General features: G+C 58.2%; 58 protein-coding genes (1 of these 58 running past the window's edge). 29 read left to right on the forward strand and 29 right to left on the reverse strand.

What is annotated here, in order from left to right:
- Nucleotides 1-118: 118 nt before the first annotated feature.
- The gene (locus tag ACJO5Y_RS10035; RefSeq protein ID WP_406986882.1) at nucleotides 119-1921 is read right to left on the reverse strand and encodes an acyl-CoA dehydrogenase; all 1803 of its coding nucleotides are present in this window, start codon (nucleotides 1919-1921) and stop codon (nucleotides 119-121) included.
- 256 nt (nucleotides 1922-2177) lie between these two features.
- Here ACJO5Y_RS10035 and ACJO5Y_RS10040 point away from each other — a divergent pair, with 256 nt between their 5' ends.
- Both ACJO5Y_RS10040 and ACJO5Y_RS10045 read left to right on the forward strand, forming a co-directional pair.
- Entirely contained in the window at nucleotides 2178-3173 is a 996-nt protein-coding gene (locus ACJO5Y_RS10040) for a GlxA family transcriptional regulator (protein ID WP_406986885.1), read from the forward strand.
- 111 nt (nucleotides 3174-3284) lie between these two features.
- On the forward strand, nucleotides 3285-3449 hold the full coding sequence (locus ACJO5Y_RS10045; protein ID WP_406986887.1) for a hypothetical protein: 165 nt from the start codon (nucleotides 3285-3287) through the stop codon (nucleotides 3447-3449).
- Between the two features lie 18 nt (nucleotides 3450-3467).
- On the opposite strand, the gene ACJO5Y_RS10050 is transcribed toward ACJO5Y_RS10045, so the two are convergent.
- Nucleotides 3468-4487, reverse strand: coding sequence for a CNNM domain-containing protein (locus tag ACJO5Y_RS10050; protein WP_406986890.1), 1020 nt, complete (start codon nucleotides 4485-4487; stop codon nucleotides 3468-3470).
- Nucleotides 4488-4494: 7 nt separating this feature from the next.
- Entirely contained in the window at nucleotides 4495-6549 is a 2055-nt protein-coding gene (locus ACJO5Y_RS10055; RefSeq protein WP_406986892.1) for an FAD-dependent oxidoreductase, read from the reverse strand.
- A gap of 456 nt (nucleotides 6550-7005) precedes the next feature.
- Here ACJO5Y_RS10055 and ACJO5Y_RS10060 point away from each other — a divergent pair, with 456 nt between their 5' ends.
- The 8 genes from ACJO5Y_RS10060 (at nucleotide 7006) to ACJO5Y_RS10095 (ending at nucleotide 14986) form a co-directional block, all read left to right on the forward strand.
- Entirely contained in the window at nucleotides 7006-9807 is a 2802-nt protein-coding gene (locus tag ACJO5Y_RS10060; RefSeq protein ID WP_406986894.1) for a monovalent cation/H+ antiporter subunit A, read from the forward strand.
- On the forward strand, nucleotides 9807-10175 hold the full coding sequence (locus ACJO5Y_RS10065; RefSeq protein ID WP_406986897.1) for a Na+/H+ antiporter subunit C: 369 nt from the start codon (nucleotides 9807-9809) through the stop codon (nucleotides 10173-10175). The genes ACJO5Y_RS10060 and ACJO5Y_RS10065 overlap by 1 nt, the downstream gene beginning before the upstream one ends.
- The gene (locus ACJO5Y_RS10070; RefSeq protein ID WP_406986899.1) at nucleotides 10172-11689 is read left to right on the forward strand and encodes a monovalent cation/H+ antiporter subunit D; all 1518 of its coding nucleotides are present in this window, start codon (nucleotides 10172-10174) and stop codon (nucleotides 11687-11689) included. The genes ACJO5Y_RS10065 and ACJO5Y_RS10070 overlap by 4 nt, the downstream gene beginning before the upstream one ends.
- Nucleotides 11689-12177, forward strand: coding sequence for a Na+/H+ antiporter subunit E (locus ACJO5Y_RS10075; RefSeq protein ID WP_406986901.1), 489 nt, complete (start codon nucleotides 11689-11691; stop codon nucleotides 12175-12177). The genes ACJO5Y_RS10070 and ACJO5Y_RS10075 overlap by 1 nt, the downstream gene beginning before the upstream one ends.
- On the forward strand, nucleotides 12174-12443 hold the full coding sequence (locus tag ACJO5Y_RS10080) for a K+/H+ antiporter subunit F (protein WP_406986904.1): 270 nt from the start codon (nucleotides 12174-12176) through the stop codon (nucleotides 12441-12443). Before ACJO5Y_RS10075 ends, ACJO5Y_RS10080 begins: the two co-directional genes overlap by 4 nt.
- A 39-nt stretch (nucleotides 12444-12482) precedes the next feature.
- Entirely contained in the window at nucleotides 12483-12815 is a 333-nt protein-coding gene (locus ACJO5Y_RS10085; RefSeq protein ID WP_406986906.1) for a Na+/H+ antiporter subunit G, read from the forward strand.
- Between the two features lie 82 nt (nucleotides 12816-12897).
- Nucleotides 12898-13179, forward strand: a complete 282-nt coding sequence (ppnP, locus tag ACJO5Y_RS10090; protein ID WP_012136445.1) for a pyrimidine/purine nucleoside phosphorylase — start codon at nucleotides 12898-12900, stop codon at nucleotides 13177-13179.
- 163 nt (nucleotides 13180-13342) lie between these two features.
- Nucleotides 13343-14986, forward strand: coding sequence for a fatty acid--CoA ligase (locus ACJO5Y_RS10095; RefSeq protein ID WP_406986909.1), 1644 nt, complete (start codon nucleotides 13343-13345; stop codon nucleotides 14984-14986).
- Between the two features lie 56 nt (nucleotides 14987-15042).
- Here the strand turns inward: ACJO5Y_RS10095 and ACJO5Y_RS10100 are convergent, their stop codons facing one another.
- The 6 genes from ACJO5Y_RS10100 to ACJO5Y_RS10125 form a co-directional block, all read right to left on the reverse strand.
- Nucleotides 15043-16296 (reverse strand): D-amino acid dehydrogenase, encoded by a 1254-nt coding sequence (locus tag ACJO5Y_RS10100; RefSeq protein WP_406986912.1) that lies wholly within the window; start codon nucleotides 16294-16296, stop codon nucleotides 15043-15045.
- Nucleotides 16297-16387: 91 nt separating this feature from the next.
- Complete coding sequence (locus tag ACJO5Y_RS10105; protein WP_406986915.1) at nucleotides 16388-16744, reverse strand: translation initiation factor Sui1; 357 nt, start codon at nucleotides 16742-16744, stop codon at nucleotides 16388-16390.
- Nucleotides 16745-16778: 34 nt separating this feature from the next.
- Nucleotides 16779-17315, reverse strand: a complete 537-nt coding sequence (locus tag ACJO5Y_RS10110; protein ID WP_406986918.1) for a DUF4136 domain-containing protein — start codon at nucleotides 17313-17315, stop codon at nucleotides 16779-16781.
- 72 nt (nucleotides 17316-17387) lie between these two features.
- Nucleotides 17388-17993 carry a YigZ family protein gene (locus ACJO5Y_RS10115; protein ID WP_406986921.1) on the reverse strand — a complete coding sequence of 202 codons (606 nt, stop codon included), beginning with the start codon at nucleotides 17991-17993 and terminating at the stop codon, nucleotides 17388-17390.
- Nucleotides 17993-19315, reverse strand: a complete 1323-nt coding sequence (locus ACJO5Y_RS10120) for a sensor histidine kinase (RefSeq protein ID WP_406986923.1) — start codon at nucleotides 19313-19315, stop codon at nucleotides 17993-17995. The genes ACJO5Y_RS10115 and ACJO5Y_RS10120 overlap by 1 nt, the downstream gene beginning before the upstream one ends.
- Complete coding sequence (locus ACJO5Y_RS10125; RefSeq protein ID WP_406986925.1) at nucleotides 19312-19998, reverse strand: response regulator transcription factor; 687 nt, start codon at nucleotides 19996-19998, stop codon at nucleotides 19312-19314. Before ACJO5Y_RS10125 ends, ACJO5Y_RS10120 begins: the two co-directional genes overlap by 4 nt.
- A gap of 188 nt (nucleotides 19999-20186) precedes the next feature.
- On the opposite strand from ACJO5Y_RS10125, the gene ACJO5Y_RS10130 reads away from it, so the two are divergent.
- From ACJO5Y_RS10130 to ACJO5Y_RS10140, 3 genes are all read left to right on the forward strand, one after another.
- Nucleotides 20187-20579, forward strand: a complete 393-nt coding sequence (locus tag ACJO5Y_RS10130; RefSeq protein ID WP_406986928.1) for a hypothetical protein — start codon at nucleotides 20187-20189, stop codon at nucleotides 20577-20579.
- 56 nt (nucleotides 20580-20635) lie between these two features.
- Complete coding sequence (locus tag ACJO5Y_RS10135) at nucleotides 20636-21793, forward strand: GNAT family N-acetyltransferase (RefSeq protein WP_406986930.1); 1158 nt, start codon at nucleotides 20636-20638, stop codon at nucleotides 21791-21793.
- Nucleotides 21794-21878: 85 nt separating this feature from the next.
- Entirely contained in the window at nucleotides 21879-22544 is a 666-nt protein-coding gene (locus ACJO5Y_RS10140) for a DUF485 domain-containing protein (protein ID WP_406986933.1), read from the forward strand.
- On the opposite strand, the gene ACJO5Y_RS10145 is transcribed toward ACJO5Y_RS10140, so the two are convergent.
- The 3 genes from ACJO5Y_RS10145 to ACJO5Y_RS10155 are packed head-to-tail and all read right to left on the reverse strand — an operon-like array spanning nucleotide 22531 to nucleotide 24720.
- Entirely contained in the window at nucleotides 22531-23883 is a 1353-nt protein-coding gene (locus ACJO5Y_RS10145) for a nicotinate phosphoribosyltransferase (protein ID WP_406986936.1), read from the reverse strand. The genes ACJO5Y_RS10140 and ACJO5Y_RS10145 overlap by 14 nt on opposite strands.
- Nucleotides 23884-23905: 22 nt before the next feature.
- Entirely contained in the window at nucleotides 23906-24457 is a 552-nt protein-coding gene (locus tag ACJO5Y_RS10150; protein WP_406986939.1) for an isochorismatase family protein, read from the reverse strand.
- 47 nt (nucleotides 24458-24504) lie between these two features.
- Nucleotides 24505-24720 (reverse strand): dodecin, encoded by a 216-nt coding sequence (locus ACJO5Y_RS10155; protein ID WP_406986941.1) that lies wholly within the window; start codon nucleotides 24718-24720, stop codon nucleotides 24505-24507.
- Between the two features lie 112 nt (nucleotides 24721-24832).
- Here ACJO5Y_RS10155 and ACJO5Y_RS10160 point away from each other — a divergent pair, with 112 nt between their 5' ends.
- Complete coding sequence (locus ACJO5Y_RS10160) at nucleotides 24833-25603, forward strand: DUF3750 domain-containing protein (protein WP_406986943.1); 771 nt, start codon at nucleotides 24833-24835, stop codon at nucleotides 25601-25603.
- Nucleotides 25604-25630: 27 nt separating this feature from the next.
- Here ACJO5Y_RS10160 and ACJO5Y_RS10165 read toward each other — a convergent pair whose 3' ends face one another.
- The 3 genes from ACJO5Y_RS10165 to ACJO5Y_RS10175 are packed head-to-tail and all read right to left on the reverse strand — an operon-like array spanning nucleotide 25631 to nucleotide 27283.
- Entirely contained in the window at nucleotides 25631-25942 is a 312-nt protein-coding gene (locus tag ACJO5Y_RS10165; RefSeq protein ID WP_406986944.1) for an AzlD family protein, read from the reverse strand.
- Complete coding sequence (locus ACJO5Y_RS10170; RefSeq protein WP_406986946.1) at nucleotides 25939-26682, reverse strand: AzlC family ABC transporter permease; 744 nt, start codon at nucleotides 26680-26682, stop codon at nucleotides 25939-25941. The genes ACJO5Y_RS10165 and ACJO5Y_RS10170 overlap by 4 nt, the downstream gene beginning before the upstream one ends.
- Nucleotides 26683-26740: 58 nt before the next feature.
- On the reverse strand, nucleotides 26741-27283 hold the full coding sequence (locus tag ACJO5Y_RS10175) for a hypothetical protein (RefSeq protein ID WP_406986948.1): 543 nt from the start codon (nucleotides 27281-27283) through the stop codon (nucleotides 26741-26743).
- Between the two features lie 605 nt (nucleotides 27284-27888).
- Here ACJO5Y_RS10175 and ACJO5Y_RS10180 point away from each other — a divergent pair.
- From ACJO5Y_RS10180 to ACJO5Y_RS10190, 3 genes are all read left to right on the forward strand, one after another.
- On the forward strand, nucleotides 27889-28989 hold the full coding sequence (locus ACJO5Y_RS10180; protein WP_406986950.1) for a Glu/Leu/Phe/Val family dehydrogenase: 1101 nt from the start codon (nucleotides 27889-27891) through the stop codon (nucleotides 28987-28989).
- Between the two features lie 85 nt (nucleotides 28990-29074).
- Nucleotides 29075-30487 carry a sodium-dependent transporter gene (locus ACJO5Y_RS10185; RefSeq protein WP_406986952.1) on the forward strand — a complete coding sequence of 471 codons (1413 nt, stop codon included), beginning with the start codon at nucleotides 29075-29077 and terminating at the stop codon, nucleotides 30485-30487.
- Nucleotides 30488-30654: 167 nt separating this feature from the next.
- Nucleotides 30655-31482, forward strand: a complete 828-nt coding sequence (locus tag ACJO5Y_RS10190; protein ID WP_406986953.1) for a metal-dependent hydrolase — start codon at nucleotides 30655-30657, stop codon at nucleotides 31480-31482.
- Nucleotides 31483-31491: 9 nt separating this feature from the next.
- On the opposite strand, the gene ACJO5Y_RS10195 is transcribed toward ACJO5Y_RS10190, so the two are convergent.
- From ACJO5Y_RS10195 to ACJO5Y_RS10205, 3 genes are all read right to left on the reverse strand, one after another.
- On the reverse strand, nucleotides 31492-32322 hold the full coding sequence (locus tag ACJO5Y_RS10195; protein ID WP_406986955.1) for an NAD-dependent protein deacetylase: 831 nt from the start codon (nucleotides 32320-32322) through the stop codon (nucleotides 31492-31494).
- Nucleotides 32282-32872: a DUF1415 domain-containing protein gene (locus ACJO5Y_RS10200; RefSeq protein ID WP_406986956.1), complete on the reverse strand. Its 591-nt coding sequence runs from the start codon at nucleotides 32870-32872 to the stop codon at nucleotides 32282-32284. Before ACJO5Y_RS10200 ends, ACJO5Y_RS10195 begins: the two co-directional genes overlap by 41 nt.
- Before the next feature lie 180 nt (nucleotides 32873-33052).
- The gene (locus ACJO5Y_RS10205; protein WP_406986957.1) at nucleotides 33053-34639 is read right to left on the reverse strand and encodes an ABC-F family ATPase; all 1587 of its coding nucleotides are present in this window, start codon (nucleotides 34637-34639) and stop codon (nucleotides 33053-33055) included.
- Between the two features lie 183 nt (nucleotides 34640-34822).
- On the opposite strand from ACJO5Y_RS10205, the gene ACJO5Y_RS10210 reads away from it, so the two are divergent.
- Nucleotides 34823-35101: a peptidylprolyl isomerase gene (locus ACJO5Y_RS10210; RefSeq protein ID WP_127333342.1), complete on the forward strand. Its 279-nt coding sequence runs from the start codon at nucleotides 34823-34825 to the stop codon at nucleotides 35099-35101.
- Complete coding sequence (locus ACJO5Y_RS10215) at nucleotides 35101-36051, forward strand: VanZ family protein (RefSeq protein WP_406986958.1); 951 nt, start codon at nucleotides 35101-35103, stop codon at nucleotides 36049-36051. Before ACJO5Y_RS10210 ends, ACJO5Y_RS10215 begins: the two co-directional genes overlap by 1 nt.
- Here the strand turns inward: ACJO5Y_RS10215 and ACJO5Y_RS10220 are convergent.
- Together ACJO5Y_RS10220 and ACJO5Y_RS10225 are read right to left on the reverse strand one after the other, a co-directional pair.
- Nucleotides 36024-37226 carry a M24 family metallopeptidase gene (locus tag ACJO5Y_RS10220; RefSeq protein WP_406986959.1) on the reverse strand — a complete coding sequence of 401 codons (1203 nt, stop codon included), beginning with the start codon at nucleotides 37224-37226 and terminating at the stop codon, nucleotides 36024-36026. The genes ACJO5Y_RS10215 and ACJO5Y_RS10220 overlap by 28 nt on opposite strands.
- Nucleotides 37227-37302: 76 nt before the next feature.
- Nucleotides 37303-38127 carry a DUF2059 domain-containing protein gene (locus tag ACJO5Y_RS10225; RefSeq protein ID WP_406986961.1) on the reverse strand — a complete coding sequence of 275 codons (825 nt, stop codon included), beginning with the start codon at nucleotides 38125-38127 and terminating at the stop codon, nucleotides 37303-37305.
- A 124-nt stretch (nucleotides 38128-38251) separates the two neighbouring features.
- On the opposite strand from ACJO5Y_RS10225, the gene ACJO5Y_RS10230 reads away from it, so the two are divergent.
- The gene (locus ACJO5Y_RS10230) at nucleotides 38252-38935 is read left to right on the forward strand and encodes a transglycosylase SLT domain-containing protein (RefSeq protein WP_406986962.1); all 684 of its coding nucleotides are present in this window, start codon (nucleotides 38252-38254) and stop codon (nucleotides 38933-38935) included.
- A gap of 112 nt (nucleotides 38936-39047) precedes the next feature.
- Here ACJO5Y_RS10230 and ACJO5Y_RS10235 read toward each other — a convergent pair whose 3' ends face one another.
- Both ACJO5Y_RS10235 and ACJO5Y_RS10240 read right to left on the reverse strand, forming a co-directional pair.
- Nucleotides 39048-39947, reverse strand: coding sequence for a LysR family transcriptional regulator (locus ACJO5Y_RS10235; protein WP_406986964.1), 900 nt, complete (start codon nucleotides 39945-39947; stop codon nucleotides 39048-39050).
- Between the two features lie 444 nt (nucleotides 39948-40391).
- The gene (locus ACJO5Y_RS10240) at nucleotides 40392-42074 is read right to left on the reverse strand and encodes an AMP-binding protein (RefSeq protein ID WP_406986965.1); all 1683 of its coding nucleotides are present in this window, start codon (nucleotides 42072-42074) and stop codon (nucleotides 40392-40394) included.
- Nucleotides 42075-42396: 322 nt separating this feature from the next.
- Between ACJO5Y_RS10240 and ACJO5Y_RS10245 the strand changes: the two genes are divergently transcribed.
- Nucleotides 42397-43311, forward strand: coding sequence for a glutathione S-transferase family protein (locus ACJO5Y_RS10245; RefSeq protein ID WP_406986966.1), 915 nt, complete (start codon nucleotides 42397-42399; stop codon nucleotides 43309-43311).
- A 128-nt stretch (nucleotides 43312-43439) separates the two neighbouring features.
- On the forward strand, nucleotides 43440-43718 hold the full coding sequence (locus ACJO5Y_RS10250; protein WP_406986968.1) for a YebG family protein: 279 nt from the start codon (nucleotides 43440-43442) through the stop codon (nucleotides 43716-43718).
- Nucleotides 43719-43753: 35 nt separating this feature from the next.
- Here the strand turns inward: ACJO5Y_RS10250 and ACJO5Y_RS10255 are convergent, their stop codons facing one another.
- On the reverse strand, nucleotides 43754-44182 hold the full coding sequence (locus ACJO5Y_RS10255; protein ID WP_406986969.1) for an Lrp/AsnC family transcriptional regulator: 429 nt from the start codon (nucleotides 44180-44182) through the stop codon (nucleotides 43754-43756).
- A 141-nt stretch (nucleotides 44183-44323) separates the two neighbouring features.
- On the opposite strand from ACJO5Y_RS10255, the gene astA reads away from it, so the two are divergent.
- Both astA and ACJO5Y_RS10265 read left to right on the forward strand, forming a co-directional pair.
- Nucleotides 44324-45391, forward strand: a complete 1068-nt coding sequence (gene astA, locus ACJO5Y_RS10260) for an arginine N-succinyltransferase (RefSeq protein ID WP_406986970.1) — start codon at nucleotides 44324-44326, stop codon at nucleotides 45389-45391.
- Nucleotides 45381-46184 carry a DUF1338 domain-containing protein gene (locus tag ACJO5Y_RS10265; RefSeq protein WP_406986972.1) on the forward strand — a complete coding sequence of 268 codons (804 nt, stop codon included), beginning with the start codon at nucleotides 45381-45383 and terminating at the stop codon, nucleotides 46182-46184. The genes astA and ACJO5Y_RS10265 overlap by 11 nt, the downstream gene beginning before the upstream one ends.
- 6 nt (nucleotides 46185-46190) lie before the next feature.
- Here the strand turns inward: ACJO5Y_RS10265 and ACJO5Y_RS10270 are convergent, their stop codons facing one another.
- Nucleotides 46191-46880 carry a protein-L-isoaspartate(D-aspartate) O-methyltransferase gene (locus ACJO5Y_RS10270; protein ID WP_406986973.1) on the reverse strand — a complete coding sequence of 230 codons (690 nt, stop codon included), beginning with the start codon at nucleotides 46878-46880 and terminating at the stop codon, nucleotides 46191-46193.
- Between the two features lie 168 nt (nucleotides 46881-47048).
- Here ACJO5Y_RS10270 and ACJO5Y_RS10275 point away from each other — a divergent pair, with 168 nt between their 5' ends.
- Nucleotides 47049-47714, forward strand: coding sequence for an AbiTii domain-containing protein (locus ACJO5Y_RS10275; protein WP_406986975.1), 666 nt, complete (start codon nucleotides 47049-47051; stop codon nucleotides 47712-47714).
- A gap of 50 nt (nucleotides 47715-47764) precedes the next feature.
- Here the strand turns inward: ACJO5Y_RS10275 and ACJO5Y_RS10280 are convergent, their stop codons facing one another.
- On the reverse strand, nucleotides 47765-47959 hold the full coding sequence (locus ACJO5Y_RS10280; RefSeq protein WP_406986976.1) for a hypothetical protein: 195 nt from the start codon (nucleotides 47957-47959) through the stop codon (nucleotides 47765-47767).
- Between the two features lie 98 nt (nucleotides 47960-48057).
- Here ACJO5Y_RS10280 and ACJO5Y_RS10285 point away from each other — a divergent pair, with 98 nt between their 5' ends.
- Nucleotides 48058-49704 carry a L,D-transpeptidase family protein gene (locus ACJO5Y_RS10285; protein ID WP_406986978.1) on the forward strand — a complete coding sequence of 549 codons (1647 nt, stop codon included), beginning with the start codon at nucleotides 48058-48060 and terminating at the stop codon, nucleotides 49702-49704.
- Here the strand turns inward: ACJO5Y_RS10285 and ACJO5Y_RS10290 are convergent.
- Entirely contained in the window at nucleotides 49701-50582 is an 882-nt protein-coding gene (locus ACJO5Y_RS10290; RefSeq protein ID WP_406986979.1) for a chemotaxis protein, read from the reverse strand. The two genes, ACJO5Y_RS10285 and ACJO5Y_RS10290, sit on opposite strands and share 4 nt — an antisense overlap.
- A 189-nt stretch (nucleotides 50583-50771) precedes the next feature.
- Nucleotides 50772-51467 carry a monofunctional biosynthetic peptidoglycan transglycosylase gene (mtgA, locus tag ACJO5Y_RS10295; RefSeq protein WP_406986981.1) on the reverse strand — a complete coding sequence of 232 codons (696 nt, stop codon included), beginning with the start codon at nucleotides 51465-51467 and terminating at the stop codon, nucleotides 50772-50774.
- 153 nt (nucleotides 51468-51620) lie between these two features.
- Between mtgA and ACJO5Y_RS10300 the strand changes: the two genes are divergently transcribed.
- Nucleotides 51621-52133: a DUF2244 domain-containing protein gene (locus ACJO5Y_RS10300; protein WP_406986982.1), complete on the forward strand. Its 513-nt coding sequence runs from the start codon at nucleotides 51621-51623 to the stop codon at nucleotides 52131-52133.
- A gap of 24 nt (nucleotides 52134-52157) precedes the next feature.
- Here the strand turns inward: ACJO5Y_RS10300 and ACJO5Y_RS10305 are convergent, their stop codons facing one another.
- Together ACJO5Y_RS10305 and ACJO5Y_RS10310 are read right to left on the reverse strand one after the other, a co-directional pair.
- Nucleotides 52158-52397: a TIGR02647 family protein gene (locus tag ACJO5Y_RS10305; protein WP_406986983.1), complete on the reverse strand. Its 240-nt coding sequence runs from the start codon at nucleotides 52395-52397 to the stop codon at nucleotides 52158-52160.
- A gap of 116 nt (nucleotides 52398-52513) precedes the next feature.
- On the reverse strand, nucleotides 52514-53308 hold the full coding sequence (locus ACJO5Y_RS10310) for a substrate-binding periplasmic protein (protein WP_406986984.1): 795 nt from the start codon (nucleotides 53306-53308) through the stop codon (nucleotides 52514-52516).
- Between the two features lie 143 nt (nucleotides 53309-53451).
- On the opposite strand from ACJO5Y_RS10310, the gene ACJO5Y_RS10315 reads away from it, so the two are divergent.
- Both ACJO5Y_RS10315 and ACJO5Y_RS10320 read left to right on the forward strand, forming a co-directional pair.
- On the forward strand, nucleotides 53452-53730 hold the full coding sequence (locus ACJO5Y_RS10315) for an Rdx family protein (RefSeq protein ID WP_406986985.1): 279 nt from the start codon (nucleotides 53452-53454) through the stop codon (nucleotides 53728-53730).
- An 88-nt stretch (nucleotides 53731-53818) separates the two neighbouring features.
- A protein-coding gene (locus tag ACJO5Y_RS10320) for a GMC family oxidoreductase (protein WP_406986987.1) crosses the window boundary here: on the forward strand, nucleotides 53819-54263 show its start. It continues 1226 nt past the right edge of the window; the window shows 445 of its 1671 coding nt (coding positions 1-445); its start codon is at nucleotides 53819-53821; its stop codon lies beyond the right edge, outside the window.

Consider the following 54263-nt stretch of genomic DNA (forward strand, 5'->3'; position numbering starts at 1 on the left):
GGCCATGGATGGCCACTGCCGAGCGCACATGGATGTGCTTGTAGCGTGTCCCTGAAAGGACGACCAGCCGATTGCGCTAACTCCAGGACTCTCAGGCCAGGAGTATGGAAGCATCAGGTCAGAACCATTCGGACTTCATGTTCAGACAAGTATCGTCCTGATTCCGGAGCAGGACCAGGTCCTGGGCCACCGTCGGCAACTCCCAGTGGAAGAAGTACTGGGCGGCCTGGAGTTTGCCCTGGTAGAAGTTGCGCTCATCGTCACTGTTGGCGGAAGCCAGGGCATTGGCGGCGGCGTTGGCCTGGCGGAGCCACATCCAGGCGACGATGATATGGCCGAACAGGTGCAGGTAGCAGGCAGCGTTGGCCAGGGGTTTGTCCACGTCGCCACCCATCAGGGATTTGCCCAGGTCCTGGGTGACTTTGACTGCCTGCTGCAGGGTTTCGCTGAGTGACAGCGCCCATTGCTGGCAACGGTCTGTGGTTGCCGCCTCGAGATCCACCTGCATTTCCTGCATCAGCAGCTGCAGGCCGTGGCTCTGATCCTGCCAGATTTTGCGGCCCAGAAGGTCGAGAGCCTGTATGCCGTTGGTGCCTTCGTGGATGGGATTCAGGCGGTTATCACGCCAGCACTGTTCTACCGGGTATTCCCGGGTGTAGCCGGCACCACCGTAGACCTGGATGGCCAGGTCGTTGGCCTTGGGGCCGTATTCGGAAGGCCAGGCCTTGATGACCGGGGTGAGCAGGTCCAGCAGTTTGCCCGCTTCCAGGCGTTTCTGTTCGTCTGGATGGGTGTGCTGGTCGTCCATCAGGCGGGCGCCATACAGGCACAGGGCCAGGCCGCCTTCGCTGTAGGCCTTCTGGGCCAGCAGCATGCGCCTTACATCGGCGTGATCAATGATCGGCACCTGCGGGGATTCCGGATTCTTCTCACTCGCCTTGCGCCCCTGCAGGCGGTCTTTGGCGTATTCCAGGCTGTGCATGTAGCCGCGATAGCCGACCACCGCCGCGCCAAAGCCTACACCGACCCGCGCTTCGTTCATCATCTGGAACATGTATTTCAGGCCCTGATGAGGCTCGCCCACCAGGTAACCGTGGCAGGGAGCGTCATCACCGAAGCTCAAGGCGGTGGATGTGGTGCCACGGTAACCGAGCTTGTGAATCAGGCCGGCGAGGTTGACGCCGTTACGTTCGGTGGGATTACCCTCTTCGTCCACCAGGAATTTGGGGACGATGAACAGGGAGATGCCTTTCACGCCAGCCGGAGCACCTTTGATTTTCGCCAGCACCATGTGAACGATGTTCTCGGTGATGGACTGTTCACCGCCGGAGATGAAGATTTTGGCGCCTTTGATCAGGTAATGGCCATCGTCCGTTGGCGATGCAGAGGTGCGAATGTCCGCCAGGGATGATCCTGCGTGGGGTTCAGTGAGGGCCATGGTGCCGGTGAAGCGGCCGGAAAGCATGTGCGGCAGGAAGGTGGTTTTCTGCTGCTCATTGCCGAAGACGCGGACAAGGTTGGCGGCGGCGGTGGTCAGGAACGGGTAGCCTGCGGTGCCGGGGTTGGCGGCGGTAAAGAAGCCGTTGCAGGCGGCCATAACGGATTCCGGCAGTTGCATGCCGCCCAGGTCGTAGTCGTAACGCCCGGCGATAAAGCCGGCTTCGGCGTAGGCGTCAAAGGCTTCTTTGACCTGGGGCAGCATCTCTACCTGGCCGTTGACGAATTTGGGTTCTTCTTTGTCAGCGGCGCTGTTGTGGGTGGCAAATTTTTCCCGGGCCATTTTGTCGGCGGTTTCGATGACGGCATCGAAGGTGTCGCGGCTGTGTTCGCTGAAGCGCTCGCGGGTGGTGAGGTTGTCGGTATCGAGGACTTCGTAGAGTTGGAACGCCAGGTCGCGGCGGTCGATCAGGGTGTCGGTCATTCTTGGTCTCCTGTTTGTTGCTGACAGCCTCTCATACCTCTGTTTTTCTGGGAACCGGCATTTATGACATAATCTTGGTGAATCCCGCCATCCCGTGATTTATCTGGCTCTGCCGGGAGTCCGGCGGTCGGACATGAAAGGGGGAAGTCCTCCCGAGACACGCCGTAAATACATCCCTGTAGGCTTGAGTGCAGCATCCCTGCTGCACACAGTCTCGGGAGGACTTCCCCTTTCATGCCCTGCTTTGGGAGCTAGTATGCGAACAGTGTCTGTTATCGGGTTTGATGGGGCGCTTGCCAGTGCCATTACAGGCATTATTGACCTGTTCCGATTAGCGGGTGTTACCTGGGCACGGATCAACGGAGAGCCGCCCGAACCGCAATTTACTACCCGTTTGCTAACGAAGGACGGGGCGCCCTGCCGTTGTATAAACGGCCTGACGATTCTTCCGGATGGCGCGTGGAACGCCAGGCAGCCTTCTGAAGACAGCACCGATCTGGTGATTATTCCGACCATTGGCGGGCCGATTGAGCGGGTGTTGGCAGAGAACCCGGAGCTGATTGAATGGCTTGCGGGGTTTCAGTCGTCGGATTCAGGACAGGTGCGGGTGGCCAGTAACTGCACGGGCGCCTTCATGCTGGCGGAGGCCGGTTTGTTGAACGGACGGCAGGCGACGACCCATTGGGGGTTCAGTCGTCAGTTTCGGCAGCGCTACCCGGCGGTGGATCTGCATCAGGACAAGCTGGTGACGGTGGACGGTCACCTTGCCTGTGCGGGTGGCGGGATGGCCTGGTGGGACCTGGGGGTTTATCTGGTGGAGCGGTATGCCGGGGCGCAGGTGGCGCGGGAGCTGGCGAAGGCGTTTGTGATTGATGCCGGGCGTACGAGTCAGGCGCCTTATGGTGCGCTGCAGGCCCGGCGGTATCATTCGGATGCGGCCATCCTGAAATTGCAGGATTGGCTGGACGAGCATTATGGTCAGCCGGTGACCCTGCAATTTCTTGCCACCCAATGCGGTCTGACGGAACGTTCGCTGATTCGACGGTTCAGGGCAGCGACTGGCGACACCCCGACCAGCTACCTTCAGATTCTCAGGATCGAGGCGGCACGACAACACCTGGAAAGTTCCCGAATATCGGTGGAAGAGGTGACCCGCCAGGTGGGCTACGAGGACGTGAGTTCGTTCAGCCGGTTATTTCGCAAGCACACCGGTCTGACACCGGGGACCTACCGCTCAAGATTTGCACGTTAATCCGGCTGAAAGCCCCTCCTGGCCCGGGTTATGCATCGGTTATGAGTGTGGGCCATTCCGTGCCACTGAACGTAAAGAATATTGACGGGTGTAAAAATGGGGAGGTTCGCCATGAACGCACCGATCAGACAAAGCCAGGCAGATATTCTGAGCAAGCTTTATGACATGAAACAAAAGCAACTCGCTCAGGCCTGTCAGCAGGGACATGCCTTTCGTTGTCAGGTACTTGAAGCGGAAGCGGAAGCCATTTTCAATGCTCTGAAATCCATCCGGTAACCGGATATCCCAGCGACATCAGGAGCTGTATTTTTTCAGGCGTCGGCTCCATCGTTGCTTCGCATAGCGGCGGAGGTTGGAGACATTATCGGTTTCGTCCATGATTTCGGTGCCCAAAAGTGTCTCCAATATGTCCTCCAGCGTCACTATCCCAAGCCAGGTGCCCAATTCGTCATAGACCACGGCCAGGTGTTGCCGCTCTCGTAACATGTCCGAAAACACCAGTTCGATATTGGTGTTGCCCTTCACTCTCTTGACGGTTCTCAGGCTCTCCTGAAGGTCTGCGTCATCAGGCAGGGTGATCAGGTCAGAACGGTGAATGTAGCCTAGCGCCTCGCCATCCTCGTCGATCACCGGATAGCGGGAAAACGGTCCTGATTTCACTTTCTCCCGGAACTGTTCGATCGTGGTGTCCGGCGCAATGAATTTGCAGACTGTGCGCGGGGTCATCACGGAGCTGACCTTGATTTCATGGAACCTAAGCACGTTCAGGATCATCCGCCGCTCGTCTTCGTCCAGCGCCTGCTGGTCCCTGCCGATCTCCGCCAGGGCACTGATTTCCGCCCTGACATCCGTCTCCGGCTCACCGGAGGCAATACGACGGGTGATCTGTTTCGACAGCCAGATAAACGGCAACAGAAATTTCATCAGGACGCCAAGGATTGCCGGCAGCTTCGGCGCCAATCCCTGCCAGTACTTGGCGCCAATGGTCTTGGGAATGATTTCCGAAAAAATGAGGATTGCCAGGGTCATAACGCCAGAGGCCAGCCCCAGCCATGCCTCGCCAAACACCACCGCCACTTGGGCTCCCACACCAGTGGCACCAACGGTATGGGCTATGGTGTTGAGTGTCAGAATTGCCGACAGGGGGTCGTCAATGTCGTCCTTGAGTTTCCTCAACCGGGCAAACAGCTCGGGGTTGTCCTGCTTGAACGACGCGATATAGCTCGGAGTAATGGAAAGCAGCGTCGCCTCCAGGATCGAGCAGAGGAAAGAAAACCCGATGGACAGAACCGCGAATGCAATCAGAAGTGTCATGGATGCCTCAAATACCCGCCGCCACTTCGGTACCCTGGCGGATGGCCCGCTTCGCATCCAGTTCTTCGGCAACGTCGGCGCCGCCAATCAGGTGGGCTTTTACGCCGGCACCGGCCAATTGATCAAATAGTTCACGGTAGGATTCCTGACCTGCGCAAATGATCACATTATCGACACTCAGCACTTTGCTTTCCTTCACCTTGCCGTCCTTATCCCTGATGGATATGTGCAGGCCCTCGTCGTCGATACGGTCGTAACTGCACCCTCGCAGCATATCTACGTCGCGGTGTTTGAGGCTGTTGCGGTGCACCCAGCCCGAGGTTTTGCCCAGACCACCGCCAACCTTACCGGTTTTGCGCTGCATCAGGTAGATCTTGCGCGGCGACGGTGTGGGCTTGCGCTCCGCCAACCCGCCGGGCCCGTCAAAGGCAGGGTTCACGCCCCACTCCGCCTGCCAGTCTGCCACGCTGACCTGTTCGCCTTCCGGGTGATGGCTGAAATCGTGGGTCAGGAATTCGCTGACGTCGAAGCCGATACCGCCGGCGCCGATCACCGCAACGTTCTGACCAACCGGTTTGTTGTGACGCAGGACGTCGAGATAACCCAGCACCCTGGGATGATCGATACCATCGATTTGCGGCGTCCGTGGCTTGACGCCGGTGGCAACAATGACATCGTCAAAACCCTGTTCGGCCAGCTCTGCGGCCCCGACGCGGGCATTGAGTTTCAGGTCGATTTCCAGCAACTCAATTTGACGCTGGTAGTAGCGCAGGGTCTCGTAAAACTCTTCCTTGCCGGGAATGCGCTTGGCGTAGTTGAACTGACCGCCAATTTTATCGTCGGCCTCGAACAGGGTCACCCGGTGGCCGCGTTTGGCAGCCGTGGTCGCGGCCGCCAGCCCCGCCGGCCCGGCTCCGACCACCGCGACGCGGCGAACCACGGGCGCTACCGTCAATACCAGTTCGGTTTCATGGCAGGCCCTGGGATTCACCAGGCAGGAGGCGCGCTTAGCCTTGAATACATGATCAAGGCAGGCCTGGTTACAGGCAATACAGGTGTTGATCTCGTCGGCACGGTTCTGCTCGGCCTTGCGCACGAATTCGCTGTCCGCCAACAGCGGCCTGGCCATGGAAACCATATCCGCCTTGCCGGCGGCAAGAATCTCTTCCCCTTTCTCCGGGGTATTAATGCGGTTGGTGGTGCAGACCGGAATGTCCACTTCACCGTAAAACTTGGCCGTGACGTCGGCAAAGCCGCCGCGGGGTACAGAGGTCACGATGGTGGGCACCCGTGCTTCATGCCAGCCGATACCGGTATTGATGATGGTGGCGCCCGCTTTTTCGATGGCCTTGCCCAGGGTCACGATCTGGTCCCAGGTCTGACCGCCTTCCACCAGGTCCAGCATGGACAGCCGGTAAATGATGATGAACTCGGGCCCGACGGCTTCACGCATGCGGCGAACGATTTCCACCGGCAGACGCATGCGGTTTTCGTAAGGGCCACCCCACTTGTCCGAGCGCTTGTTGGTGCGTTCACACAGGAACTGGTTGATGAAATAGCCTTCAGAGCCCATCACCTCAACGCCGTCATAGCCACCGAGTTTCGCCAATTTCGCGGCATTGACGAAATCGTTGATATGACGCTCCACGCCTTTGGTGGACAGGGCGCGGGCCTTGAACGGGCTGATCGGCGCCTTGGTGGCGGATGCGGATACAATCAACGGCTGATAGCCGTAACGGCCAGCGTGGAGTAACTGCAGGCAGATTTTGCCGCCCGCTTCATGGACAGCCCCGGTAACGTGCCGGTGCAGCAAGGCGGTGGCGAGGTTGTTCATGGTTGAGGATAAAGGCGCCAGCTGGCCTGCCAGGTTCGGTGAATATCCCCCGGTGACCATCAGCCCAACGCCCCCTTCTGCCCGCTCGGCAAAATAGCGGGCAAACTTGTGGATGTTCCAGAACCGGTCTTCCAGGCCGGTATGCATGGAACCCATCAGCACCCGGTTCCTGAGTTCGGTAAAACCCAGATCAAGCGGCTTCAGGAGGTTTGAATAGGCTGCGGTCATAGTGGCTCTCTCAGGGGCTCTGATCAGAAAAGGCCATGTTAGCACAGGGCTCCGGGCGCGATGTATGACACAAAACCCGTCCCGGAGGCATTGTTCAGCCAAGCCCGAACGCACCTCCCGCACCTGCCAATAGTTTTGATTAATCGCATGCTGACTTGACCTCTGGGGCCTGCCACGTATCATCGGTCCTCGTATCTGACTAACGGAGCACTTATGACCGCCAGGTCCAACGTGTTACACCAACCCGGTTTTCGCCCGGTCACTGCCGATTCGCAGAGACACCGGGGCAGGTTGCCGTACTTTCCAGACCCACCCCGTTTGCTCTAAATTTCCGACTCCAGCCGTTATCGCCAGCGGTTCGCACCGATCGGTGTACAACGGCAGGTCGGGAACTAAACTCAGGCACTTAGACTGCATCTCCATCCATGAAAGAGAAAAACCAATAACGAGGTTGCGATGTCGCTACCGCTGGTCGTTTTACTGCCCTTTTTAGGGGCGTTGGCAGCACCTTTGTTTGCCCAGGGAGGCCGTACGGCGATTGCCATTGCCTCGTCGGTTCCCGCTATCGTCGCTTTGGCGGCACTGTACCCGCATTGGTCAACCATTGCCGGTGGCGGCATCGTCCTGCACAGCTATGAATGGCTGCCGGCACTGGGCTTTTCATTCAGTTTCCGGCTGGATGGGCTGTCCTTACTGTTTGCACTGCTGATTCTGGTCATCGGTCTGCTGATCATTCTCTATTCCCGCTATTACCTGAAGGCCAAAGAGAATGTCGGGAAATTCTACTCGATGCTGTTGTGCTTCATGGGCTCCATGCTCGGCATCGTGCTATCCAGTAACCTGCTGCTGATGCTCGTGTTCTGGGAACTGACCAGCCTGACATCGTTCCTGCTGATCAGTTTCTGGAACCATAAGCAGGACGCCCGCCGGGGCGCCCGTATGGCGCTTGCCGTCACTGGCGGGGGTGGTCTTGCACTGATGGCCGGCATCCTGATCATCGGCAATATCGTTGGCAGTTTCGAGCTGGACGCGGTGTTGGCCGCAGGCGACCAGATCAAGGCACACAGCCTGTACCCGATTGCCCTCACCCTGGTGCTGCTGGGTGCATTCACCAAGTCCGCCCAGTTTCCGTTCCACTTCTGGCTGCCCCACGCCATGCAGGCGCCCACGCCGGTATCGGCCTACCTCCACTCCGCAACCATGGTCAAGGCCGGTATTTTCCTGATGGCCCGCCTCTACCCGGCACTGGCGGGCACCGAACAATGGTTCTACATGGTGAGCTTCACCGGTATGGCCACGTTGCTGATCGGCGCCTACGTGGCCATGTTCAAGCACGACCTGAAAGGTCTGCTGGCCCATTCCACCGTCAGCCATCTGGGCCTGATCACCCTGCTGTTTGGTATGGGAACTCAACTGGCTGCCGTGGCAGCGGTATTCCACGTCATTAACCACGCCATTTTCAAGGCGTCCCTGTTTATGGCGGCGGGTATCATCGACCATGAAACCGGCACCCGGGATATGCGCCGCATTAACGGGCTCTGGCGTTACATGCCCCACACCGCCACCCTGGCGATGGTTGCGGCCGCCTCCATGGCAGGCGTCCCCCTGCTTAACGGTTTCCTGAGCAAGGAGATGTTCTTCGCGGAGTCCCTGCAACTGAACCTGCCGGGCTTCTGGGCCTGGGTGCCGCCGCTGGTTGCCACCCTTGCGGGCATTTTCGCCGTCGCCTACTCGGCGCGCTTTATCCACGATGTATTCTTCAATGGCAAGCCGGTGGATCTGCCTGTCTATCCGCCCCATGAGCCTCCGCGTTACATGAAGATCCCGGTAGAGATTCTGGTGTTTGCCTGCATCATGGTGGGGGTATTCCCGGCAATATCCGTCGGCCCCCTTCTTTATGCCGCCGCTTCGGCCACCCTGGGCGGCAATGTGCCGGAGTACCACCTGACCATCGCCCACGGGTTCAACCTGCCACTGATGATGAGCTTCGTCGCATTCATCGGCGGCCTGCTCATGTACAGCCAACGTCAGCGTTTCTTTGATTTTCACGCCCGCTTCCGGGAAATCGACGAAAAGGCCGTCTTCGAGGCAGCGGTTTCCAGGGTGGTCGATACAGCCCACCGTTTCACCAACTGGATCGAAAATGGCTCACTGCAACGTTATGCCCTGCTCCTGGTGCTTAGCGTGGTTGCCGTTGCCATTGTACCGCTGTCCAGTCTGGGCTTTTTCGTGGGTGAAAACGGACTGACCCCTATCGACTGGCCGACGCTCATTGGCATGGGTGTGCTGATACTTTGCGCACTGGCCACAGCTGCGCTACACCGTGAACGTTTCTATGCCCTGGTTTTGCTGAGCGTGGTGGGTCTGCTGGTGTCACTGGGCTTTGCCCGTTTCTCCGCCCCCGACCTGGCCATGACCCAGCTGTCAGTTGAGGTTGTCACCATTGTGTTGCTGATGCTGGCGTTGTTCTACATGCCCTCATGGACGCCAATGGAAAGCTCAACCGGTCGCCGGGTTCGTGATATCGTGATTGCGCTCGCTGCTGGCACCGGCATGACCCTGGTGACACTGGCGATGCTGACCCAGCCTTTCACGTCCATTTCCGACTACTTTCTCGAGAACAGCAAACCCGGCGGTGGCGGCACCAACGTGGTGAACGTGATCCTTGTGGACTTCCGGGGCTTTGATACCCTCGGGGAAATCACGGTACTGGCGATTGCCGCACTGGGGATCTACGCGATGCTCAAGAACACTGCGCTGACGCCGCCCCCCGGCGACGGACAGGGACATCCCTGGACCCGTGATGCCTACCCGCTGATGCTGCGCCAGATCGCAAGGCCCATGCTGCCGATGGCGTTGATGGTATCCGCCTACATCTTCCTGCGCGGACACAACCTGCCGGGTGGCGGCTTCATTGCCGGCCTGATTACTGCAGTGGCACTGATTCTCCAGTACATCGCCAGCGGCATGATCTGGACTCAGGACCGCGTGCCATTCCGCTATCACAGCGTCATAGGCCTGGGCCTGTTCTTTGCCTCCATAGCCGGCGCTGCCAGCTATGCATTTGGCTACCCGTTCCTCACCAGCACGTTTGATTACATAAGCTGGCCGATCGTTGGCAAGTTCGAGGTGGCCTCCGCCCTGGTCTTCGACCTCGGGGTCTATCTCACGGTCATCGGAGCCACGCTCCTGGCACTGGTCAGTATTGGCCGCCTGTCACCCCATTCCGCCATTAAAAGCAAGAAGGAGAGCGCATAATGGAGCTGGCATTTGCTCTGGTCATCGGCGCGCTGACCGCGTCTGGCGTGTACCTGTTACTGCGGGCCCGTACCTTTCCCGTGGTGGTGGGCCTGACGCTGCTTTCCTACGGCGTCAACCTGTTCCTGTTCTCTTCCGGTCGGCTGGTGACCGGGGGCCAACCCATTATTGGAAGCAATGACAACTATGCCGATCCCCTGCCCCAGGCACTGGTCCTGACGGCGATCGTCATCGGCTTTGCCATGACCGCTTTTGTTGTGGTGCTGGCCCTGCGCAACCTGGCCGACAACGAAGACGACCATGTCGACGGATACCAGACCGAGGCCAATGCCGAATCAGAAGAAAAAGTGGAGGTAACCAGTAAATGAACCATTGGCTTACCGCCCCCATTCTGATTCCGCTGCTGGGCGGGATACTTCAGGTGTTCATGGGGTATGCCCCGATCAGCCTGCGCCGCACCCTGGCGATAACCACGACAGTCCTTATTCTGGCGGCATCCGTGGTGCTGCTGGTTCTCGCCGACGATGGCAGTTACCGCGCCTACGCGTTCGGCAACTGGGAGCCCCCCTTTGGCATTGTCCTGGTACTGGACCGACTGGCAGCCCTGATGCTGTTACTGACATCCATTCTCGCACTGTTCTGCCATATCTATTCCATTGGCGGCGCGGATGAAGGAAATCGCCAGTTTCATGCACTGTTCCTGTTCCAGCTGCTGGGTCTGAATATTGCGTTTCTTACCGGTGATCTATTCAACCTGTTCGTCGCGTTCGAGGTTCTGCTTATCGCCTCCTACGGACTTCTGATGCATGGTGGCGGAACCGCACGCACCGTGCCCGGCCTGCATTACGTAGTACTGAACCTGGCGGGCTCCGCGGTGTTCCTGATCAGTGTTGGCATGATCTACAGCGTTACCGGCACCCTGAACATGGCGGACCTTGCAGTGAAGGTACCCCAGGTCAGCGAGGAAAACCTGCACCTTGTCAGGGCCGGCGGTATGATGCTTCTGGTGGTATTTGGCCTGAAGGCGGCCATTCTGCCGCTGTGTTTCTGGTTGCCCAAAGCCTATGCCAAGGCCACGGCACCGGTGGCGGCCCTCTTCGCGGTAATGACAAAGGTGGGCATTTACGCCATTCTGCGCGTCTATTCGCTGATCTTCGGCGATCAGGCCGGAGATCTGGCGGGCCTGGGTATGGACTGGCTGTTCCCGCTGGCCCTGATCACCCTGGCCATGGGGGTCATTGGCGCCCTGGGTTCAGAAAGCCTCAAGACCCTCATCGCCTGGCAGGTCATTATTTCAGTGGGAACACTGTTGGCAGCCATGTCCCTGGGATCCGTGGCGGGCACTTCAGCAGCGTTGTTCTATCTGCTTAACACCACCTGGGTGGTTGGCGGCCTTTTCCTGGTGGTCGATCTGATCAGCCGCCAGCGTGGCACCGCTGGCGACCGGATCGTCACTGCCCCCAGAATGCGGAACCGCACCTTTCTCAGCGCGCTGTTCCTGACTGGCGCAGTCGCGGCAGCCGGGCTGCCTCCCCTGAGCGGTTTCTTTGCCAAGCTGCTGATATTGCAGGCCGCCACCCCGGGCCCTGAAATGGCCTGGTTGTGGTCCGCCGTGCTGATCGGTGGCTTTTGCACCCTCATCGCCTACAGCCGGGCCGGCAGCATTGTGTTCTGGCGAAACATCGAGGGCCATATTGAGGATCCGGGCAAACTCAGCGGCGCCGTGTCGGTATCGGCCGGAGCACTGATAGCCCTGAGTGTGGTGATCGTTGCCCTTGCCGGGCCGATCACCCGCTATACTGACGCCACCGCCGCACAGCTGCACAACAGCGAGGCCTATATCGAAATCCTCGGGACACCCATGGTGGGGGAGGATAACTAATGTTTGATCGTCTGAACTTTCCCCAACCCTGGTTAAGCCTGATCCTGTTTCTGACATGGCAACTGCTGAGCGACGGCATTTCCGGCGCCAGCGTTGTGATGGGCCTGATTCTGGCCTGGCTGATCCCGCAGCTGACCCAGGGCTTCTGGCCCGAACGCCTGGTGTTCATCAGATTCTGGCGCATGCCGGTTTACCTGCTCAGGATGCTGCTGGATATCGTAACCGCCAGCATTACAGTTTCTCGGCTGATCCTCAGTGGCCGCCAACCGAAACCGGTATTTGTGTGTTATCCGCTGGATCTGCAGCACCCGCTGGCCATTTCCATCCTTGCCAGCACCATTTCCCTCACCCCCGGCACCGTCAGTTCAGACATCAGCGATGACCAGAAAATACTGCTGATTCACACCCTGGACGCGGACAACGAACAAGACGTTATCGATGCCATCAAAAACCGCTATGAAAAGCCTCTGATGGAGATGTTCCAATGATCACGGTTGCCCTCTACATCACCATTGCCATGGTTATGCTCGCAGCTCTGCTCAACGTTTACCGCCTGATCAAGGGGCCTGATGCCCCTGATCGGGTGCTGGCACTGGATACCCTATACATCAACGCCATTGCCCTGATCATACTGCTGGGCATCACGCTCGGGACGCGCATGTACCTGGAAGCCGCGCTTCTGATTGCTGTTATGGGCTTCGTTGGCACGGTTGCCATGGCGAAGTACCTGAAAAGGGGCAGTGTCATTGAATAGGTTACCGGACGTATTGAAGGCAGACGGAGGAGACAGGCCATGAACGCGCTTATCGAATACACCATCGCGGCCCTGCTGCTGATCGGGGGATTCTTCACCCTGGTCGGCGCTATTGGCCTCGCCAAACTGCCGGATTTTTTCACCCGGTTACACGGCCCGACCAAGGCCACCACGCTCGGAGTTGGAGCCATTATGCTGGCATCCGTCGCCTATTTCAGCGCCAACGGCGAAGGTATTGGTCTCTCCGAGATACTGATCACCGTCTTCCTGTTCATGACCGCGCCCGTGAGTGCCAACATCCTGGCCAAGTCAGCCATGCATATTGGCGTGGACGTCATGGAAAATACCAAAGGCAACCCCTGGGAACAGTAAAGCGGACTGCAAAAAAATGTCATTGGATGGAAAACAAATTGCCGTATAGTAGGCCCCCACTTTTAATCAAGGAGCCATACCCATGCTGAACGTGAACGAATACTTTGACGGCAAGGCGAAATCCATCTCCTTCCAGACCTCCACCCTCCCGGCCACCGTTGGTGTGATCAGCCCGGGCGAGTATGAGTTCGGCACCAGCAAGAAAGAAACCATGACGGTGATCAGCGGTGCTTTGACCGTCCTGCTACCAGGCATGGAAGAATGGATGACCTACGGCTCCGGAGAAAGCTTTGACGTCGCCGGCCAGGCAAGCTTCAAGGCGAAAACCGATATCGATACCGCCTACCTTTGCACCTACGAATAAGCCAGAGCGGCGCCTATAATTTGCAGAGCGGAACAGGATTCCTGTAACACCTGATTCGTTCTGCAATTTTTATGAATTTCAAGGTTCCCGTTTCCGCCAAAGTGTGTCAGATTTACTCCTGTTTCTCGCTATAACATCAACAACCGAGAAAGAGGTAAAAGTAATGGCACAAACCCGCATTCTTCCTCCAGCGGACAACGCCCACCAGTACCCCCTTCTGATCAAGCAACTGCTGTTGTCCGGGCCAAGGTACTCGCCTGACCAGGAAATCGTTTACGCCAACCGCAGCAAGTACACCTACACCGATCTGGTTCAGCGCATCCATCGCCTGGCCAATGCTCTCACTGATGCCGGCGTAAAACCCGGAGACACGGTGGCGGTGATGGACTGGGACACTCCGCGTTACCTCGAGTGTTTCTTTGCAATTCCGATGATTGGAGCAGTACTGCACACCATCAATGTGCGCCTTTCACCCGAGCAGATCGTCTATACCATGAATCACGCCGAAGACGACGTCGTGCTGGTGCATGATGACTTCCTGCCTATCCTTGAAGGCGTCAAGGGCGAGATCCAAACAGTCAGGAGCTACATTCAGCTCACCGACGACAACAAAGCAAAGTCCACCAGTCTCGACACTGCTGGCGAGTACGAGGCTCTGCTGGCCCGGGCCGGAACCGAGTTCGATTTCCCGGATTTTGACGAAAACAGCATCGCGACTACCTTCTACACCACAGGCACGACCGGCAATCCCAAGGGCGTATTCTTCAGTCACCGTCAGTTGGTGCTGCACACCCTGGCAATGACCGGGTCTCTCTCGGCCTACGATGAGATCCCACTACTGCGCTCCTCATCGGTCTATATGCCGGTCACCCCAATGTTTCACGTCCATGCCTGGGGCGTCCCTTACGCCGCCACCATGCTGGGCATCAAGCAGGTTTACCCGGGGCGCTATGAGCCGGAACTGCTGGTGGACCTGCTCAAGGAACACAAGGTCTCGTTCTCCCACTGTGTGCCGACCATCATGCAGATGATGATGGGCACCGAGTCCATCAAGACCGCCGACCTGAGCAACTGGCACGTGTTGATCGGCGGCAGCGCCCTGACCAAGGGCCTGTGTGACGCCGGGGCCAAGCTTGGCATCCGCATGTACACCGGCTACGGCATGTCGGAAACCTGCCCGCTGCTGAGCGTTACCCACATGAAACCCGAGGATCTGGAGCTGCCACTGGAGCAACAGACCGCCAAACGGGTCAAAACCGGTATCGCGGTGCCCATGACACAACTGGAAATTGTGGATCCGTCCGGCAACCCGGTCGCCCATGACGGCGAAGCCAAGGGTGAAGTGGTCGCCCGCGCACCCTGGCTGACCCAGAGCTACTTCAAGGAACCGGAAAAAGGCGAGGAGCTGTGGGAAGGTGGTTGGCTCCATACCGGAGACGTCGCGTCGATTGAACCGGACAACACCCTGGTGATCAAGGACCGCATCAAGGATGTGATCAAGACCGGTGGTGAGTGGTTATCATCTCTCGACCTGGAGAACCTCATCAGTCAGCATCCGTCCGTCGCTGGCGCAGCCGTGGTTGGTGTACCCGATGAGAAATGGGGTGAACGCCCGCACGCGCTGGTTACCCTGAAGCCCGGGGAACAGGCCACGCTGGAAGATATTCAAAGCCACCTGAAAAACTTCGTTGAAACCGGCGAGATCAACAAGTGGGCGATTCCCGAGCAAATCGATTTTGTCGAGGATATCCCCAAGACCAGTGTCGGCAAGATCAACAAGAAGCTGATTCGCGATCAGTTGCGGTAATATCGCCTTGCGGTAACCAGAACGGCCCCGGGGCTCATCCCCCGGGGCCGTTCTGGTTACAGCCCGCAGAAAGTGAAATCCACCTCGGGCTTGCGCCCGCCGATAATGTCCGCAATCGCCGCTGCGGACCCGCAGGAATGGGTCCATCCCAGGGTGCCATGCCCGGTATTCAGGAAGAGATTGCCGAAGTGGCTTTTTCCGATATAGGGCACGTTTGACGGAGTCGCAGGCCGCAGCCCTGCCCAGAATTCGGCCTGATCCCAATGGGCAGCCTCTGGCATGACGTCCGCGGTACGCCGGACGATAATCCGACAGCGGGTGTAATCGAGGTTCCGGCTGTAGCCGCTAAGCTCAGCGGTTCCGGCCACACGAATCCGGTCACCAAGGCGAGAGTACACCAGCTTGTACTCATCATCGGTCAGGCTCACCTTGTAGGCCGCCTCTTCATTCTTGACCGGCACGGTGATGGAGTAGCCTTTGGCGGGATAGATATTCAGGAACAGGCCCAACTGCCGGGCAAGCACCGCGCTGAAACTGCCCAGACTCAGAACATAGGCATCGGCACGCAGCATTTCGTGGTGCCCCTCCCTCAGTGTCTGAACCCCGAGGATCCGGTCACGGGTACGATCAAAACCCAGAATTTCAGTGCCATAGAGAAACGTCACACCCGCTTCTTCGGCTTTCCGTGCCAGGCCCTGGGTGAACTTTCTGGCGTCCCCGGACTCATCTTCAGAAGTGTACGTTGCCCCGGCAATCCGGTCGCGAATCGGAGCCAGGGCTGGCTCCAACTCAACCGCACGGGCAGCATCAATCACCTGACGGTCACACCCCAGGTCTCGCATCAACCGGGCTGGCTCCAATGCGGCATCAAATTCCTTCGGATTGGTGTAGAAGTGCAATATGCCCTTCTCCAACTGGTCATATTCAATCCCGGTTTCCTTACGCACTGCCTGCAAGTGGTTACGACTGTAGGTGCCCAGGTTAACGATTTGCCGGAGGTTATGGGCCGCCCTGGCGGACGTGCATTGCATCAGGAATGACAGCCCCCAGCGCCACTGAGCAGGATCGAGGCTCGGACGAAACAGCAGGGGGGCATCCGGTTGAGTCAACCACCTCAATATCTTGAGCGGTGCCGACGGATTGGCCCACGGCTGCGCATGGGACACGGAAATCTGCCCACCATTGGCATAACTGGTTTCAAGACCGGCTTTGCTCTGGCGATCAACCACGGTGACCTCATGGCCCTGCTTTCGCAGAAACCAGGCAGTGGTGACGCCGACAACACCTGCACCCAACACCAGTACGTGCATTCTTATCCTCCGGTAAGCGATTGTCCCTTCACGGGCAGTTCAAGAGCAGGCGCTATTCTAGCGTCTGAAGGCGGGTTTGCGTGTTATACCATCAGCCACCGGCACGTTTTACGGTCCAGCCTTTGGCCTGGAGTAACGGAACGAGGATGTCCCGTTGATCACCCTGGATTTCAACCACGCCGTCCTTCACCGTACCGCCGGTTCCGCACTTGGCCTTGAGTACCTTGGCGAAGGCCTTGAGTTCCTTGTCATCCATGGGGATGCCGGTCACCAGCGTTACGCCTTTGCCTTTGCGGCCCTTGGTTTCACGGCTGACCCGTACGATACCGTCCCCTGCGGGACGGGAGGGCTGACCACAGGTACATTCTTCGACGGGGTTGCGGCAACCGGGGCACATGCGGCCCTGCTCGGTTGAAAACACCAACCCACCCGAGGATTTCGACTTCATCTTTTCTCCGTTGTCGTTGGCAAGAAACAGACTTCTATTCCAGCCCCGGAGGATACTTGGAAAACATATCGGCCACCACTTCGTCGATCAGCTTACGGCGATACTCCGGAGACTGATCTTCATTCAGGTAACGCCGGCTGGCAGCGCGCCAGACTACCTGCTGACTGTCGGAATCCACCAGCTCAACCACCAGCTTGCCTTCCTCGATTTCCCGAACCGGCGGTGCAGATGCAAGCCCCCAGCCAAAGGGGCCGTGACCGAACCCCAAGCCAAGCCCCACGCCATAACTTTCGAGTCGTTCTTCTTCCACGATCTGCCAGGCCACCAGCAGGTCAGCTTCATCCGCACCCACCTTGTTCATGGCCTTGCGATTCAGCTCACGCTCCACCGCGTTGCGAATGCGACTGCCATCCAGTGACACCACCGACTGGCCCTCGCTGCGCTCATCCGCGAATGCCCAGGACGAGTAATTTCCGAAAACCGTGCCGGAATCATAGTCTGTCACTACATTGCTGGCGCAACCAGCGAGTGCGAACATCAACAGAGATGCTATAACTGCGCGAATAACCATAGTGAACCTCGTCTTTACTGTCTCTATTCAAGTATACGCCTTCAGGACGATCAGAGATGTCGCCGGGGTTCCCTACCTGTCAAAACGGTAATCCAGCTTCTGGGCATCGCAGAACGCTCCGAATTGCTCACCACGATCCACCGGCACCGACACCCGGGCGGTGACCGTCGAACCATACTCTATGGACTCGACCGAGGCGCCATTGGTTTCACACCAGTGTCGCAATGGCTGTTCGTCGGCAAACCCCATGGCTACAAAAGCCGTATCCATAGACCGCTGAACCACGCGATCCACTGCAGACAGAACGCTTTCAGCCGCCCCCGCATACGCCCTGACCAACCCGCCGGCACCCAGTTTGATACCACCGAAATAGCGAATCACCATGACCAGGACATCCCCCATATCCTTATGCTGAATCACACTCAGGATCGGTTTTCCGGCGGTTCCCGAGGGTTCTCCGTCGTCGTTCATGGCGGCTTCGGCAGCCGAACCGGGGCGGCCTATCTGGTATGCCCAGCATATGTGACGGGCATCGGGATGATCCTGGTGCGCCTGCTCCAGCCACGCTTTTACCTCGTCCCGATTGGCAACCGGCGCAACGCGGGCGATGAATCGACTTTTCTTTATCTCCGTTTCCCGCTCGAGATATCCCGCGGGAACAGGGTAATCCTTGCTCATCAGAAGATGTCCGTAAAAATGGGCAAACTGACGGTAACCCTGAGACCACCGGAAGCGCCGTTTTCCGCCCGAATAGCACCATCATGGGCCGAAACAATGTCCCGTGCGATGGCCAGCCCGAGCCCCCACCCCTTGCCGCCACGGGACTTGTCCGCCCGGTAGAATGGCTCAAACAGGTGGGGCAGCATGTCCGGGGCCACGCCGGGCCCCTCGTCTTCAATGGCAATCACCAGGTTGCCGTCTACCTTGTCCACACCAATGTGAATGGCATGGCCGGGGCCGGTGTGGTCCAGCGCGTTCTGGACAATGTTATCAAACGCTCGCTGCAACAGCCCCTGATCGCCGAGAACCGACACCTTGCGACATTCGGGGCGGACCATCAGTTGGCAATCCACCCCCTGGTGTTCGGCGTAATCGGCGGCGTCCTGAAGCACGTTATTGATAATAACAACCGGCTGAACCGCCTCACGGGGAATGTCAGCACCTTCCTCGGTCACCCGGTAGAGCGTCAGGATCTGTGAGGTCATTGCTTCCAGCCGTTCATTCTGCCGCAGGATGCTGGCCATCAGGTCTTCATCCACGGCACCGTCGCTGGCAAGTTCAATGGCGATACGCTGGCGCGTCAGCGGCGTTCGCAGGTCGTGGGAAATATCCCGTAACAGGTGTTTCTGCCGTTCCAGCAAACTGCACAACTGCTCGGTCATCGCGTTAAACGCAGCGGCGAGTTGGCCCACTTCGTCCCGGCGGCCGGCAATCCGCTCACTGACCCGCAATTCAGTGTTCCCGCCGGCAATATCCCGGGCGGTGGTTTCCATGTGTTTGAGTGGACGGGACACAAGCCGTGCAATCCACCAGCAAGCCAGGGTAATCAGCACGAACGCCAGGGCCATTTCCAGCACCCGGAAGAACCTCGGGTCAAGCCAGCCATCGCCATCCATTCGCGGCCAGGCCACCAGACGATATTCGTCGGTGACATCAATCAGTGCTGGTCGCTGGCGATGCCAGCCGGATTGCATACGTTCACGGATAGAAGAAGGCAAGCGGCCATCGTGTCTGTCATTCTCAATCAGGATCAGGTGCAACTCCAGTCGCTCGCCCTGGCCCTTAAGGAACCGCCAGGCTGCGCCGCGCCCCTCATTTTCACGCACCTTGATCGCCTCGAATGCCAGCTCCCGCAGCCCCACCTGGCGCTCAATGGCGGCCCTTTCCCGGTCCATCAGCGCACGGGTGGCTACATTGCTGATCAGCAAGGTAATGGCCATCGCCAGCCAGATGGACAGGAAAATGCGCCAGAACAGCGGGAACATCAGGCGCCGCTTCATACCGGTACCCGATAGCTGTAACCCAGACCGCGCACCGTCTCGATCCGGGGGGGATCATCATTTCCCAGCTTCTTGCGCAGGTTACTGATGTGCATGTCGAGGGTCCGGTCATGAGCTTCCAGGCGCCGCCCCAGCGCCCACTGCATCAGGTCAGTTTTGCGCACCACACTGCCGGCATGGGCCAGCAACACCTGCAAAACCTCATACTCGGTGGCGGTGAGTTCCAGGGGGTTGTCGTTCTGGTAGATACGGCGGTGAGATGGCTCCACCCTGAGATCACCGTAGGTCCTGGCGGCATCCATTTCCACCGACTGATCCCAGGCAATCCGACGCAGTAGCGCTTGCAGGCGGGCAACCAGTTCCCTGGGATTGCAGGGTTTGGGAATGTAGTCATCGGCGCCAACCTCAAACCCGACAATACGGTCGGTTTCGTCGCCCCGAGCGGTCAGCAGTATGACCGGAAGGTGGGTGTCCGCCCGCAGGGATCGCAGCACGTCGAGACCGCTGATGTCCGGGAGCATAATGTCCAGCACAACAATGTCACAGTTCTGCCCCCGGGCCAGCGACAGGCCATCGTTGCCGTTTTCCGCTTCCCGCACACTGAACCCCTGGTTGGTCAGATAGCGCGCCAGCAACTGCCTCAGCTCATCGTCGTCTTCTACCAGTAATACCCTGTTCTGCATGGACATCCTCCCGATTAACCGCGTTCAGTCTAGCACGTTGCCTGGCGGTGTCTTTTCCCCCGCTTTTTCCTTTGCACAACCTTTACACCACCCTGACAGCGGATGACAGAGTTCTCCGCTAGCATTAATCCCATGCATAACGGTACTGCTTACCGGCAGCACCACAACCTGAAACGAGGAACGGAACCATGATGAAACATCGCACTTCCCTGTTTATGGCAAGCGCATTGCTGTCCGCTGCAATGCTCACCAGCCCGCTGGCCATGGCCGGCAAACACGGCGACAGGCACGAAGGCCACCACGGCAAACACAACAAAGCCGAAATGTGCCAACAACTGCGCGAGGGCACCGGCAAGTTCAGTCCGGAAAAGCGTCAGGAGAGGATGGAGGAACACCAGGCGAAAATGGAAGAGCACCGCGCCGACATGGCGGATCGCCTTGAACTGACGGAGGAACAGCGGGAAACCTGGGACGAGATCCATCAGGAAAAAATGGAGAAACGCGCCCACAAGATGGAAAAGTGGGAGGAAAAGATGAAAGAACGCTGTGAGGAAAAAGCCGAAAACAACAGCGACCAGTGATCAGGCACCGGGTTCTGGCGTATGGTATCGGGTAACACCAAGGAGTACCCCAGACCATGTCCGAACCCGGTTTCCCGTTTCCAAGCGTACGTGTTTGCCAGTCGATCCATGATATTCCCGAAGCTGACTGGAACGCCCTCTGCCCCGGCACCTACCCGTTTCTGAAACATGGGTTCCTGAGGGCACTGGAGGATACCGGCTGTACCACCACTTCAACCGGCTGGACCCCGTCACACCTGACGTTCTGGCAGCAGGACCGGCTGGTTGGCGTGGCTCCGGCCTGGCTGAAAACCCACTCCATGGGCGAATACGTCTTTGACTGGGCCTGGGCCGACGCCTACCAGCGGTACGGGGAAGCCTACTACCCCAAGCTGCTGATTGCCGTGCCCTTTACCCCCTGCCAGGGCCCCCGGTTGCTGTTGAGCGACGCGTTCAGGGCGAGCCTGTCACCGGACAGGCTTCATCGGCTGCTTGATGATGTCAGCACAACCCTTGGCGCTCACTCCTGGCACCTGCTGTTTCCGGATGCCAGCGACCAGCGCCTGCTCGCACAACCGGACAGCCTCCATCGTCTGGGTTGCCAGTTCCACTGGCACAATCGGGGTTACCATTGCTTCGATGATTTTCTGGGCGAGCTGACCTCCCGCAAACGCAAATCCATCCGCAAGGAGCGCCGACAAGTTTCGGAGTCCGGGATAACCTTCCGGCGATATTCAGGCACCGATATGCCTGATCATGTCCTCCGGGCCTTTTATGTGTTCTATCAGGCGACCTATTTCAAGCGCGGGCAACGACCGTACCTGAATGAACGGTTTTTCCGGCAACTGCTCTCGGAAATGCCGGATCAGTGCCACATCATCATGGCGCAGAAAGGGGACGCCATGATCGCAGGCGCCCTTTTCCTCAGCGGCAACGACACGCTCTTTGGCCGTTACTGGGGCAGCCTGGAAGAATACGACTTCCTGCATTTCGAAACCTGTTACTACCAGGGAATTGATCTGACCATTGAGCTGGGCCTGTCCGGTTTCGATGCCGGCGCCCAGGGGGAGCACAAACTGATCCGGGGGTTCGAGCCGGTGATAACCCATTCCTGGCACGGCATTCACCATCCGGGCTTCCGCGATGCCATCCATCGTTTCACGCTGGAAGAAGCGGATCACGTGCAACAGTATTTTGACGACGCCTGCAACGCACTACCCTTCAGGCAACAGTAATACCTATACTGTCTTGTAATAACCCGAGCCACGAATTCCTGATACTTTCGGGCTACCACTCTCAGGATGCGAACCGAGGCCACCCATGGACACGGATCAGCTACTCAGTCTCATCGGTAACGACAGCGTTGCATTTGTACTCTCCGCAGCTGCATTGATCGTGGCTGTACTGACAATGCTGTACGTCGCGAAAAGCAGGCACCGGCAGGACTTCCTGGATGACCAGCTCAAGAAACGGACAGAAACCCTGTGGCGGGACATGGACGAGTTGCGGATCAGCCATTTCCATGGCACCGCGACGCCCTCACCCGGGCCAGGTCAGGGCGTTTTGGAATCCGATCAGTTTGCGGCGGAGAAATCCGCTTACGAAGTGATCTGGCCGCAGGTCTGGCTGCTTCACGATCGCCTGGGCATGTTCCTTCGTTCGGTCGAATCCGGGGAACCGGCAGGAGAGCTCCGCCTGGAAGCCCGCAATGCCGCCCTGGAAGCCCGCAGCGCACTCAACAGGAACCGGCCATTCTGCCATGCGGACGTCGATAACCTGGTGACCAAGATCATCGATAACGACATCAAGGCACACCTGGCAGCGTGCCAGTACATGGACCTGCTGAAAGACTCCACCACCTCAAACACCACGCACGAGCGCAATGTCCAGCGGGAAAAATTCCATTTACTTTACGATGGCGAATCAAGAGAGATGATCAATCAACTCGTTACCACCATTCGCGAACGCACCCTCAGGAAGGGCTGAGACCCCGCTGCATCCGCCGCAGTGTATCGGCCTGGAGAGCTTTAAGGTAGCGGCTGATGATAACCGGAAAGCGCCCCGCAGGGGCCAGCTCCAGAAGCTCCGGCGGTAGGGAGCGAACGGCAGCCATTGCGTAATGCGCCTGCTCATCCAGGGAATGGATGGCATCCAGCAACACCACCCCGTGTTTCATCACCGGGCTCAGCAAGGGCTCTCCATCGAACACCTCTTCCCGCCCGCCGACCACATCCCCCCTCATCTGGCCGTCGGGTGCGTGCTGGCGGAACACCTGCTTTGCCCCGGGCAGTGACTGTTTACCTGAGGAGTTTTTCATTCGTGGCTGACCGGCGTACTCGGTCAGCTTGTAAGCCAGCTCCAGGGCCGGAGCGTCATTCGAGACGCCAATAGCCGTTCCCACGCCAAAACCATCAATGGGGGCGCCAGCTGCGATCAGCCGGGCAATTTCATATTCATCCAGTCCCCCGCTGGCCATGATACGAATGTCTCCAAGGCCGGCTTCGTCCAGTATTGCGCGGCAATCCCGCGCCTCTGCAACCAGATCGCCCGAATCCAGGCGAATAGCGCTGACACTGGCTTCAGGGTCCTGCTTCAGCCACTCTGCAATGCGCCTGACCGCTTTCCGGGTGTCGTAGGTGTCCACCAGCAACGTGGTGCCCGGGTACAGTCGTGCGTATACCCTGAAGGCTTCCATTTCATCGGGATAGGCCTGAACAAAACTGTGCGCCATGGTGCCACTGACCGTCAGACCGAAATCAAGGCCAGCCAGCACATTACTGGTTCCCGCCAGCCCGGCGAGACGAAACGCCCGGGCGCTTCTGTGGGCCGCATCCATGCCATGCATTCGCCGCATACCAAAATCAACCACCGGGCGGTCACCGGCGGCAAGCTTCACCCGCACCGCCTTGGACGCAAGCACTGTTTCCAGGTGAACGTAGTTCATCACCAGGCTTTCAAGGATCTGGGCTTCGGCGATGGGCGCCTCGATTTCCAGCAGCGGCTCCTGGGGGAACAGCGGCGTTCCCTCCGGTACCGCCCGGATATGACCGCTGAAACGGAACTTGCCGAGCCAATCAAGAAATCCGGGCTGAAAACGATTAAGGCTCTCCAGGCGTTTGATCTGCTCGCGGGAAAACCGCAGGGTCTCGATGACGGTGGCAACCTGCTGCTGACCGCAGGCCAGGATAAAGTTCCGGCTTTCCGGCAGTTCCCGGAAAAACAGACTGAATACCGCCGTATCGTGCATACCTTCGGCCCAATAAGCCTGGGCCATGGCCAGCTCATAGAGATCCACCAGTAGTGCAAGATCTTTCTCATGCACCATGTTGTCAGGCTCCTGCATCCGGTCAGTGTTGCAGAGACACACCCAGTGCTGTCAGCTCGTCCAGGACCGCCGACGCCTTGTCACTGTCTACCGCATAGGTACCATCGACAATCAGGTTAACATCGAACCCCAGCTGTACGGCATCCATGACCGACGCCCGCACACACACATCCAGCGCCAGGCCAGCCACATAAAGGGATTCATACCCATGCCGACGCAAATAGCTGTCGAGCTGAGTACCATCAAACGCCGAGTAGGCGTCGGTATCAAACGCTGTGCCCTTGCTGACCCGCACCGCATCGGATGGCAGCTTCATGGCGGGGTGAAAGGCCGCACCCTCGCTGTCCTGCACGCAATGCACAGGCCAGGGGCCGCCCCGCTCAACGAAGCTGACATGGTCAACAGGATGCCAGTCACGACTGGCGATCATCGCCCAGCCCTCGTTCCGGGCCTTGCTGATCCATTCATTCACGACCGGGAAGATCGCGTCACTCTGAGGTACCGCCAGGCTGCCGCCTTCACAGAAATCATTCTGGATATCAACGAGCAGCAGGGCGCATTTATCGGAAGACATAATGCCACCCCCTGTGTACCAGTACGGGCCCGCAGGCCCGGTAAGCATCAGCTGTCCGCGATACGGAAGCCGATTTTCATCACCACCTGATAATGCCCGACCTTGTTACCATCAATATGGCCACGGGTCTCAAGGACCTCAAACCACTCCATATTGCGAACGCTCTTGCCGCATTCGGTCAGCGCATTTTCGATGGCGTCCTCAATACTTTTTGCCGAAGAACCCACGATTTCCACTTTCTTGTAAACATGATGGTCTGACATGCCGCCTCCCATTGAATATACTCACTGTTACTTCTGAGCCTAGAAGACGGGACTGAACCGGGCAAACCGTATAACAGGATTATTATAACCGCCCCGAATCCGGACACCTGAAATGAGACGACTGTTCAAGTTCACCGCCTGGTTTTTTGCCGCCCTTTTTCTGTTTCTGGCCGGACCGCTGCTACTGGCAACCAGCGGCTCCCTGCAAAGTGCGGAGAGCTGGCAGACCGCTTCCCGGGACAGCGCAGGCATCGCCCCGCTGCCCGGGGAAACCGAAGAGGCTATCGTTCAGATATACGGTGCCAGAGCCTGGAGCTGGCGCGGTTATTTCTCGGTTCACACCTGGATCAGCACCAAGGAGGCGGGGGCGGATCATTACCAGGTTCATGAGGTGACCGGATGGCGTCGCTACGTGGTCAGTTCCCGGCCCGGCGATCCCGACAGGCACTGGTACGGCGCCCGGCCCGAGTTATATGCAGATATTCGTGGCGATGAGGCGGAACAACTGATTCCCGCCATTTATGATGCGGTCGCATCCTATCCCTACCCGACGGAGTACGAAGCCTGGCCCGGCCCCAATAGCAACACCTTTGTCGCCTGGGTGATCCGGAAAGTCCCCGGCCTGGACGTCGCCCTGCCCAGCCACGCCATTGGCAAGGACTATCTGGGCGACCGTGTGGTTGCCGCAGTTCCGGGAGGGGTAGGCTATCAGTTTTCACTGGGGGGTTACTTTGGTGTTCTCGCGGGGGTCCGGGAGGGACTGGAGCTGAACATCATGGGCCTGTCCCTGGGAATAAACCCGCTGGGACTGGGTATCAAATTGCCCGGTGTTGGCGAGCTGGGCCTGCGCAATACCAATCCGATGCCGGCGGACAATCCCTGACCGAAACACGGCCGGACAGAGTGTTCACTACATCAGGTAACGCACGACACCAGCTGCGGCAATGCCCGCTGCTATGGCGGGCAACGGCTTGCGCAGGGCAAGCATGAGGACTGCGGTGACCGTCAGCGCGGCAACGGCTCCGGCATCACCACTGAACGCCATGGGAACGATGATGGCAATCAGCACCGAACTGGCCATGGTATTGATAAAGCTCTCGATCCGCGGACTGATCCGAACGAAGGACATAACGAACACCCCGCCGAAACGGGTGGCCAGGGTCACCACAGTCATGATCGCAATCAGCGCAAGGACGCCTGCAGTGGTGGTTTCAATGGTCATTGGGCGGCCTCCTCTGCCTCAGCGAGTGCTTCCGCGTCTTTCGGTTCCAGCCAGAAGAAACCGATGGCACCCCCGGCGAGCGCTCCGACCACAACGTGGGTATTGGCTGGCAGCCACCGCCACGCCGCCAGCGAAGCCACAGCGGCAACCGCCCAGGCCACCAGCACCCGGGGAGATTTCCGCCCACCCAGGGCCATGGCCAGCAGGAAACAGCCGAGCACCATATCAAGCCCCAGACTCTTCGGGTTCTGCAGCAACCCGCCAAAATAGACACCCAGCCAGGTGCCCACGATCCACGCCAGCCAGAGCACCAGGCCACCACCCAGGATGACTTCCAGATTGCGTTTGCCGTTCTGATAGTCCTGGGCAGATACCGCCCAGTTAGCATCGGTCAGGAGTAACAGGAGTCCGTAGCGCTTGCCGGGTGAGACATCCTTCAGCATCGGATACAGCGATGCGCCCATCAGCAGGTGGCGGGAGTTTATTGCGAACACCACCACTATCAGGGGCAGCACTGACACTTCCCCGCCCCACATATCGATTGCGGCAAACTGAGAGGCACCGGCAAATACGGTGGCACTCATCAGGATCGCTTCCAGCGGCGGCAGGCCTTTTTGCGTGGCAGCCAAACCAAAGGCAGCACCAAACGCCACCACGAACAGGGAGATGGGGAGAAGACGGAAGAACTCCAGCCGCACCAGGTGCGACTGGAGTTTATAAGAATAGGAAGCGACAGACATCAGAGGAAACTAAGGCAGTTTCCTCAGCCTGCGTATAGGTAAATACCGAAGCGCTGGCTCAGTGAACCACATGAATCTTGCCGTCGCCTGCCGCCAGCGGGTTATTAACACTGCTGCTCTCGCCCTGCAGTTCCGCTTCCGGATGATTCAGCGCCATCAACTCTTCCATTTGTGACACATGGGCCTTGGGCACATCCACCATGACCAGGTAGCGCCCGGCCTCAATATCACCATGGAACTTGCGAATCCGGTAGTTCTCGGTGCCAATGCCCCCGAAACCACCGAGCCAACCACCGGCGACGACGGCAAACACGCCCATGGCCACGTAGGCGGATACCGGCCAGCCGAGACCACCCCAAACAGCCAGGGGAACCACAAAAAACAGTCCAACGAGTGCGCCAATCAGTAGCCCCCGCTCGACAAACCTCGGCAGATCGGTTTTGTCCAGGACACTGGCCGAGTGCAGCCGGTGGGTATACAAGCCGGCCTCATCCTTGCTGACGATATGGAATCGCCAATCCGTAATCCCGCGCTCGTGAAGGTCATCGGAAATGCTCTGAACACTGTCAATCGAATCCACCAGATAGAAAAGCCGTTTCATAACTCCTCCTTCACTGCTCACAAACAGGATGGCATGACATAACCTGATTATAAAACAACCAGCCCTGCCCCCATCGGCCTGTTAAAACCGATTTACGATAACCAGGCGGACTATATGGCAAATTCCTATAACAGGGATTTTTGCCCACAACACAAAACCTTGTGACTTCCCAGCCATGAAAATATGCATTGCACAACATTTATTCGTTGACGTTTACGTTAGAAGTAACTAGTTTATTTGCCGTCCGGCCCCAAAAGGGCTCTCCCAATCGGGAAATACGGACGCTTGAAATCAGAACGCCGGCCACAAGCCGGTCGACAAGAACAAGACATCCACTCAAGTCGCGATCCGGCCAGGTGGAAGAGGATTTCAACATGCTCAACTCCGCACCTTTAGCGGACGAACCTCTCCTGCATGCACAGCCAGAACCCTCCCGGGTTTCCGGCAACGATCCCTATGACATTCCGCCCACTGCCGTGGACCGCGCTGCCCCCGGACACAACTCAGTATCAACAAAATGCCCGTACTGCTGTCTAACCCATAACAAAACCGTTGTCGCAGGCCCCAAAAGGGTAGCGGCTGCTTTCTATGAGAGGTGAAACGCCATGAACGTATTCAGCCATCCCGAGTTCGATAATCACGAACACCTGTCCTTTTTCTGCGATCCGGAAACCGGACTGAAAGCCATTGTCGCCATTCACAACACCTCCCGTGGCCCCGCCCTCGGTGGATGCCGCATGTTTCCCTATGCCTCCGACGAGGAAGCTGTGTGGGATGTCCTGCGCCTGTCGAAGGGGATGACCTACAAGTCCGCCCTCGCCAACCTGGATCTGGGTGGTGGTAAGTCCGTCATCATCGGCGACCCGCGCAAAGACAAGACCGAAGCGCTGATGGAGGCGATGGGGCGACACCTGGAAAGCCTGGGTGGCCAATACATCGCGGCCGAGGATTCCGGCACCAGCGTGCCCGATCTGAAAGTAATGGGCAGGCACACCCGCCATGTGTCCGGCATTGCCCAGCACACCGGCTTCGATGGCAAACCCAGCAACGGCGATCCCTCGCCCGCCACCGCCTACGGTACCTTTATCGGCCTTAAGGCTGCGGTAAGGCACAAACTGGGCCGGACCGACCTCACGGGTCTGAAAGTGGCGATCCAGGGTATCGGAAACGTGGGCTTCCGCCTCGCCCGGCACCTGAAAGAGGCCGGCGCCGAGCTGTGGGTCTACGATATCCACGCGGACAACATGCAACGAGCCATTGATGAACTGGGCGCGAAACCCGCCACTGCGGAGGACATCCTGTTCCTGCCCGTAGACGTGGTTGCCCCCTGCGCCATGGGTGCGGTGCTGAACGATGACAGCATTCCGCAAATCAAGGCCACTATCGTGGCTGGCGCCGCCAACAACCTGCTGGAACGCCCGGACCATGACCAGGCACTGATGGATCGCGGCATTCTCTATGCCCCGGATTTCGCCATCAACGCCGGCGGCATCATTGATGTGTCCTACGAGCGAACTGGCGCGCCCCCCGAGAAGGTCCGCGCCCACGTAGACACCATTGGCGACACACTGAACGAAATATTCACCCGCTCCGACCGCAGCGGCAGGCCCACCGGGGCCATTGCCAACGAACTGGCGGAGGAGCGGTTCCGCAAGCACACCGCTCGCGTTAATGCGATGTCGGACCATCTGGCCCATGCCGGGTAATACACCGGGGCCATGTCTTTGAGGCCGCGAACCATTCGCGGCCTCTGCTTCCCCAACAAAAACAAGTACCAAGCAGGAGACAGCTATGTCTGTATCACAATCAGGTTCTGCCACCCATGCCGGTGAGCTGGAAGGCTCCAACGCAAAACGTGGGCTCTGGTCATCGCGCCTTGCCTTTATCCTCGCCGCCACCGGTTCCGCCGTTGGCCTCGGCAATATCTGGAAGTTCCCCTATGTCACCGGTGAGAACGGCGGCGGCGCCTTTGTTCTCGTTTACCTTCTCTGTATCGCCATTGTCGGCATCCCCATCATGATGGCGGAAGTCATGATCGGTCGGCGCGGTGGCCACAGTCCGGTTAACAGTCTGCGCGCGATTACCCAACGGGAGGGCCTGAAGCCCGCCTGGAAACTGGTGGGCGCCGTGGGTGTCCTGGCAGGTTTCCTGATTCTCTCGTTCTATTCCGTGATTGGCGGCTGGGCCATTTCCTACGTAGGCACCACGGCCAGCGGTCAGCTCGCCGGGCAATCCGCCGACGCCGTCGGTGCCATCTTCTCCGGACTGCTCAGCAACCCGACCACCCTGCTGGCATGGCACACCCTGTTCATGGCGATGGTCATGTTTGTGGTCGCGCGGGGCGTGCGCTCCGGGCTGGAGCGGGCCGTCAGTATCCTGATGCCCGCGCTGTTCGTATTGCTGCTGGTTGTTGTCGGCTACGCCATGACCACCGGGCACTTCGGCCAGGCTGCTGCCTTCCTGTTCCAGCCGGATTTCTCCAAACTCACCACGTCCGGCATTCTGGTGGCCCTCGGGCACGCATTCTTCACCCTGAGCCTGGGTATGGCGGTGATGATGGCCTACGGCTCCTATCTGCCCAAGAACATCTCCATCGCCAAGACCTCCATCACCGTATCGGTGATCGACACTGGTGTGGCCCTGCTTGCCGGCCTGGCCATTTTCCCGATCGTCTTCGCCAACGGCCTTGAACCGGGCGCAGGCCCCGGCCTGATCTTCCAGACCCTGCCGCTGGCCTTTGGTCAGATGCCCATGGGCTCGCTGTTTGGCACCCTGTTCTTCGTGTTGCTGATTTTCGCCGCCTGGACCTCAGGCATTTCCCTGCTGGAGCCCATCGTGGAATGGCTGGAAGAACAGAAAGGTATGAACCGTACAGTCAGCACCCTGGGCGCGGGCTTTGTCTGCTGGGCGTTGGGTATCGCCTCAATCCTGTCCCTGAACCTGTGGGCCGACTTCGCCCCCCTGGGCTTTGTGCCGATGCTGGAAGGCAAGACCATCTTCGACCTGCTGGACTTCTTCACCGCCAACATCCTGCTGCCGCTGGGCGGACTGCTGGTCGCCCTGTTCGCGGGCTGGGTAATGTCGCGCCAGGCCATGGAGAACGAACTGTCGCTGTCACCGGCCATGTTCAAGCTGTGGTTCGTGACCGTCCGTTTTGTTACTCCGGTCGCGGTCGCCGTGGTGTTTATCTACAACCTGCTGTAACCCCACCAGGAGGCGGCATTTGTCGCCTCCTTCCCTTTCCGGCACTGCGCTCGCTTTGATCCCCTGTTTCCAGCTCTGACCGGATTCTGTCCCTTTATAACCGGACGAATCCCGGGTTGTCCCAGTACAGTTGACCCTGTAGGACAATGAATCAGAGAGGTCACATTATGACTGCAGTAACCGCATCGTTTCCCGTACGCCGCCAGGACTTCGGTTTTGAGGAAGTACCACGGCACTGGGTCGACAGTGACCCATTCATGACCCACCTGTTCAACGCCCTGTCCGCCCTGTTTCCGGATGGTGAACGCTTCTTCGTGGACAGTGTTCGCGCGGTACGTGACCAGATCAATGACCCGCAACTGCAGAAAGACATCGGCGCCTTTATCGGCCAGGAAGCCATGCACGCAAAAGAGCATGGTCACTTCAACGAAGGTGCGATCAACCAGGGCTTTGACATCAAAAAGCTGGAACGCTGGACTCGCGGGTTCCTGTCAGTGAAGAATCTGCCACTGCTGAATAACAGGCGGGTTCACCTGGCCGCGACAGTGGCGCTGGAACACTTCACCGGCATCCTGTCCGCCCAGCTGCTCAAGCGCGAGGATCTGGTCAATGCCATCGATCCTTCCATGCGCACCCTGTGGGCCTGGCACTGTATCGAAGAGAACGAGCATAAGGCCGTCGCCTTCGATACCTACGAGACGCTGTACGGCAAAGGCGTGGTGGATTACGCCATCCGCATGGGCACCATGGCGCTGATCACCACCCTGATCATGGTGGCGATCCACTCTTTTATCGTGGAATTGATGCGTGAAGACAAGCAACTGCTGAACCTGCGCTCCTGGGCCAAGGGCCTGAACCGCGTCTGGGGTCCGAAGGGTATGTTCACCGCGATCATTCCCGAGTACCTGGACTACTTCAAGCCAAGCTTCCACCCCTGGCAGCATGACACCAACTTCCTGCTGCGGAAGTGGCGCAAGCAGCTCGGTTACGACTGAGCCAGCCTGTTACAGCCGGTCGAGCGAGGCCCTCAGGGTCTCGCCGATGCCGGCATCCAGCTTTAGCGCCACCATCTCATCCGCTCGGGTACGACCACGGGTTAAAGCAGCAATAGGCTTACCCCACTCCCTGGCATAGCGGCAAAAACGAAACCCCGAATACACCATCAGGGACGAACCAATCACCAGCAGACCGTCGCTGGCCCTGAGAGTATCCAACGCCGTCGTCACCCGCTCTTTCGGCACGAAATCCCCGAAGAACACCACATCCGGCTTGAGAATCCCGTCGCACTCGGGGCAATTCGCCAGACGGAACTCGGAAAAATCCACCTCCAGATCCGCATCCCCGTCCGGCGCCGTTTCCGCGGTAAAGTGACGAAAACCCGGGTTCAGATCCGCGCAACGATCGTGCACCTCATCCCGCTCACACCGATACCCACAGCCCATGCAAACCACCTGATCCGCACGACCATGCAGATCATTGACCGCCCGCGTACCCGCCCGCTGATGCAGACGATCCACGTTCTGGGTCACCACCAGCGTGCTGTGATTGAGCAGTTCAAGATCGGAAATATAATGATGGGCAGGATTGGGACGGGCATTACGAATCACCGGCCAGCCAATCAGACTGCGCCCCCAGTAACGACGACGCACATCCACACTGGCCATAAACTCCTGGTGCTGAACCGGTTGCCTGCGCTTCCAGGCCCCCTCGTGATCGCGATAATCAGGAATCCCGGAATCGGTACTGACCCCCGCCCCGGTGAGAATCATCAGGCGGGGATAACGATGGATGAACTCAGCCAGTTGCCGGCCGGCCACCTCCGGATTCTCCATCATCACCCTCCTCACGGAAACAGGCGGCCAGCAAAGACCGCATCTTATCAACACCCAGCTCTTCTACCCGCTGGATATTACGCTCCGGAATCCCCTCCGGATCGGGATACCCCTCAATCGCCCGCTCAAGACTCTCCTCCCGCAGCAGATGCAGCATAGGGAACGGCGACCGATTGGTGTAATTCTCAGCATCATCCGGCTGCGTGCCACCGAACTGATACTCCGGATGGAAACTGGCAACCTGGTAAACCCCTTCCAGCTCCAGATACACCAACAACCCATCCGCCGCGTCCAGGAATTCATTGTAAAGCGCAAAGTCCTGCAGCACACCCGGGTGGATCAACAGCGTGGTTTCAACCTCCGGCTCATCCTCCAGACGCTGAAGCTCGGCATGCAGCGCCTGCAGAAGTTCGTCCTCGGTCTCCGCATCCGACACCACAAACCGAACCCGGTCCCTGACCAGCTCCCGCTTGGCAAACGGGCACAGGTTTAGACCGACAACAACGTCTTCAACCCATTTACGGGTTATATCAATAATCTCAGCCTCACCCACGCTCATTTCCCCAGTTTGTTCGAAGGCCACTCACAGGTATGAGCGGACGGGTGGGTAGGCCTTTCCAAAACTGTGCGGAGCCATGGATGGCGGAGCCCAAGCGTCACACGGATGTGCCGAAGGAGCGTGTTTTGGAAAGGCCTACCCACCCGTCCGCCACCACCCATAGTCTAAACAGAATCAGAGGTAACCCTGACTCCGAAGGTAATCATCATAACTACCACTGAAGTCAGTAATGCCATCAGACTTCAACTCAATAATCCGCGTAGCCAGCGAAGAAACAAACTCCCGATCATGGCTGACAAACACCAACGTCCCAGGATAATTCTCCAGCGCCAGATTCAACGCCTCAATCGACTCCATATCCAAATGGTTCGTCGGCTCATCCATCAGCATCACATTCGGCTTCTGCAGAATCAGCTTGCCAAACAGCATACGACCCTGCTCCCCACCGGAAATCACACTGACCATCTTGCCAATATCATCCCCCGAAAACAGCATCCGCCCCAACGTACCGCGAACCAGCTGCTCGCCACCCGTAGTCCACTGAGCCATCCAGTCGGTCAGGTTCATATCCTCAGCGAAATCGGCGGAATGATCCTGGGCGTAATAACCCACCTGGGCACTGTCGGTCCACTTGACGTCACCGCCGTCCGGCGCCAGACCACCCGCCATACACTGCATCAGCGTGGTCTTGCCGATACCATTGGGACCGATGATCGCCACCCGCTCGCCCGCCTCGATCTGCAGGTTGAGTTTGTCAAACAGCGGCTCGGCATCAAATCCCTTGGTCAGATCCTTCAGGGTCACCGCCTGGCGGTGCAGCTTCTTGGTCTGCTCAAAACGAATAAACGGGCTCACGCGGCTTGAAGGCTTCACCTCCTCCAGCTGAATCTTGTCGATCTGGCGGGCGCGGGACGTCGCCTGCTTGGCCTTGGAAGCGTTCGCAGAAAAGCGGCTGACAAACTGCTGCAGCTCGGCAATCTGCGCCTTCTTCTTGGCGTTATCCGCCATCATGCGCTCACGGGCCTGGGTCGCGGCGGTCATGTACTCGTCGTAGTTACCCGGGAACAGCCGCAGCTCGCCATAGTCCAGATCCGCCATGTGGGTGCAGACGCTGTTCAGGAAGTGACGGTCGTGGGAAATGATCACCATGGTGCTGTTACGGGCTACCAGGATGTTCTCCAGCCAACGGATGGTGTTGATATCCAGGTGGTTGGTCGGCTCATCCAGCAACAACACGTCCGGATCCGAGAACAACGCCTGGGCAAGCAGCACACGAAGCTTCCAACCCGGCGCCAGGGCACTCATCGGCCCCTCGTGCTGATCCAGGGGAATATCCAGCCCCAGCAACAGCTCACCGGCGCGGGATTCGGCCGTGTAGCCGTCCATCTCGGCGAACTGCACCTCCAGGTCCGCCACGGCCATGCCGTCTTCTTCGCTCATTTCCGGCAGCGAGTAGATGCGATCACGTTCTTTCTTGACGTTCCACAGCTCCTCGTGTCCCATGATCACGGTATCCATCACCGAACAGCTTTCATAGGCAAACTGATCCTGGCGCAGCTTGCCCAGACGGATATTCGGCTCCAGCATGACCTGCCCCGCCGACGGCTCCAGATCACTACCGAGAATTTTCATGAACGTGGACTTGCCGCAGCCATTGGCGCCAATCAGGCCGTAGCGGTTGCCATTGCCGAACTTGACGGATACGTTTTCAAACAGGGGTTTTGCCCCGAATTGCATGGTGATATTAGCGGTGGAAATCAAGAAACAGACCTGTCTATGTAAGAGCCGGACGAGCCAGCAGAGAAAAACGGGCATTGTACAGGTTTGGCGAGCCAACCGTGAGACAGAAGAAACACGGATAAAAAGCACTTGCCTCAGGCCCGCCGGGCGGGCAGCATTCCTACCCTGAAGTACACATTCATTGAAACCAACAGGACGACACCCATGACACAGGCAACCGCACGCCACATCCTGGTCGACAGCGAAGCGAAATGCGAAGAACTGAAAAAGGCCATCGAAGGTGGTCAGGATTTCGCTGAAGTGGCGAAGCAGCACTCTTCCTGCCCGTCCGGTCGCAACGGCGGTGACCTGGGCTCCTTCGGCCCGGGCCAGATGGTTCCGGAATTCGACAAGGCGGTATTCAGCAGCGACCTGAACACCGTGATCGGCCCCATCAAGACCCAGTTCGGCTACCACCTGCTGGAAGTGACCAGCCGGAGCTGATGAGTCCCGAAGCCCTGCCCTGGAACGCCCGCAAGGGCCAGCGACTGAGGTTGCTGGCCCTTGCGGGCGCTCTGGTGATAGCCCCGTTGTTTTTCACCGGTGGTCCGGACTGGTCTTCCGGCCCCCTGCACAAGTCCGTATGGAACCTGGGGCACATTGTGTTTTTCGCGCTTCTGACCTACGCCATCCATCCCTGGCGGCGGCTAAGTGGCGGGCGACTGTGGCTGGCAACCACCACCGTTGTGCTGATGGTCGGCCTCGTCATTGAGTTTCTGCAGTCCGGTCTGGGACGCCAGGATGACTGGCACGATGTGTGGCGAAACCTGGTCGGCGCCTGGATGGTCCTTGCTTTCCGGCCTGTTCTGGCCCCTGCCATAAAGCTCAACGTCCGCCAGCGAATACTGGCAGCGATCGCCGCGGTACTGGTAATTTTCGAACTGGGATTAACCGGCATTGTCGCCACTCAGCAGTTCCGGATCAGCCAGCAATTGCCGATGCTTTACGATTTCAGTCATACCGACCCCGCCCCCTTCTGGAGAGGGAATCTTACCCCGTCGGACCGCCATGGGGACATCAACGGACAAAGCCTGAAAATCTCTCTCAGCACCCGGCTCTATTCCGGCGTCACCCTGGATAACCTGCCGGTCGACTGGCGTGATTACGAACAACTGACCGTGACTCTGTTTAACCCGGATAAGACAGTGCTTCCGCTGACGCTGAGGGTCAACGACGTCGAGCATGAAAGGGGCGCCAATATTTACAGCGACCGCTACAACACGCGGCTGACGCTGGAACCGGGGTTCAACAGCTTCACGCTGAGCCTGTCAGATATCAGGAATGCGCCGCGTAACCGGACCATGGACATGAACGACATCCGCAGACTGGGCCTGTTTGCCACCAGCCTGCCTGCGCCACGAACAATTTACCTGCTGGACCTGCGGCTGGATTGAGCCAGCGTCCAGGGATTGCGGGTCAGGCATTCGGTGCCCTTGTCCGTAACCAAAATCGTCTCGCTGCAGCCAATGCCCCATTGCCCCGGAACTCTCAGACAAATGGGCAGATGGAAGACCATGCCTGGCTGGAACGCGGATGACTGGCCACGAGCGATGAATCCCGAGCCTTCGACCCAGGAAGGCGGGAACTGTGCGCCGACCGTGTATCCAAAGACCCCCGAGAAGAACACCTCTTCTGCCAGTGGCTCCAGGGCTTTCTCGGCGGCCTGGGCGGCGGAATCGAAAGTGGCTCCCGGTCTGATGGCCTTGAGCAAGGCATTCACCACGCGACGGCATCCGTCAAACACCTTCTGCATCTGGCGGGTGGGTTCTCCCACCACCACGGTCTGCATCATAGGTGCGGTATAACGTTGCCAGGCGGCGCCGAACTCCAGAAACACAACATCTCCGGCTCCCACGGGGCGGCGCTTGTGGTTGGCGTGAATCACCCCACTTCGGGAGCCCACCGTGACGATGGGCTGCATACTCATGAATTCACTGCCAGCCGACAACAGGGCTTCCGCGCCGATCGCGGCAATATCATTGTCGGTCATTCCGGGCTGAATCGCAGAAACAGCCGCCTCCAACCCGATCGCCGTGATTCCGGCGCTTTGCCGCAGGTACCCCAGCTCGGCGGCAGACTTCACCTTGCGGATCTTTTTCAACAGGGAACCACTGTCCACGAAACGGACATCCGGCAACCGCGCCCGAATCCCCTCAATGACGCCATGGCGCAGGGAACCGTGCCAGAAATCAACGCCGACCCTGTCCTCATAGCCGGTCAGCGCATCAATCAGTGGTATCAGGACCTCACCGATCCCTTCCCAACGATACCCCACCACGCGCGCTACCCTCGTCGTCACCATGGCCGGCCCCATCTCGATGGACGGCACCTGCAGCAACAGATCGGAAGGAGTAACAACCAAAGCAACATGCACCGACACTTCAAAGGTGCTGTAGCCGGTGAGGTAGAAGATATCAGCAGGGTCTGTCATCAACAGCGCACTGATATCTTCTTCCGACATGCGGGTGCGTACCCGGGCCAGCCGTTGCTCGAACTCTTCAGGCGAAAACGGACATTCTTCACCTCTGGCGGTACCGGATAGCACTTTCTGGTACGCGTTAAAGTCCATCTGGGCACTCCTCAAGCATAGCCCTCTATATTGAGGGTGGACCCATATGATGAGTTATTCAACTATCCACGCACGATCAACTGGCCGGGCTGAGCATTCTCACCATTTGGCTGCCGATGGACTCAATGGGATCGGTAATCGCCTGCTGGATACTGTTGGTCACTACCTGTGAAAACTGCGACCCCGCGTCACTTTCCAGAAACTGGATGTACAGGTCCAGTTCGGCGGCGCTGATATCCCGGTAGGTGAACAGATAGCTGTCATAGACCTGTTGGCTTACCATGCCCTCAAGCATGCCACGCTGGCCTTCAATCTGACGCTGGATCTGATCAAAAGAAGCGCCATTGTCGCCCTTGAACGCAGCCAATGCCGACGCCAGCCCCAGTTGCACGGCGATGGAGGTATCCACCGCACTCTCCGTCGCCCGGGATGCCTTGTCAAACCGATCAAACATCCCCGCCCGCTCACTGCCCCGGAACTGGCGATTCAGTTCCGGGGCCCGGGCCTGGATTTCCGCCCAGGCTTCCGGCCGCGAGGCCGCTACTTCCGCTTTCGCAATCTTTTTCGCCACGGGGGTGTCGTACCATTCCATGACCGACTGCAACTGCTGGTCATTGAGCGATGCTTCCAGGTCGGAGACAATCTGCGCCTGGATTTCCGCCGCGTTATAACTACCGCTGACCACCTGGCCGATGGAATCGGCGACAAAGGGCGGTACCCGGCCGCTTTGTTTGAGACCCTGCCGTATCCCCTGGCTCATCATCGCCGGGTACTGGGCGACAATGTCGTCAATGGGTGACGCCTCCAACACGGTTTCCGCGGAAGGGGCTGCGTGGGCGGCAGTGCCCCACAGCAAAACGATGAATACTAAAACGGGTTTAATTTGGGAAAACGCTTTCATGGCCTATCATCCGGAATGATTGATGGGCGGTTTATGCCATGACGAACTTGCCGCCTGCAAGCCATAAAGGGGGGAGTTTGATGACAAATTGGTATGGTGACAGGAGGTCGTGGTTCTCCAGCCCATGAGTAAGCGCAAAAAACGTCTTAATGTCTGGAAGTCGCGGCTCAGGTGGTTTGGGCTGCCAACCCTCGGACTGGTTGTCGCCATCTGGGCAACCCTGCGATTCAGTCTACTCGCCCCCAGCCCGCCACTGCGGCAGGACAATGTCTGCGAGATCTTCCGAGAACATCCGGTCTGGTACGACTATGCCAGGGCCTCGCAAGAGAAGTGGGGCACGCCAATCGCCACCCAGATGGCGTTCGTGTACTACGAGTCCTCATTCCGCAGCCACGCCAGGCCGCCGCGAACCCGGCTCTGGGGCTTCATTCCCTGGAGCCGACCCACAACCGCCTACGGTTATGCCCAGGCACTGGATCCAGCGTGGGGAGAGTACCTGGAAGCCAACGGTGACGGCCTGTTTGTGGTGCGAACCCATATGGAACACGCGCTGGATTTTGTCGGCTGGTACAACTACCTGACCAACCGGAAGCTGGGCGTGTCGTTCTACAGCCCGCAGAAGCTGTATCTGGCCTATCACGAAGGCAGAACCGGCTACGCACGCCGGAGTTACGATGCCAAACCCGACGTGGTCGACCTGTCTTCCCGGGTGCAAACCCGGGCTTTCCGCTACGACAACCAGCTCAAGACCTGTGAGCAGGAGTTCCAGTGCTGGCGCTGGTACCAGTTCTGGCCATTCTGTGGCTAGTCATTTGTCGGGTTACGCTTCGCTAACCCGACCTACGCAGAGTTTGCGATTCCATTTGTAGGTCGGATTAGCGAAGCGTAATCCGACAACTGCGCTAATCCGACAACCAGACTCAAAACGTGCTGCTGATTTCGATCACCGACTCCAGGGACCGGAGGCGGTCCACCAGATACTCCATAACAATACGAACCCGGGCCATTTGCTGGGTGTCCTGATTGACGTGAAGCCACAGGTCCACACTCTCACCTTCCAGAGGATCGGACAGACGCCGCAGCTCCCGGGTGCTTTCCCCCAGATAGCAGGGTAATACCGCAAGACCGGCGCCGGCCCTGACCAGGGCATGCATGGACTGCAGGCTGTTGCAGCGTATAACCGATGACACATGCTTCAGGTGCTTTCGGTACCAGCGCCCCGTCGCCAGATGACTGAAGGTTTCATCGGGAACAATCCAGACACACCCCTCCGGCTGGTTTTCAACATCCATATCGCGATTGCGGCGACAGTACCACCCCGCCCCGTAAACCGCCGACTCAATCGCAGCGATTCGCTCTCCCTCCAGTGTGGCCTGGGGCTTGTTTTCCGGTCGGAGTGTCAAGTCCGACTCCCGGTGGCTGAGGTTGGCGACGTCATTATCCGTGAGCACTTCCAGCTCTATTTCCGGAAACTCGCGCACCAGTTCCGACAGGATCGGGCTGAGCAACTCATTCAGCATGGAATCCTCGGCCGCCAGACGGACCTTGCCGACCGGAGCGGAATCCTGACCAACCAGCTTGCGCTCGAGATTTTCCATCTCGGTGGACAGCCGTGCGGCTTCCCGAAACGCCGTCTCCCCCACCGGCGTCAGCTGCAAACCGTCCCGGTTGCGTTCAAAAAATTGCACACCCAGCGACTCTTCCATCTGGTCAAGTCGTCTTAAAACAGTGGTTTGGTGCACGCCCAGTATTTCTCCGGCTTTGGCGAGCGTTCCGCCTATTGCCAGCGCATGTATGTATCGAAGATAGTCCCAGTCCATAGTTACTGCATATTTGCAACGTGAGTACGGATTTTAACGTATTCAAACTGCAAAAAAGAATCCTTAGAATTACGTGTAAATTAAAGGTAGATCGCTAATTAATCCACCAGAGCAAAAGGAGGAAGGCGCTATGACTCAAAAGCATATCGCAACCGTTCAACCCCTGCCGTCCAGTATCCTCCACAACAGTGCTGAGGTCAGGCGCCAATATACCCGTGCTGCAGCAAAGCAGGCGGTTCAGTTGATTAGCAGGAAGATGCGCATTATGGGCAGGAAAGCTCAGACTGCAACTCCGGACTTGCCGCAGATAGTTCAGGGCGGTCACTAACACGGGCCGGTGATGACCTGTGAGTTCGAAGTGAAGTAAACAGGGATGTAGAAAAAGGAATTCAAAAACACCGATGGCAACGCAAACGCGGGCCACCGGTGTTTTGCGTTATGGGCTCAGAATTCCCAGACCACCTTGGCCTTCTGGCCGAACCACTCATCCATTTTCCGGGTGTAGTAGTTCTCAATCACGTTGCGTTTGATCTTCATGGTGGGTGTGAGCATGCCATTTTCCATGGTCCACGGCTCTTTCACCACCACCACAAACGCCAGCTTTTCGTGGCCCTCGCATTGCGCATTCACCGCATCCAGCTCCTGCGCGAGCTCCTGTTCCAGCTCGGCGCGGCTACCACCGGTTTCCAGCTCCTCTCTCGCCTCGTCCGACAGCAGTACCATCAGGCAAGGTTGCGGCTGGTTGGCACCAGCGACACACACCACTTCGGCCTTCGGGTGATTGAAACGGTTCTCGATCGGCACGGGCACCACGTATTTGCCCTTTGAAGTCTTGAACAGATCTTTCACCCGCCCGGTAATGCGGAGGCAACCGTCGCTATCAATTTCCCCCATGTCACCGGTTTTCAGGAAACCGTCATCGGTGATGTCTTCCCGGGTTTTCTCCTCGTTCTTGTAATAACCCAGCATCTGCCCGGGGCTCTTGACCTCGACTTCACCGCCTTCACCAAGACGATGCTCCACACCCGGGTTGGCCATACCAACGGTGCCCACTTTCGCCTGCCCGGGCCGGTTGGCATGGGAATACCCGAAGTTCTCCGACATGCCGTAGACCTCCAGCAACTCCAGACCCAGACTGCGGTACCAGGCAATGATTTCCGCTGACAGAGGGGCCGCCCCGGTCAGTGCGGCACGGCAGTGATCCAGACCCAGCTGTTTGAGGACCTTCTTTTTCACGATGCCGTTGAGAATCGGAATATTGAACAACAGTTTCTGCTTTTTCGGTGGCAGCTTGGCGTTGACGCCCAGGTAGAACTTCATCCACAAACGCGGCACGGAGAAGAACAACGTCGGACGCGCCCGCTGCAGGTCTTCCTGGAAGGTATCCAGTGAGTTGGCGAAATACAGGTGGAAACCGTAATACAGCGACTGGGTTTCCACTGCGGCCCGCTCCGCGACATGTGCCAGCGGCAGGTAGGACAGCATGCGTTCGTCCGAATTCACAGGAAATAGCTGCTGCAGGCCGTCAGCCACCGAAATCATGGTGCGGAAACTGTGCATGACACCTTTCGGGCGCCCGGTGCTGCCTGAGGTATAGACGATGGTGGCAAGGTCGTCGGGGTTGGGCAGAATCGGCTCCGCCGGCTCACACTCGGCAATAATCTCAAGCCACTTTGGCGTGTCATCCCGCGGCGACAATGGCAGGGAGATGATGGGCAACGCCTCGGGAATATGCCCCTTGATATCGTTCCAGCCATCGGCGGTGCCATCGAGTTTGCCAAGGAACAGCAGTTTTGCCTCGCTGTGCTCCAGAACGTAGGCGGCGGTATCACCATTCAGCGTCGGGTAAAGGGGCACCGAAACATGCCCGGCCGCCCAGATAGCCAGGTCGGACAGGATCCAGTGGGCGCTGTTCTTGCCCAGGATCGCGATATTACTGCGCTCGGGCAGCTCCAGACTGTCCAGGTGCGCAGCCATGCGAGACACCTGGTCCGCGGCTTCCTGCCAGGTAATGTCTTCCACTCGCCCATCGGGAAACGGCTGTGTGAGGTAAACGTTATCGGGCGTGTGTCTTGCCCAGTGGTACAGGCAATGGAGTGATGTCTGTTTCTCTATGTCTACAGCCATGAATGGCTCCTTGTTGTTATTGTATAAGCACCAGTTATTATTCTGTTTCTCCTGCATACTACCGGTATTTCAGCTTTCCTCAATAGCCGGACGCGCCTCCGTAACTGACTGATTCCTACTTTGTTCCACTTCCCTCAATTCATTCGTGACACCCCGTCATAATGGTCTACATTGAAGGGCTGTGCGTATACCACGGGTCACTGCAGGAGATGCCCATGAAAACAACAAGTCGCTCGTCTCTGATTTTCCCGGCCTGGGGGCTTATCCTGATTGGCTCTGCTGCTTTCATTTACTGCGCGTCCGCGGGGTTATTAACAACTTGATGCAAGAACTCGTTCTCTACCATTACGCCATGTCTCCATTTTCGGAGAAAATCCGCGTCATGCTTGGCTATGCCGGTCTGGGCTGGCAATCAGTCACCGTAAAGGAAATGCCTCCCCGGCCTGCCCTTGAGGCGATTGCCGGTGGTTACCGCAAAATTCCCGTCGCCCAGAACGGCGCCGATGTGTTCTGTGACAGTCGCAGCGTGGCGGCTGAAATCGCCCGCCTGAGCGGCCGCAAAGAACTGATTCTGGAACAACAGCCCGCTGAGGTTCAGGCGTTCGTCCGGGAGACCGACCTTGAAACCTTCCTGGCCTGTGTCATCGCAGCCAGTGATGGGCGCATGCTGAAAAAGCTGATCAAAGACACCTCCCTGCTGAATGCGTTCCGGTTCCTCAAGGACCGCATCAACATGGGGCGCAAATCCAGGGTCAAGGCTCTCAGGGGGCCGCAGGCAAAGGCCCGTGTGCTTGCCCACATGGCAACCATGGAATCCATGCTGGAACAGGACTTCCTGTTTGGCGAGTCCCCCTGCATTGCCGACTTCTCCGCGTATCACGGGCTCTGGTTTGTGTGCGACCTGGCGGGGAAACCCTGGCTCAGGGACTATCCCCGGGTTCAAACCTGGATGGAGCGCATGAAGGGCTTCGGCCACGGCAAACCGGCTGAGATTACAGAGGATCAGGCGCTGGACATCGCCAGAAACGCCGCGCCCCGAGAGCTGGATAACCAGTCACACCACCCTCAGACCGGACAGACCATCGAAGTGGCACCGGATGACTACGGACGCGAGCCCGTCAGGGGCACACTGGTATTCGGCGATGCGGAAACCCTCATCCTGCAACGCGAGCACCCCCGTACCGGTACGGTTCATGTCTACTTCCCGGCCCAGGGATTCACCGTTACCCCGGTGTGACTCCCTGCCTGCGCCCTCAACCAGAACACTGTATACACATACAGTCTCCGTGTTGTACACTCACGCCATGAAGCGTAGCAACCACCCCACACCCGATCCTGCGGTGTGGGGACCCAATGGAGAGATTCATGGCGGTACAAGCACTGTATTACTCGGAAAGGGATGGACTGGAGATGGCGTTGAAACACCCGGATACCCTGTTGTTCTCATCCAAGGCGGAAGCCGATGCCAGAGACAAGGTACTGGAGCTCGCCGAGGAGATCACCCAGTTCCTGCAAGCCCGGGTCGAAGGTCTGGATGAAAACCTGGCGGAAAAGGCGGCATTGGCCATTGCCGAAGAAAAGGATCTGTTTGGCAAGGCCCTGAAGAAGCCGGCCCTGCTGAACCAGAGCACCCTGCCAGAATAAAGCCGGACGAAATGCCCAGGGACGGGCACTCGCCGCTAGCGCCGGAACCTGGTTTCCAGCACCACCGCCGAATTGGTCCGCTCCACCCCTTCCAGATTACCAATCTCATCCAGCACTGCACTCAACTCCTCCAGGGACTGGGCCTGAACAATGGCTATCAGGTCATACTCTCCGCTGACCGAGAACAGCTGCGACACCTGGCTGATGCTATCCAGAGAGGCATTGGTTCGGGCTGTGAGCTTCTGATAGACCTTGATGGACACGTGGGCCTCAACCTGATTGGCGGCATAGGCATCCCCCAGTTGCACCGAGTATCCCTTGATCACCCCGTTACTCTCCAGCCGGCCAAGCCGATTCTGTACGGTGGATCGCGACAAGTGGAGCGCGCGCGCCAGATCCGAAATACTCATTCGCGCGTTCTGGCGCAACAGCATCAGCAGCTTCTGATCTTGCTTACTTAGCATATTGTCAATTTACCTTGTCATTTTGACTCATCTTTTCATTATTTCGATCATTTCGCCACTACAAATTACCGCTCACCCCTTACATACTGACCCGCAAGAAAACATGACAACAGAACCACCATCCGACTGCGGGGACTGCCGATGATTATCCGCCCAATACAGTACAGGGATCTGCCAGCGCTGCAGGAGATTGCACGGGAATCCGGCCCCGGATTCACCTCACTGGTTGACGACCGGACCTATCTGGAAAGCAAGATTCGACACGCCATCGACAGTTTCGGACGCGACATCCAGCGGCCGGGCAACGAGCACTACCTGTTTGTTCTGGAGGACGAAAACACCGGTGATATCATGGGCACCACCGGTATCGAGGCCTCCGCCGGGCATGAGCGACCACTTTGCCACTTCAGGCGGGAAACCGGGAATCTTATCCGCTGCACCCACTATACGGGCTGCAGCGAAATCTGCAGTCTGTACCTGCGCCCCAGATACCGGCAGGCGAACGCCGGCAAGCTGCTGTCAAAGGTGCGCTTCCTGTTCATGGCTCAGAATCCCCAGCGGTTTTCCTCCACCATCATCGCCGAGATGCGGGGTGTCTCCGATGCCGGTGGCCAGTCCCCCTTCTGGAACTGGCTGAAAACCCGCGCCGGCGACCTGGATTTTGCCACCGTCACCCGGCTGGCCGGGACCGGCACCCCTGAATTCATGGATACCATACTGCCGGCTGGTCCGCTTCCCGTAACTGACATTCCACCGGAAGCGCAGCGGGTCATCGGACAGGTTCACGAACAGACGCGACCGGCACTGAAGATGCTGGAAGCCGAGGGGTTCCGCCATACCGGATTTGTCGATCTGTTTGATGCGGGCCCCACGGTGGAGGCGGAACTGTACGACATCATCAGCATCAAACTCTCCAACCAGTGTCAGGTTCAGGTGGTGGACGACAGCATGACCGCGATTACCCGACATCAGCCTGGCAACCGCAACCAGGCTATGCTGATTACCAATATGGAATTGGCGGATTTCCGCGCCACGGTCACTGAAGCAGCGACCTGGCTCCCCCATCACAACCTGCTCACCGTGCCGGAATCCCTGGCGCGAGCGCTGGGCCTGGTGGACGGCGGCATGACCCGCTTCCTGCCACTGGCGCAGGCCGCAGCAAGAACCGAATTCCACTCCCGGACACCGGAGGTCAAATATGCACACTGATCGCAATAAACTGTTTCAGCACCTGTGGGACAACTACCGCGAGGTAACGCCCTCAGCCAAGGAAATTCACCGGATTCTCGGGGCTGCGGAAGGTCAGCGCATCGTGAATGACCACATCGCCCTGCGCACGTTCAACCTTGCCCCCGTGGGTCTTGAGGCACTGGCTGAGCATTTCACGTCGCTCGGATACCACCAGGGCGGCGAGTACCATTTCGAAGCCAAGAAACTCTACGCCCAACACTATGAGCACCCGGACCCTGTCGCCCCCAAAGTTTTCATATCGGAACTTCTGACCGAACAGTGCTCCCCGGAATTGCAGACCATCGCCAGCGAGCTGGTGGCGCAAATCAACCCTGAGGATGTACAGGCGGACAATTTTCTCTATTCCGGGCGGCACTGGAGCATTGAGCATGCCACCTATGAAACCCTGCTGCAGGAAAGCGAATATGCAGCCTGGTTGGCCGCCTGGGGGTTCCGGGCCAATCATTTCACCGTAAGCATCAACCAGCTTAACCAGTACCAGACGGTGGCGGAGATCAACCAGTTGCTCAAAGACAACGGCTACCGGGTCAACGATTCCGGCGGGGAGATCAAGGGCTCACCGCAGGAGCTGCTGGAGCAGTCCTCCACCATGGCGGACCGGGTTCCGGTAGGGTTTTCCGACGGCACGGCAACCATTCCCAGCTGTTTCTATGAATTTGCCCTGCGCTACCCCGATGCCAGCGGCAAACTCTACCCCGGGTTTGTGGCAGCTTCAGCGGACAAGATCTTTGAGAGTACCAACGCGGGCTGACGGTTGTCAGCCCGGCTCCTCCGGCCAGCCCGCGGCACCCAGAAGCGGAACAAATCGCACACCGCCCAGGCTCTCCCGCTCGTATCCGGTTGCCGACATCCTGGTAAGACGAACCAGGTCCTGGCTGGTGTGCTCTCCACCCACGGGCATAACCAGCCGGCCACCCACAGCCAACTGATCGGTCAGGGCAGGCGGAATGGATGGCCCACCGGCGGCAACAACGATGCCATCAAAGGGGGCCGCCTCCGGCCACCCCAGCGTGCCATCGCCACAGCGCACGTGAACATTGCCAAACGCCTCGTTGCGCAACACCTCCCGGGCACGCTCCGCCAGCACCGGCAAGCGCTCAATGCCGAATACCTCCCCGGCGATGCAGGCAAGCACCGCTGCGCAATAGCCGGATCCGGTGCCGATATCCAGTACTTTTTCCCCACCCTGTAATGCCAGCGCCTCGATCATCAATGCCACTACGTACGGCTGGGATATTGTCTGTCCTTCACCAATGGCCAGGGGACCGTCCTCATAGGCCAGGTGCTGCATGTCATCAGGCACGAATCGCTCCCGCCGTACACGGCGCATGGCGGCCAGCAGCAGGAGCGAGGCAATCCCCCGCCCCTCAATCTGGCGTTCAACCATCGATAGCCTGAGCGTATTAAATTCGGGCTTTTTCATCATCTCCCCCTGATTTCGCTCCATGGGTCGCGGCCACCTTACTTTAGGTAACAAAACACCTACGTTTAACAATGGACGTCGAGCATTCGCCTGACTACTTTTTCAACCATAGCCTTCGATAGATGTCGCAGGCCACCAACAAAAACAACAAGGCAGTTGCCTTACTGCCGCTTGTGAGACAGGAGATCGGGAATGTCCGAACCGGTGAACCACCTGGAGGAACGAACACGGGATGCCAACGAGCTCCTGGAAGCAATCATGCCATCCGCCATCACCCTGGCAATGATGCTCAGGCACCGCAAAATGGCGAACTGGCTGCGCACCGAATTTGAGGGCTACAGTGACAGCACACAGGCACCTCCGTACCGACGGGACCTGCCCGGCCACATCGTTGCCCGCTCCCCCCAGTATGGCTGGATTCCCGCACCGGTGGATGACAAACAGAAACTGGACTACGGCCATCTGGACCTGATGGATGGCATCAAGGCCCTGGAGAAAATCTGCCTGAACTGCAAAAAAGGCAACGGCAACCGGGTCCTGTTACCGCCGGATGACATGGCGAACCTGCAATCCCGGATCAACCTGAGTGCTGAACTGGCCATCAACGTTAGCCGTGATACCTACTCAGGGGTCCTGAAAGCCGTTCGGGCTGCCATCTATCTGTGGACCCAGGAACTGATGGCACAGGGCGTCGGCGGCGAGCACAACTCCTTCAGCGCCGAGGAACGCGGCAAAGTGGCCACACTGGATGAGCCCGAACAGTTCTGGCGTCGCGCGATGTCCGAGCTGGACAACCTGCCCATTCCGGACACCAGGGAGGTTGGCTTTTTCGAACGCGTCTTCGGCCGCACCGGTTGACCTGACCAAAAGCGCCCCGACTGGTCTTCTGTCGGGGCTCTGATCCCACTTCAGTATGTGACACGGTGTCGATCAAAAATCTCCTGGATTTCCCGCTCTTCCTCCGAGGGAATCATCACTTTGATCACCTGGTTTTCCTTGTCCAGATAGATCGACTCCCTGGGCAACCCCGTTGCCAGTAAATCCTCTTCGGTGTTCCTCGCCTGATCAATATCCTCGTAATGTCCGTTCACTGTCTTGTTCATTGGGCACACCTCCTTTTTAACCGCCCATTTTAAGTCTAGGATTAACAGCAGGACTGTTCAATTTTTGCCCGCTCTGGAGGGAAAGGATGTCCTCAGGATTGACGGTTGTACGAGGGATACTCTTGCTGGTGCTGTGTCTGTGGCCCCTGAGCAGTCTGGCAAACGATGCCATCCGCGAGCGTGCGCAAGCCATTCACCAGGGATTTCCGGTCAGTGCGCTGGGAGAGCCGCTACTGGCAATGGATACCCTGTCGGCATTCTACGGCCACAGGGGCTATGCCCTGGCATGGACCCGGGACGAGGATCGGGAAGCCTTACTGAGGACCATCAGAGAGTCCGAGCGCCACGGCCTGACACCCGCCGACTATCATTACAACCTGCTGGCCAGCTTTGCAGCACAACCTCCTGACGACCTGGATCCCGAGTCCAGGGCGGATCTGGACCTGCTGCTGACTGACAGCCTGCTGTTGCTCGCCTCTCACCTGCTGGATGGCAAGGTGAACCGGGAGTCGCTGGAGGCGGAGTGGACGGCAAACCGTCACGGTCGCCGCCTGGACGAGGTGGTTGCCCGGGCCCTGGAAAATCAAACCATCGATACCCTGCTCCGCCACCTGGCTCCTTCCCAGCGTGGCTACCAGCAACTGCTGGAAGCACGGACATTCCTGCAATCCCTGCTCACCGTTCCCTGGAAACCGGTTGCCGGAGGCGCAACCATCCGGCCTGGCATGACCGACGACCGGCTGCCGTTCATCCGTCAGCGCCTGATTGCCCTGGGGGACCTCATGCCCACCGAATCACTGGAAGATCAGGTCATTGAGCGCCACTACGATGACAGGCTAATGTCAGCGGTGATGAGCTTCCAGGCCCGCCATGGGCTGGATACAGACGGATTGATCGGCCCACAGACCCTTGCGGCCTTTAACATCACCCCGCAACAGAAGCTGGCCCAGCTTGATGCCAATCTGGAACGCTGGCGATGGTTACCCGATGAGCTTGAGGAAACCCATGTTATCGTAAATATTGCCGGATTCGAGCTACGCATGGTGAAAGACGGCAAGGAGGTCCTGAACACCCGGGTGATCGTCGGGCGTCCATACCGGCAAACACCGGTCTTCCGCGATCAGATCCGCTATCTGGTGTTCAACCCGACCTGGACGGTTCCCCGCACGATCATGATCGAAGACCAGTTGCCCATCATACGGCGGAACCCGGACTACCTGCGAACAATGGACTTCACCGTCTACCGCGGCTGGGGCGCGGACCGGGAATGGGTTGACCCTGAAACCATCGACTGGTGGCTGCTTTCAAAGAACCATTTCCCGTTCCAGCTTGTACAGGAGTCGGGGCCCCGCAACGCGCTCGGACAGGTCAAGTTCATGTTCCCGAACGAGTTCGACATATACCTGCACGATACCCCTGCCCGAGCACTCTTTACCCGCAACGAACGCGCCTTCAGTTCGGGCTGCATTCGCGTCGAAGATCCGTTCCGGCTTGCCAGCCTGCTGCTGGAGGGGCAGAACGGCTGGACCCGGGAGCATGTCGACAAACTGGTCAGTTCCCGACAACAGACCACCGTCTATCTCAAACAGCCAGTGCCCGTGTACCTGGAGTACTGGACCACCTGGGTCGACAGGGACGGCACCCTGCAGTTTCGCAACGATGTCTACGAGCGCAACCCGCGCCTGATTTCAGAACTGACTGCAACGTCCCCAACCCTGTCGCCGGAACAGGCCAGTTCGGATTAGTGTTCAGAACCACGCAGCATTGCCTGCATCAACTCATTCGCATCAAACTTGGTCAACGCCTCATTGGCGCCGACCTGATTGGCATAACTCAGGCTCATTTCGCTGTTCAGGGAGGTGTGCAGAATAATGTAAGGCTGCTTGAGCGACGTGTTATCCCGAATATTGAACGCCAGCTCATAGCCGTCCAGCCCCGGCATTTCAATATCACTCACCAGGATATCCACGGGCTGATCGACATCAGCCGCCTGCAGCATGATGTCCAGGGCGCTCTGGCCGTTGCTGGTCACCTCATAGGAAATGCCCTTGCTGTCCAGTACATCGGAAAGCTGTTTGCGGGCCACCTGGGAATCGTCCACCAACAGGATTCGCTGCGCGCGCAGGGTTTCACTCTCCACATCCGTCAGGGCTGCGGCATCGGTATTGACCGCGGAAGGGTAAACCTTGGAAAGCAGTAGCTCGACATCCAGTAACTGGATCAGTTCACCTTCCAGATCCAGCAGACCAGTCACAAACGCCTGGTCACCCAGGGCGGCCGGTGGTGACTGAACCTGTTTCCAGTCAGCCTCAATAATCTTGTTGACGCTGCGCACCACAAAACCGATTTCCTGACGCTGGATATCCGTCACAATAATGGAGCTGGCCTTCTGCTCCTCAGCACTCAATGGCCGCCCACCCACGGCCGCCGCCATATCAATCACCGGTACTGCGGCGCCACGAAATGACATGGTGCCAAGTACCGCGGAATGGCTGTGCGGCAACCTGGTCAGCCGGGCAAACGGCAGTATTTCGCGGATTTTCAGTGTCCCGATGGCGAAAGGCTTTTGTCCTGTCAGGCTGAACAGCAGCAATTTCTGGGAATGGGCGGTTTGTCTGGACATAACGGGCGCGAATCCTTTGGCAAGGTAACAATAGCAACACTCTGGCAGAGCCGGTCCGGGGGAAGGCATCGGTGTATCCCCGTTCTTGAGCACAGCTCATCCGGACGGTCAGATTGCCATATTCCCGCCAAAAGAGTGTATCGATTTCGTTACACCTGCTCCTGCGCCGCCTACCTGCCTGTTACCGGATTACATTTCCCGCAGATACCCCGGCCCCGACAGCTGGTACATCTGCCTCTCCACCCAGCCAGTACGTTCCCACACATACGCGGAGGGATTGCCCGCGCTCAGCACTTTCGGATTGGGCAGCACTGCGGCAAGCCTTGCTGCCTGAGATGGTGAAAGATAGCGGGCGCTGATACCGAAGTACGCCCGGCTGGCGGCCTCGACGCCGTATATTCCCGGGCCGAATTCAGCCACGTTGAGATAGACCTCCAGAATCCGCTGTTTTGGCCAAAGGGTCTCGAGCCCCAGCGCCAGTCCCGCCTCAAGGGCCTTGCGGATAAAGCTCCGGCCATTCCAGAGAAACAGGTTCTTGGCCGTTTGCTGGGTAATGGTGCTGGCGCCCCGCAAGCCGTCACCCGCCCGGTATTCCGCCAGGGCCTTGCGGATCGCGGCGAAATCCACCCCCCAATGGTCGGGAAAACGCTGATCCTCACTCGCGACGACCGCCAGGGGCATCCACCTGGACATGCTGTCGTAGTCGATCCACTGCTGATGCACCTTGTTGTCGGGATGGCTGACGCCATAGGCCAGCATGAAGGCGGTGGTGGGTGGATTGATAAACCTGAACAGCAACAGGACAGCCACCAACAGCACCAGCAATCCGGCGGATCCCCGGACGAGGAACCGGACAATGCGCCGCGGGAAAGTTTTGTTCGCCAAATGGAAACTCCGATGTACACGCAACTATGCTAAGGGTAGATAGTATGTCGTGGTTCTCGTCCCATTTGAATTACGGCTCCGTCAGGCAACGGTAACCATCGATACCAGCCATTATGGCGTATAGAAGCCTGTAACGGTTGCGGGGTAAGGACGATGGTAGAACACCTTGAATCCGAAGAAGGCGTCAGGTTGCTACTGACACCCAACCAGTCACTGAGTTGGCGTGGTAATGTCCGGGTGTGGGCACTCCTCTTCACCCTGTCGCTGATTATCGCCACAGGCATGGCGCTGGCGGGCGCCTGGGTGGTGATGCCCTTTGCCGGCATTGAACTGGTCGCCCTGGCGGCGGGCATCTACTACACCGCCAGATCCTGTCAGCTGCGGGAAGTTCTGTCCATCTCTCCCGGCAATCTGACTCTGGAAAGGGGCCGGCGCACCAAGGAGGCAGAGTGGACAATGCCCCGCCGCTATGCCCGCATTCGCGCCGACATGCCACGACATCCGTTTACACCCCCCAAGCTGTTTCTCTGCTATAGAGGACAGGACATTCCCCTGGGCGGTTTTCTCAACGTAGAGGACACCCAGATACTGCTGCGCATCCTCGAAGGAAAGGGGGTGAGCATCGATCGCAGGGCGCCGGAACCGGACATCGGGTTCTGGTATTGACTCCAGCCCCCTATCGATCCGAAATCATTGGCTGGACAGAATAGACTGGAGCTTCTGGGTCAACTCCACCGCCTCACTGCCGAGATTGGTCAGGTAACCACCATCCTGCTGGGTGATCAGCCCCTTCTGGTGCAACCGTTCGGCCGCTTTCACGATGGCCTCCGGCGCGGAGTGCTGGTGTACCTTGATGCCTTCCTGGGTTGAGGAAGAACCGAACTGCGTGAGCAAATTCAGTTCAGCAAGATGATCAGGGGAAAAAGCCATGGATGATCCTCGTATGATGTTGGAGCTACCCTACTAGTTCTATACGAGGATCGCCGAATCTACAAAACATTTCTGCATAAAGCAGGAAGCCCCGGCTCCCCCCGGCCTCGCCAGCATCACTCCACTTGCGGCTGGTACTGACGAATCAGGTGATCGAGTTCACCCGCCTCACGCACCTGGTCAAGAGCCGCCTGCAGGGCTGCCACTATCGCGGGTGACGTTTCGTTACTCATCGCCAGGTACATGGGCGTTTCACGGAACACCAGGACGGGTTTCAGGCCATCGATACCGTGCTCCTCTTCCGCAACCAACGGACCGACAAGTCCATCGGTCACCCACAGATCGGCCTCTCCCAGCTCTAACCGGCGGGGGTTAACATTCCCGGAGACACTCATGATCACCTCAAATCCCTGGCTGATCAGATAATTAGACATCACATCGCCCTTGTAGCCGGCAATGCGATAGTTTCTGGCATCCTCCAGGGAATCCAGCGTGATATCCGATCCCGGCGCAGCAAACAGCGTCCACTTGATCGGTGCCAACGGCCCTACCCATTGGAACTGGTCTTCACGCTTATCGGTTCGTGCGGTACAGAACAACCCGTGATTTTCACGTCCCTGGATCCAATTGTAGGCATAGCTCCAGTCCCGCATTTTCATTACGTACTCATAATCCACCCGGGCGAGCATGGCCTTCACCATTTCAGCGCAAATACCGGTAATCTCGTCTTCACTGTGGGCGTAGCCTTTGCCGGATATCGCCTGGTTGTATGGCGGATAGTTTTCCGTAAAGATGTACAGGCGCTCGGAAGCACTTGTGCCCGTACTCAGGATGATGGCACTCAGCACAACAAAGCCAGGTACGGCGCCTTTCAGTATCCTTGCGATGAACGTGGTCATCAGGGTAGACATGCTCGTGTCCTTATCGACGATTCTGATAATGTTATTGGAGTCTGTTGGCCGATGCCTATGATTACCGTTCAGAACAGAAAAGTCTGTGACAAAACGTATCTGTGCAAAAGCAAACTAAATCTCGAAAAACATTGTGGAGAGTCATGACCAATCGCGTTGATATTCACTACTGCACCGGCTGCCACTGGTTGATGCGGTCGGCCTGGATGGCCCAGGAACTGCTGACTACCTTTGAAGGCGAACTGGATGAGCTGACACTGCACCCCGGTTCCGGTGGCATTTTCGAGATCTGGGTAAACGGTAAGCAAATCTGGTCGCGGGAGCAACAGGGAGGCTTCCCGGAGATCAAGCAGCTCAAGCAACTGGTCCGGGATGAAATCAGTCCACAACGGGATCTCGGTCATTCCGACAAAAAGGCCTGAGGAATTAGTCTAAGCCAGGGTGTAATTGGCCGCGATATACGCTACAAAATCAGTGACCATTACAACAAAAATACTCTGGTTATACGGCATGAATGACAGCACAAGACCTGCTCCAGAACACTTCGACTACATCATCGTGGGTGCCGGCACCGCCGGTTGCCTGCTTGCCAATCGCCTCAGCGCCAACCCGGAGCACCGGGTACTGCTGATTGAAGCCGGCGGGCGGGACAACTACCACTGGATTCATATCCCCGTGGGTTATCTCTACTGCATTGATAACCCCCGCACCGACTGGCGCTTCAGAACCGAGCCATCACCCGGCCTTAACGGTCGCTCGCTGATCTATCCGCGGGGCAAGACTCTGGGAGGCTGCTCCAGCATCAACGGCATGCTCTATATCCGTGGCCAGCGCCGCGACTACAATCACTGGGCGGACCTGACCGGAGACGACTCCTGGAGCTGGGACAACTGCCTGCCGGACTTCATGCGCCACGAAGACCATTACCGGCTCGATACCGGCGGAGATGCCGACG

Origin of the sequence: Marinobacter alkalisoli (assembly GCF_045449855.1) — a bacterium.
In the GTDB taxonomy this organism is placed as follows: Bacteria; Pseudomonadota; Gammaproteobacteria; order Pseudomonadales; family Oleiphilaceae; genus Marinobacter.

Excerpts from the sequence above, each read along its gene's own strand:
- ACJO5Y_RS10035 (WP_406986882.1), bottom strand. The coding sequence starts at position 1,921 with ATGACCGACACCCTGATCGACCGCCGCGACCTGGCGTTCCAACTCTAC.
- ACJO5Y_RS10040 (WP_406986885.1), top strand. The coding sequence starts at position 2,178 with ATGCGAACAGTGTCTGTTATCGGGTTTGATGGGGCGCTTGCCAGTGCC.
- ACJO5Y_RS10045 (WP_406986887.1), top strand. The coding sequence starts at position 3,285 with ATGAACGCACCGATCAGACAAAGCCAGGCAGATATTCTGAGCAAGCTT.
- ACJO5Y_RS10050 (WP_406986890.1), bottom strand. The coding sequence starts at position 4,487 with ATGACACTTCTGATTGCATTCGCGGTTCTGTCCATCGGGTTTTCTTTC.
- ACJO5Y_RS10055 (WP_406986892.1), bottom strand. The coding sequence starts at position 6,549 with ATGACCGCAGCCTATTCAAACCTCCTGAAGCCGCTTGATCTGGGTTTT.
- ACJO5Y_RS10060 (WP_406986894.1), top strand. The coding sequence starts at position 7,006 with ATGTCGCTACCGCTGGTCGTTTTACTGCCCTTTTTAGGGGCGTTGGCA.
- ACJO5Y_RS10065 (WP_406986897.1), top strand. The coding sequence starts at position 9,807 with ATGGAGCTGGCATTTGCTCTGGTCATCGGCGCGCTGACCGCGTCTGGC.
- ACJO5Y_RS10070 (WP_406986899.1), top strand. The coding sequence starts at position 10,172 with ATGAACCATTGGCTTACCGCCCCCATTCTGATTCCGCTGCTGGGCGGG.
- ACJO5Y_RS10075 (WP_406986901.1), top strand. The coding sequence starts at position 11,689 with ATGTTTGATCGTCTGAACTTTCCCCAACCCTGGTTAAGCCTGATCCTG.
- ACJO5Y_RS10080 (WP_406986904.1), top strand. The coding sequence starts at position 12,174 with ATGATCACGGTTGCCCTCTACATCACCATTGCCATGGTTATGCTCGCA.
- ACJO5Y_RS10085 (WP_406986906.1), top strand. The coding sequence starts at position 12,483 with ATGAACGCGCTTATCGAATACACCATCGCGGCCCTGCTGCTGATCGGG.
- ppnP (WP_012136445.1), top strand. The coding sequence starts at position 12,898 with ATGCTGAACGTGAACGAATACTTTGACGGCAAGGCGAAATCCATCTCC.
- ACJO5Y_RS10095 (WP_406986909.1), top strand. The coding sequence starts at position 13,343 with ATGGCACAAACCCGCATTCTTCCTCCAGCGGACAACGCCCACCAGTAC.
- ACJO5Y_RS10100 (WP_406986912.1), bottom strand. The coding sequence starts at position 16,296 with ATGCACGTACTGGTGTTGGGTGCAGGTGTTGTCGGCGTCACCACTGCC.
- ACJO5Y_RS10105 (WP_406986915.1), bottom strand. The coding sequence starts at position 16,744 with ATGAAGTCGAAATCCTCGGGTGGGTTGGTGTTTTCAACCGAGCAGGGC.
- ACJO5Y_RS10110 (WP_406986918.1), bottom strand. The coding sequence starts at position 17,315 with ATGGTTATTCGCGCAGTTATAGCATCTCTGTTGATGTTCGCACTCGCT.
- ACJO5Y_RS10115 (WP_406986921.1), bottom strand. The coding sequence starts at position 17,993 with ATGAGCAAGGATTACCCTGTTCCCGCGGGATATCTCGAGCGGGAAACG.
- ACJO5Y_RS10120 (WP_406986923.1), bottom strand. The coding sequence starts at position 19,315 with ATGAAGCGGCGCCTGATGTTCCCGCTGTTCTGGCGCATTTTCCTGTCC.
- ACJO5Y_RS10125 (WP_406986925.1), bottom strand. The coding sequence starts at position 19,998 with ATGCAGAACAGGGTATTACTGGTAGAAGACGACGATGAGCTGAGGCAG.
- ACJO5Y_RS10130 (WP_406986928.1), top strand. The coding sequence starts at position 20,187 with ATGATGAAACATCGCACTTCCCTGTTTATGGCAAGCGCATTGCTGTCC.
- ACJO5Y_RS10135 (WP_406986930.1), top strand. The coding sequence starts at position 20,636 with ATGTCCGAACCCGGTTTCCCGTTTCCAAGCGTACGTGTTTGCCAGTCG.
- ACJO5Y_RS10140 (WP_406986933.1), top strand. The coding sequence starts at position 21,879 with ATGGACACGGATCAGCTACTCAGTCTCATCGGTAACGACAGCGTTGCA.
- ACJO5Y_RS10145 (WP_406986936.1), bottom strand. The coding sequence starts at position 23,883 with ATGGTGCATGAGAAAGATCTTGCACTACTGGTGGATCTCTATGAGCTG.
- ACJO5Y_RS10150 (WP_406986939.1), bottom strand. The coding sequence starts at position 24,457 with ATGTCTTCCGATAAATGCGCCCTGCTGCTCGTTGATATCCAGAATGAT.
- ACJO5Y_RS10155 (WP_406986941.1), bottom strand. The coding sequence starts at position 24,720 with ATGTCAGACCATCATGTTTACAAGAAAGTGGAAATCGTGGGTTCTTCG.
- ACJO5Y_RS10160 (WP_406986943.1), top strand. The coding sequence starts at position 24,833 with ATGAGACGACTGTTCAAGTTCACCGCCTGGTTTTTTGCCGCCCTTTTT.
- ACJO5Y_RS10165 (WP_406986944.1), bottom strand. The coding sequence starts at position 25,942 with ATGACCATTGAAACCACCACTGCAGGCGTCCTTGCGCTGATTGCGATC.
- ACJO5Y_RS10170 (WP_406986946.1), bottom strand. The coding sequence starts at position 26,682 with ATGTCTGTCGCTTCCTATTCTTATAAACTCCAGTCGCACCTGGTGCGG.
- ACJO5Y_RS10175 (WP_406986948.1), bottom strand. The coding sequence starts at position 27,283 with ATGAAACGGCTTTTCTATCTGGTGGATTCGATTGACAGTGTTCAGAGC.
- ACJO5Y_RS10180 (WP_406986950.1), top strand. The coding sequence starts at position 27,889 with ATGAACGTATTCAGCCATCCCGAGTTCGATAATCACGAACACCTGTCC.
- ACJO5Y_RS10185 (WP_406986952.1), top strand. The coding sequence starts at position 29,075 with ATGTCTGTATCACAATCAGGTTCTGCCACCCATGCCGGTGAGCTGGAA.
- ACJO5Y_RS10190 (WP_406986953.1), top strand. The coding sequence starts at position 30,655 with ATGACTGCAGTAACCGCATCGTTTCCCGTACGCCGCCAGGACTTCGGT.
- ACJO5Y_RS10195 (WP_406986955.1), bottom strand. The coding sequence starts at position 32,322 with ATGATGGAGAATCCGGAGGTGGCCGGCCGGCAACTGGCTGAGTTCATC.
- ACJO5Y_RS10210 (WP_127333342.1), top strand. The coding sequence starts at position 34,823 with ATGACACAGGCAACCGCACGCCACATCCTGGTCGACAGCGAAGCGAAA.
- ACJO5Y_RS10215 (WP_406986958.1), top strand. The coding sequence starts at position 35,101 with ATGAGTCCCGAAGCCCTGCCCTGGAACGCCCGCAAGGGCCAGCGACTG.
- ACJO5Y_RS10220 (WP_406986959.1), bottom strand. The coding sequence starts at position 37,226 with ATGGACTTTAACGCGTACCAGAAAGTGCTATCCGGTACCGCCAGAGGT.
- ACJO5Y_RS10225 (WP_406986961.1), bottom strand. The coding sequence starts at position 38,127 with ATGAAAGCGTTTTCCCAAATTAAACCCGTTTTAGTATTCATCGTTTTG.
- ACJO5Y_RS10230 (WP_406986962.1), top strand. The coding sequence starts at position 38,252 with ATGAGTAAGCGCAAAAAACGTCTTAATGTCTGGAAGTCGCGGCTCAGG.
- ACJO5Y_RS10235 (WP_406986964.1), bottom strand. The coding sequence starts at position 39,947 with ATGGACTGGGACTATCTTCGATACATACATGCGCTGGCAATAGGCGGA.
- ACJO5Y_RS10240 (WP_406986965.1), bottom strand. The coding sequence starts at position 42,074 with ATGGCTGTAGACATAGAGAAACAGACATCACTCCATTGCCTGTACCAC.
- ACJO5Y_RS10245 (WP_406986966.1), top strand. The coding sequence starts at position 42,397 with ATGCAAGAACTCGTTCTCTACCATTACGCCATGTCTCCATTTTCGGAG.
- ACJO5Y_RS10250 (WP_406986968.1), top strand. The coding sequence starts at position 43,440 with ATGGCGGTACAAGCACTGTATTACTCGGAAAGGGATGGACTGGAGATG.
- ACJO5Y_RS10255 (WP_406986969.1), bottom strand. The coding sequence starts at position 44,182 with ATGCTAAGTAAGCAAGATCAGAAGCTGCTGATGCTGTTGCGCCAGAAC.
- astA (WP_406986970.1), top strand. The coding sequence starts at position 44,324 with ATGATTATCCGCCCAATACAGTACAGGGATCTGCCAGCGCTGCAGGAG.
- ACJO5Y_RS10265 (WP_406986972.1), top strand. The coding sequence starts at position 45,381 with ATGCACACTGATCGCAATAAACTGTTTCAGCACCTGTGGGACAACTAC.
- ACJO5Y_RS10270 (WP_406986973.1), bottom strand. The coding sequence starts at position 46,880 with ATGGAGCGAAATCAGGGGGAGATGATGAAAAAGCCCGAATTTAATACG.
- ACJO5Y_RS10275 (WP_406986975.1), top strand. The coding sequence starts at position 47,049 with ATGTCCGAACCGGTGAACCACCTGGAGGAACGAACACGGGATGCCAAC.
- ACJO5Y_RS10280 (WP_406986976.1), bottom strand. The coding sequence starts at position 47,959 with ATGAACAAGACAGTGAACGGACATTACGAGGATATTGATCAGGCGAGG.
- ACJO5Y_RS10290 (WP_406986979.1), bottom strand. The coding sequence starts at position 50,582 with ATGTCCAGACAAACCGCCCATTCCCAGAAATTGCTGCTGTTCAGCCTG.
- ACJO5Y_RS10300 (WP_406986982.1), top strand. The coding sequence starts at position 51,621 with ATGGTAGAACACCTTGAATCCGAAGAAGGCGTCAGGTTGCTACTGACA.
- ACJO5Y_RS10305 (WP_406986983.1), bottom strand. The coding sequence starts at position 52,397 with ATGGCTTTTTCCCCTGATCATCTTGCTGAACTGAATTTGCTCACGCAG.
- ACJO5Y_RS10310 (WP_406986984.1), bottom strand. The coding sequence starts at position 53,308 with ATGTCTACCCTGATGACCACGTTCATCGCAAGGATACTGAAAGGCGCC.
- ACJO5Y_RS10315 (WP_406986985.1), top strand. The coding sequence starts at position 53,452 with ATGACCAATCGCGTTGATATTCACTACTGCACCGGCTGCCACTGGTTG.